The following is a 56,233-nucleotide window of genomic DNA, read 5'->3' on the forward strand; positions in this document are numbered from 1 at the left end:
GGCAGATCCGCGATGCCGTTCAACAGGAGGTCAGCCAGGTCAAGCGTGCCTATGACATTGGCGGCCTGAACCTGCTTCTGCGCACCATGGAGCGCCGCGCGCGCCAGCCGGGTGCCAATCTCTATGTCATTGCCGGTCCTTCCGGCGATATCCTGGCCGGCAACGTCGCTTCCGTACAGCCCGGTGTGCTAGGGCAGGCCGGCTGGACGGAGCTGCCCTTCTCCTACGAGCGCTACACCGACGCCTCCAACGATCCGGAGCGGCGTCATCTGGCAATTGCCAATATCTTCATTCTCGACAATGGCTTGCGCATTCTCATCGGCCGCGACCTCGGCGAGCCGGAGCGCTTCCGCGTGCTGGTGCGTCAGGCGCTGATGCTGGCACTGGCGATTATGGGGCTCGGCGCATTGGTTATCTGGTTCGGTATCGGCCGGAACGCGCTGAAGCGCATCGACCGGATGACGGACGCTGGCCGCAAGATCATGGCGGGCGATCTCTCGCAGCGCCTGCCGGTCGGCGGTTCCGGCGACGAGTTCGACCGGATGTCGGCATCGCTGAATGCCATGCTCGAGCGCATCGAAAAGCTGAACGAAGGGCTGCGGCAGGTCTCCGACAATATCGCCCATGACCTCAAGACCCCGTTGACGCGCCTGCGCAACAAGGCGGCCGATGCGCTCGATAATGCCGATAGCGAGGGCCGCCGCACGGCACTTGAGGGCATTATCGGCGAATCCGATCAGCTGATCCGCACCTTCAACGCGCTTTTGATGATTTCCCGCGTCGAGGCGGGTTCCGTGGCCGCCGAGATGACTGCGGTCGATCTTTCCTCCATCGTTGCCGATACGGCGGAACTTTACGAGCCGGTGGCGGAAGAGGCGGGTCTGGCGCTCACCGCCGAGATAGAGCCGGAAGTCGAGGTGCAAGGAAACCGCGAGCTGATCGGCCAGGCGCTGTTCAATCTCATCGACAATGCCCTTAAATACGCGTCGGGCTGCAACGGAAAACCGGCGATCACGTTTAAGCTGGCGCGCACGAGCGACGCGGTGACGCTCGCCGTTGCCGATCATGGGCCGGGGATACCTGCCCATCAGCGTGCCGATGTGGTCAAACGCTTCTTTCGGCTGGACGAAAGCCGCTCCAAGCCGGGAACCGGCCTTGGCCTGGCGCTGGTGGAAGCCGTAATGGAGCTGCATGGCGGCCGGCTGGAGCTTTCCGATACCGATCCCGAAAATCCAGACGCCAAGGGATTAACGGTCACCATGATCTTCCCCATGCAGAAACAATAGGTTAATCCTGCGCTAGAGCCGGATGATTTTAGGTCGAAACGACCTAAAATCTGAATCCGCTCCAGCGTCAAAGAAGTAGAGCATGATGCTGGCCGAAAACCGCTCACACTTTTCGGCATCATGTTCTATCCGCTTGCTGTTGGGGAGAACTGCATGACGACGACGCAAAGCGATTTGCTGCGGGAGGTTTCGGCCGGGCGGCTGCGGGCGTTCAACCAGACGGAGACGAAGTCTGTACTGGCGGATCTCAAGCAGATCGCCGGAGACGAGCCCGTCATTGCCGATCTGCTAGCGGGCGAAAGCGCGTTGCGGGATTTTGTCGTCGCTGCCCTTACTCTCTCTCCTCATCTGCGGGAAACTGCCAGTCTCGAACCGTCTCTTCTGGTTGCCGCCATCGAGAAGCCGCTGTCGCCGCAGATCGAAGCATTGGTTGGGGAAGCTCGGCAAGCCTGGCTGCCGGGGGAGGACGGGGGAGTTTCGCCTTCCGAATCCGAGGTGATGAGCCGCCTGCGCATCGCCAAGCGCCGCGCTGCCTTTCTCATCGCACTCGCCGATCTCGCTCGCATTTATGATGGCAAGCAGACCACCCGTTGGCTGAGCCGGCTGGCCGAGGCCTCTATTTCAGCGGCCATCGACCATCTGCTGCTGTCGTCGCATGAGGCCGGCAAGATCACGGTTCCCGATCCCGCCACTCCGAGCGAGAATTCCGGCCTAATCGTGCTCGGCATGGGTAAGCTCGGAGCGGAAGAACTGAACTATTCCTCCGATATCGATCTGGTCGTCTTCTTCGATGAGACCGCGGGCATCGTTCCCGATCCCGACGATGCCATCGACATCTTCCCGCGGCTGATGCGGCGGCTGGTGCGGATCCTGCAGGAGCGCACGGCGGATGGCTATGTCTTCCGCACCGATCTTCGCTTGCGCCCCGATCCCGGCTCGACGCCGCTCGCGATCCCTGTGGATGCGGCGATGATCTATTACGAGGGCAGGGGGCAGAACTGGGAACGCGCCGCCTTCATCAAGGCGCGGCCCGTCGGCGGCGATATCGCCGCCGGTCAGGCCTTCATCCGCGATCTCGTGCCCTTCGTCTTTCGTAAATATCTGGATTATGCCGCGATATCGGACATCCACTCCATCAAGCGGCAGATCCACGCGCATAAGGGACATGGCGCGATCGCGGTCAAAGGTCACAACGTCAAGCTCGGCCGCGGCGGCATTCGCGAGATCGAGTTCTTCGTGCAGACGCAGCAGCTGATCGCCGGCGGGAGAATGCCGGCCTTGCGCAGCCGATCGACGGAGCAGACGCTTGCCGAACTGACCGAGGCGAAGTGGATCGATGCGGAAACCCGCGACGAGCTGACCTCGGCCTACTGGTTCCTGCGCGATGTCGAGCATCGTATCCAGATGGTGCGGGACGAGCAGACGCATCTGCTGCCGGAAACCGATGCCGAGCTGAGGCGCATCGCCTATATGATGGGCTTTGCCGATGTGTCGGCTTTCTCCGAAGCACTGGTGACGACATTGAAGACGGTTGAGCGCCGCTATGCGCGCCTCTTCGAACAGGAAACGAAGCTGTCGAGCGAAACCGGCAACCTCGTTTTCACCGGCCAGGGCGACGATCCGGATACGCTGGAGACGCTGCGGCGCCTCGGCTTCGAGCGACCGTCCGACATCGCCAATGTCATCCGCACCTGGCACTACGGCCGGTATCGCGCCACGCAATCCGTGGAAGCGCGCGAGCGGCTGACGGAATTGACGCCGGAGCTGTTGCGCGTCTTTGGCGAAAGCAAGCGTGCCGACAAGGCTTTGCTGCGCTTTGACAGCTTTATTTCCGGCCTGCCGGCAGGCATCCAGCTCTTCTCGTTGCTCGGAACCAATCCGGCGCTTCTCTCGCTCATTGTCAACATCATGTCGTCGGCGCCGCGGCTTGCCGAAATCATCGCAGCCAAGCCGCATGTCTTTGACGGCATGCTGGATCCAAGGCTGATGGCCGAACTGCCGACGCGCGATTATCTCGCCGAACGCCTGAAAAGCTTCCTGGCCCCGGCGAGACATTATGAAGAGACGCTCGATCTGCTGCGCATCTTCGCATCCGAACAGCGCTTCCTGATCGGCATTCGCCTGCTGACGGGCGCAATTGGCGGAACGATGGCGGCCCGCGCCTTCACCTACCTTGCCGATCTCATCGTCGAGGCGGCACTGGATGCTGTCATGAAGGAAATCCGGGCAGCACACGGCGAATATCCCGGCGGCCGCGTCGCCGTTGTCGGCATGGGCAAGCTCGGCAGCTTCGAGCTCTCGGCCGGTTCCGACATCGATATCATCCTACTTTACGATTACGACGATACGGCCGGCGAGTCCGATGGCCCGAAACCGCTGGATGCGACGCGCTATTTCACGCGTATCACGCAGCGCTTGATCGCGGCCCTTTCGGCGCCGACGGCCGAGGGCGTACTCTACGAGGTCGACATGCGCCTCCGGCCCTCCGGCAACAAAGGTCCGGTCGCAACGCGCATCAACTCCTTCGAGAAGTACCAGCGCGAGGAAGCCTGGACCTGGGAACATATGGCGCTTTCGCGGGCGCGGTTGATCTGCGGCGACGAGGCACTGGTGAACGATGCGGAGCGCATCATCGGCGAGGTTCTCTCGGCGCAGAGAGATATAACCAAAATCGCCAAGGATGTTCGCGAGATGCGCGGCATGATCGAACAGGAAAAGCCGCCGGAGAGCATTTGGGATCTGAAGCTTATCTCTGGCGGGCTGATCGATATCGAATTCATCGCGCAATATCTCCGCCTGATCGCGCCTGCCCGTGGAGTCGGCATCGATGCAAACGGCCTTAGCACGGCCGAGGCGTTGAAATTGCTGGGCGGCAGCCTGATGGACCGCAACGATCTGGACGTCTGCCTCAAGGCTCTGCAGCTCTACACGGAAGTATCGCAGCTCATCCGGCTTTGCATCGACGGTACGTTCGATCCGAAAAACACGCCTTCCGGCCTGATCGAACTGGTCTGCCGCGCCGGAGATTGTCCGGATCTCCGCACGCTGGAAGCCGAGCTGAAGCGCCTGTCGAAAGCGGTGCGGAAGGTATTCCAGGCAACGGTCGGCAGCTGATCAGCTCTGATCCGGGATGCGGATTGCGATCATGGTGCCTATGCCCTCGCGGGAGCGGATGCGCATGCGGCCGTGATGTAAGGCGGTGAGCGATCTGGAAATGGCGAGTCCCAGGCCGGAGCCTCCCTTGCTCTTCGCATATTGGCTCTGCACCTGTTCGAAGGGCTGGCCGATCTTGCTCATCGCCGATTTCGGAATGCCGATGCCTGTATCGGCGATGACGAGCATGACGGCATCCCCGACCCTGCGCGTGCGAACCGAGATACGGCCACCGTCATTGGTGAATTTCACCGCGTTGGAAAGCAGGTTGAGCACGATCTGCTTCATCGCCCGACGGTCGGCGCTCAGCTTGATGTCGGAAGAGATGCGCTGTTCGACGAGAATGTTCTTCTGCGCCGCCGGAATGCGGGTGAACCGCAGGCATTCCTCGATGAGCGGCGCGAGATTGATCCGCTCGCAGCTGAGCTTCATATGCCCGGCTTCGATCTTCGACATGTCGAGGATGTCGTTGATGACGTTAAGCAGATGCTTGCCGCTGTCGTGAATGTCCTTGGCATATTCATTGTAGCGGGCCGAGCCGAGCGGACCGAACATCTGATCCTGCAGGATTTCCGAGAAGCCGAGAATGGCGTTGAGCGGCGTGCGCAGCTCATGCGACATGTTGGCGAGGAATTCTGATTTCGCCTTATTGGCGGCTTCGGCGCGTTCCTTCTCCGCAAGATAATTGGTGTTGGCAGTCGAAAGCTCCGCCTTCTGCTTTTCCAGAATCCGCCGCGATGCCGAGAGGTCGTTGATGGTCGCCATAAGCCGGCGTTCTGATTCGCGAAGCCGCTCCTGATTGCGCTTGAGTTGGGTAATATCGGTGCCGACCGAGACGAGGCCGCCGTCGCGGGTGCGGCGCTCGTTGATCTGCAGCCAGCGCTCGTCGGCAAGCTGCACTTCCGTCGTCTGCGAGTGATTGGAGCGACCGGGATCGACGATACGGCGCTCGATGACCGGCCGTGCGGCAGCGGCATTGACGACGGCGCGCTCGGTACCCGGCACGAGCACATTGTCCGGCAGGCCGTATGCCTGCTGGAAATGGGCGTTGCACATGACCAGGCGTTCGTTCTTGTCCCACAGCACGAAGGCTTCGGAAGTGCATTCGATGGCGTCGGCCAGGCGCTGATCGGCTTCTGCATAGCGCTGCGCCAGCCGATGCTGTTCGGTTACGTCCATGGCGATGCCGATCATGTGGACGCGGCCGGAATTGGTCCGGATCACCTGGGCGCGGGCGCGCATCCAGACATAATGTCCCTTGGCATGGCGGATGCGCAGGATCTGGTCCACCTGGCCGGCATTGCCGCGGGTGACGGTGCGGGCAAGCATATGCAGACTGCTATCATCCGGATGCATCAGCCGCGCCGCGTCCGTGAAGGCGAGCGGCTTGTCGGCGACCGGCAACCCGAGCATATCGTACATCGACCGCGACCAGAAGAACTGGCGACTGGTGAAATCGAAATCCCAGAGGCCGCAGCGGCCGCGCGACAGCGCCGTTTCGACACGCAGGTTGGATTCGAGAAAGATTTCGTCCGCATCCCGGGCGCGCTTTACCTGTGTGTAATAGGCGTAGAGAATGACGAGCAGGATGGAGGATATGCCGGCGAAGAGCGTGACGTTGAGGGTGAGCTCGTCGCGCCAAAGCTTTTCGATCTCATCCATCGAGGCTGCCGACAGAATGAAATCGCCCTTGTCGCCGATCAGAGAAATCGCGGCATAATAGGGCTCGCCGCCGATCATGGTTTCGATCACGCCGGCATGATCGCCGAAACTGCGGATGGCCGTTACTTCCGGAAAGAAATCGGAGATCAGCATGCCGATATAGCCGGAACCGGCGGCCGACGAACCGAATACACGGCCGCTCGACTGCACGAGCAGGACGAAGGCGCCGCTGTCCAGCCGATCCTGCGGCAGGTAGGAGGCGAGTTTTCGCTCCGCGCCACGACGGTCGCCAGCCTGGAATAGGCTGGCATCGTTCGAAAAGGCTGCTGCTGCTGCTGCGATGGAAAGCGAGGTCGTTCGGCGGGCGGAAGCCGCCATGCGGCTATGTTCCGTGATCATGCCGAAGAAATGCGAGGCGGCAACGACCATCAGGAAGGAAACGATGAGGACCGGGATGATGCGCTTGAGAATATGTTCCGTCTGCGGAAAACGACGCGAAATCGTCTCCATCCGCACTCCGGTTCGATCAGTAACGCCGCTATGCCAGGATTTCAGGCCGTCGAAATTAACACGCAGCCGTCCATCGGCCGCGGTTGCCCGCCGCACGTCCACCATCGCTTTAGCCTTGTCCCTCGTGTGATTCGCTGCGCCGCTCGCCCGAATCTGCCTTAATGAATCATTCGTGATTCGGCTTGTCCAGAGGGTGCGGTAAAACTTTCTTAACCATCTGCGATTTCAGCATATTTTACACACGCAGCGGTAAGTTGCACGCGTTCGGGACTCGTTGAAGCTGAAAAGGCCGATGCAAATCAGCCTTTGAAATCGGTGCGCCGGGTGATCGAAATCACTCCTTGAGGATACGTTCGACGATGTCACGCACGTCGGTCGAAAGACCGGCGGCGCGCTCGATCCGCGTCAGCGCCGAGCGAGCGTGATCTGCGCGCACGGGTTCGAGCAACCGCCATGAGCGCATCGAGGTCAGGATGCGGGCCGCAAGCTGCGGATTGCGCTGATCGATCTCGAGGATTTCGTCGGCGAGGAAATTGTATCCGGCGCCGTCGGCCCGGCCGAAACCAGTGGGGTTTGCAAAGACAAAGGTGCCGATAAGCGAGCGGACGCGATTGGGATTGGTGCGCTTGAAGAGCGGCGTTTCCATGAGCAGCCGGATGCGCTCCAGCGCCACAGCGCCTGGGATTGCCGCCTGAATGGCGAACCATTTGTCGATGACGAGCGCATTGTCCGCGAAGCGGTCACGGAAATGCGCAAGCGCCGCCGCCGTCTCCGCCGTGTCGGGGAACCGCTGGGCGAGAATGGTCAGCGCGGCGCTGAGATCGGTCATGTTGTTTGCCGCATCATAGGCGGCCTTAGTCCTCGCCGGCGTTTCATCCAGCTGCGACAGATAGCCCAGTGCCGCATTGCGCAGGGCGCGACGGCCGGCGCTTGCCGCGTCGGGGCTGAACGGTCCCGGCGTCTGCATGCCATCATAAAGCACGGTGAAGACGTCCTTTCCGGCCTCGGCGATGCGCTTGATGATCGTCTGGCGCGCTGCATGGATGGCATCAGGATCATTGTTGCCGCCAAGCTCGCGGGCAATGTCGGATTCACTCGGCAAGGCGAGCGCCTGGGCGCGGAAGGCCGGTTCCAGACTTTCGTCGGCTGCGGCAGCCAGCAAGGCGTCGGTGAAGGCCGAGCCGCATGTTATGTCGGCACCCTGGCGCGCATCGCGTGCCGCCTGCAACAGGTTGGGCAGGCCAAGATCGATCAGCGCCTGCCAGCGGGCGAAATGATCGGTCTCATAGCGAGCGATCAATGCGAGATCCTCAGTGCTCTGGCTGAACTGCAGATTGATCGGCGTCGAGAAGCTGCGATTGAGCGAGAGGACCGGCCGCGAGGGAATGCCGTGGAACGTCACCGTTTGCGCCTTCTTTGTCAGGTGCAGCACGTCGTCGGTCAGCTCTGCTCCGGTCACGGATGCCGGCGTGATGGGACCGCCGTCTTCGGCGAGCAAGCCCAGGCGGAGCGGAATGTGCATCGGCTTTTTGACGGTCTGGCCCGGCGTTGCCGGCACCATCTGTTCGAGCGACAGGGTGAATGTCTTGGCATTGGCATCATAAGCGCCCGATGCGGTGACGAGCGGCGTGCCGGCCTGATGGTACCACAGCGAAAACTGCGTGAGATCGCGGCCGCTGACATCCTCGAAACAACTGACGAAATCTTCGATCGTCACCGCCTGTCCGTCGTGCCGATCGAAATAGAGATCCATGCCTTTCTTGAACAGATCGCGGCCAAGCAGCGTTGCGATCATGCGAGTGACCTCGCTGCCCTTCTCATAGACTGTTGTCGTATAGAAGTTGTTGATTTCACGGTATGTCGTCGGGCGAACCGGATGGGCAAGCGGGCCACCGTCCTCCGGAAATTGCTCCGACTTCAGGTGACGGACTTCGGCAATCCGCTTGACGGGACGCGAGCGCTGATCGGCGGAAAATTCGTGATCGCGATAGACGGTCAGGCCTTCCTTGAGGCAGAGCTGGAACCAGTCGCGGCAGGTGATGCGATTGCCGGTCCAGTTGTGGAAGTATTCATGCGCGATGATGGCTTCGATATTGGCGTAGTCGGCATCGGTCGCCGTCTCGGGATCGGCCAGGACATACTTGTCGTTGAAGACGTTGAGGCCTTTGTTTTCCATCGCTCCCATGTTGAAGTCCGACACGGCGACGATCATGAAGATGTCGAGATCGTATTCGCGGCCGAACCGCTCTTCGTCCCACTTCATCGAACGCTTCAGCGCATCCATGGCATAAGTCGCGCGCGGTTCCTTGCCGTGTTCGACATAGATCTTCAGCGCCACCTCACGGCCGGATGACGTCGTGAACGTGTCCTCGACGACACCAAGATCGCCGGCAACAAGCGCAAAGAGATAGCTCGGCTTCGGATGCGGATCGAACCAGGCAGCAAAATGCTTGCCTTCGCCGTAGCCGGCGCCACCGAGGAAATTGCCGTTCGACAACAGCAGCGGGTTTGCTTCCTTTTCGGCAATGATATTGACCGTATAAGGGGCGAGCACATCCGGCCTGTCGGGGAAATAGGTGATGCGGCGAAAGCCCTCGGCTTCGCACTGCGTGCAATAGATGCCGCCTGTGCGGTAGAGGCCCATCAACTGGGTGTTGGCTTCCGGATTGATGACGGTCGTAATCGTCAATTCGAAAGGTGCGCTTTCCGGCAGGTTGCGAACGGTCAGGCCTTCTGGCGTCGCATCGTATTGCCCGGCCGGAAGTTCGCTCTGATCGAGCAGCAGGCCGGAGAGAACCAACTCGTCGCCATCAAGCACGAGCGGCGCATTCGCATCGACACCCTCGCGCCGATGGAAAATCAGCCGCGCCTCTACCTTCGTTTCTGTCGGATGGAGATCGAAGGTGAGATCCACGCGCTCCAGAACGAAGTCGGTGGGGCGATAGTCTGCCAGATTGATGATCTGGCCGGTGTCTGTGCGCATGGTCTATCCTGATCAGGCTATGCTTTGGCGGGCACGGTCCGAAGCTTTCCTCCGAACCGAAAGTGGCCGCATCATTACATCGAAATCTGAACCAAAGTTAAAGTCATATCGCAACATCAATTTGTTTTGTTATGGCACGGTAAGTATTTGCTCGATGTGCCGCTCCCGTTTCAGCTATTCGAATGAAAAAAAGAAAATCCGAAGCTGCATTTGCAGGTCAACAGTAGAATTGCTAACATAATGTTTAGGTTAAACACCATGGTTGCATTACCGTCAAATGTTGACCGTTACGGTAAGGAAACGATAATTTAAAGTAAATTATCGTTTAACCTCTTGCGATATCGGCAAGCTTGCATAACTATAGCATGCTATTAGATATCGGAATTATGATCGATTCCGGCAAGTTTGTTCATAAAAATGAAACATCAACTTTCTGCTGCTTTTAAGAAGGGCGCCCAGGGAGGCCCGATTGAGTTTTCCCATCGAGCAACTTGCTCGCCATCCCAAGTTCGTGGCGTCCTTGCGCTTTCTCTCCGAGACATTGCGTAACCGTTACGACAACGGTCCGAGGATTGCGCGTATGCTCGCCTCACATCAGCGCTGGCTGCTAAGCCAATCCGCCTATGCGCTCCATCTTGAACATGATCCAGATCGTCCCCGCTCCGGGCTGACTGTCGTCGCGCTGCGTAACCTCATCACTCATTATCGCATTGCCAGCCGCAATACGGTCTTGAGTTTTATCGAGGAGTTGTTGACCTATCGCTTTCTGGAGTTGGCACCTGGGCCGGCTCGCCGCCCGCGGCGTTACGTGCCGACTGAAACCGCCTATTCGGGAATGTTCGGTTGGTATCTCGCCAATTTGGCGGCGCTCGATCTGATCGACGACGGCAGCCGCGCAGCCGCGCTCGTTGCCTCACCCATGCTCCTGGACCTGGCGCAGCCGCGTATGGCGCGCATCTGCCTGGCAGCCGATCTTTGGCGCGAACCGCCGGAGAGTGTCGGTCTGTTTCTTTGGACGGAATCCGGAGGTCTGGTCGTTGATTACATCATGTCGAGGCTCGAACTCGATGGGAAGGTGGGCGATCGGATCGATATCGGTCACGTCGATGCGCGCGCTTTGGCGACCCATTTCATGATATCGCGAACGCATCTGCAGCGCATCTTGCGCAAGTCGGCTGCTCGCGGTGATGTCGGCTGGTATGAATCCAAGAAGACCGAGATGTGGATCTCGCGCAATTTTCTCGATCAGTATTGCGGCTGGCAAGCCATAAAATTGGCGGCGGTCGATGAGGCCTTTGCCTGGGCGCAATCAACCTCCCGAGGCTGATCCCGATCCTTAAAGCGGGATGCTGGCTGCCGCACTTCGTGCGTCAGGGGTGCCGTCTTTGCTGACGTTGCGCGCGCGCTCGAATTCTTCGGCGGCGCGAACCGCCGCGCCGATATGACCGACGGAATCGAACAGGGCGATGAATGGACGCAAACCCGAAGACATGGTGTCGTTCCTGATACTCAAACTTTTTTGCTGGATTGCTGGCCTGGTCGCGCCTGTCGGTTAGCAGGCGCGGAAATCGGCGAAGATCGTCGTCGGGCGGCTCACACGAGCCGACAGCCCGGTGCCTCGCGCGGTCATCTGCTCGTTGGCAGCGATGCCGAGGTTGCGATGTCCATTTGACGCGCGCACAGGCTCCAGCGCGCGGCGCAGGGTATCAAACCCGCAGTGGATAGGACGAAAACGTGCAGTCATGGCCTTGGTTCCTTTCGAGATTCCTCCCAAGACACCAGCATATATTGCAATGCAGCATTGATTCCGCAATGCACAACAGAGGAAGACTACCATGCGAAAAACGCATGGCTATAGTCATGTTTCGTTAGTAATTGGGAGAATCAGCCTAATATTTCAGCGGAGATATAATTCTTGAAGATAAGAAGATCGCTCCAGGCCAGCCGCTTGTTGACCGGCGCGGTCAGTAATTCCTGGGGATGAAGGCTGGCGATGGCCGGTATTGTTCGACCGAGAACGCTTATTTCCCGCCACTCCCCACGCAATCCATGGATGGTTTCAGTACTTCCGAAAAAGTGCCGAGCGGTGATATTGCCCAGCAGAAGCACTGCCTTGGGCTCGGCCAGCGCAATCTGCCTTTCTATGAACGGACGGCATATCTCGATTTCGGGTGGGGAAGGGGCTCGGTTGCCCGGCGGCCGCCACGGAATGACGTTGGTCAGCAGGATCTCATCGCGCTTCAGGCCGATGGCGGCAAGCATTCTGTCGAGCAACTGTCCCGCGCGGCCGGCAAACGGCGCCCCCTCACGATCGTCGTCGGCACTCGGCATCGGCCCGATTACCATGATGCGGCCCTCCGGCGTGCCACTGGCAAAGATCGTCGAGCGTGCGCTGTTCTTGAGATTGCAGCCGTTGAAGGCTTCGAGTGCAGTTTTCAACTCGCTGAGTGACCGCGCGCTTTCGGCGGCGAATCGGGCCTGCTCTACAGCTTGCTCGTCAGGAATGGCGGGCGTCGCACGCGGCGGCGCTGCTGCGGGAGATGCCGCCGGCTTGGCTGCCTGGCGACGCTCGGTTTGGGGCCGCGCCGCAGCTGCCGGAGCTTCGGTGCGAGGCTGCGCTGCCCGCGCGCCCCGTCTTGCCGCGCGCATGGCCTCGAATTCGGCAAACCGATCCACCGGCTCGTCTTCCAGGAGCCAGTCGATTCCGGCATCCGCATGGAAATGCAGAAGGGCAGCAAGTTCGGCCGGTGTGAGGTCGCTGGCGGAAATCATGCGCGAACTCTATCCAATGCGGCGCACGAACGAAAGGGCAGGGTGAGCGCTATGTCAGGCCGTCCACTGGGCGATATCGTCGCGCTCGCCGATCAAGGCCAGGCCATGGGCGATGGACAGCAGTTCGCCGCCCGTCTCGATCCGCTCCTGGCCGAAGCGCTCCGTGAAGATGCGCCGAACTGCCGGCACGAAGGAAGTGCCTCCCGTCAGAAACACTTTGTCGATCGCATCGGGTGATGTCTTCGTCGTTGTCAGCACGTCGTCCAGCGCCCCTTCGATGCGGGCGAGATCGTCGGCGATCCAGCTTTCGAAGTCGGCGCGGCGAACGTGCTTGCGGCCGGCCTTGCCGAGCGGCGGGAAGTTGAATTCGGCCTCTTCCTCGCTCGAAAGCGCCATCTTCGTCGCCGATACGGCCTGATAGAGCGGATAGCCTTCGTCGTGCTCGACGAGCTCGATGAAGGTCTCCAGCTTCTCCGGCTCCAGGCTGCTGCGCACCAGCGTCTTCAGGTCGGCATATTCGCGCGAGGTCTTGAAGATCGAAAGCTGGTTCCAGCGGCCGAAATTGGCGTAGTATGAAGTCGGCACTTCCAAAAGCTTGTCGAAGCTCTTGAAGAAGCTGCCCTTGCCGATCGCCGGCGAGACGACATTGTCGATCATCCGGAAATCGAAATGATCGCCGGCGATGCCGACGCCTGAATGGCCGATCGGCGTCGCCGTCAGCTTTCCGCCGTGGGTTTCGAAGCGGATCAGCGAATAGTCGGTCGTGCCGCCGCCGAAGTCGGCCACCAGTACGGTCGCATCCTTCTTCAGGTGTTGGGCGAAGTAGAAGGCTGCCGCTACCGGTTCGTAGACGTAGTGAATTTCCGGAAAGCCGAAACGCGCAAGAGCGGCGTTGTAGCGCTCCGTCGCAAGGGCAGGGTTCGGATTGGCGCCGGCAAAATGCACCGGCCGGCCGGTAACGATGCGCGAAACATTCTCCGGCCATCCCTCTCCGGCATAGGCGCGCAGACGGCGCACGAAGATCTCCATCAGGTCTTCGAAGCTGTGGCGCTTGGCGAAGATCAGTGTGCCCTGGAAGAGGGCGCTCGCCGCAAAGGTCTTGATCGACTGCAGGAAGCGACAGTCACCGGGATTGTCGATGAACTGTTGGATGGCCGCGTGCCCGGCTTCGACCTTGAGTGCGGCCGCGCCCAATCCCGGATCCTTCATGAAAGAGAGCGCGGTGCGCATGCTGTCCGCAGCGCCGGCAGCGCTGTTGAAGGCGATCGATTGTGTCGCGGGTCCATCGGCCATCGCCAGAACCGTATTCGTCGTGCCGAAGTCGAAACCAAGCGCCCGAGCCATGCCCGCACTCCCTTCCGTCCAAATTGTCTGGATTGGGGCCAAGCCCCTATGAGACGCTGACGCGCCCTGTCGCAAAGAGGGCGCGTCATGACATGGCTAAGCTTCAACTTCAAGCCGGGATGATGCTTTTATTTTTGCCCGCAGCGACGTCAGCCGGCAGCGTTTCCGCACCCGGTTGGCTGGCAAAGGAACGGACGCCTTTTGGCGCCCGCTGACCTTATTCCGCGGCGATGGCCGCTGGCGGATCCTTGTGATGCGGGTCCGCGTCCTTGCGCTTGGTGAGGCGGGCAAGGAAGTCGTTGAGGCGATTCATCTCGAGGAAGATGACGGGCGTGATGAACAGCGTCAGAAGCTGCGAGACCACCAGGCCGCCGACAACAGCGATGCCGAGCGGCTGACGCAGTTCGGAGCTCGCACCGCCGCCGACCGCGATCGGCAGGGCGCCGAGCAGGGCGCAGAAGGTCGTCATCATGATCGGGCGGAAACGTCGCACGCAGGCCTCATGGATGGCCTCTGCCGGCGATATGCCTGTTGTCGAACGCAGCGTTTCCAGTGCGACGTCGATCATCATGATCGCATTCTTCTTCACAATGCCGATCAGCATCAGCAAGCCGATGAGCGCGATGATCGAGAGGTCGAAGCCGAACACCTTCAAGGCGAGAAGGGCGCCGAGAGCGGCAGCCGGCAGGCCGGAAAGAATGGTCAGCGGATGGATGAAGCTTTCATAGAGAACGCCAAGGACCACGTAGATCGTCAGCACGGCAGCCAGGATCAGGTAAGGCGTGCTGCCCTGGGACTGCTGGAAGATCTGTGCTGTACCGCCGTAGGACGTGAAGATGTCCGCCGGCATGTTGATGTCCTTCTTGATCTGATCGATCTTCGCCGTGGCATCGCCAAGCGCTTCGCCGGCCGGCAGGTTGAAGGAAACCGTCGTCGACACGAGCTGGCCAGTCTGGTTGATGGTGACCGGACCGGTGGTGCGCTGGACATGAGCGAAAGCGGACAGGGGAACCAGCGCGCCTTTTGATGAAGCCACATGGATATCCTGGAGCCTTTGGTCATCCCAGGGCTTGCTGGTGTCGAATTCGACCATGACGTCATAGCTGTCGCCCGTGGTCTGGATTTGTGCGGCGTCGTAGCCGCCGAACGCTTCTTCCAGCGTGGTGCGCAGCTGATTGTTGTTGATCCCGTATTGTGCCGCCTTTTCGGTATCGATGACGATGTTGGCCTGCAGAGCATTGTTTTGCTCGTCCGAGGCGACGTCGGTAAAGCTTGGATCGCGGCGCATCGCATCCAGCATCTTGTTGGCCCAGAGGTTCGTCTGGTCGGCACTCAGCGCCTGGATAATGAGCTGATATTGGCTGGCGGTCTGCCGGCCGCCGAAGCGCAGGCTTTGCTGGGGCGTAATATAGGCCTTCAAGCCGGCAATGGTGCCGATGCTGGACCGCAATTCACGCAGCGTCTGATCGAGCGGTGCCCGCTGCTCCTTCGGCTTCAGCTGGACAAACATGGTGCCGTTGTTCAGCGGCTGGCGCACACTGCCACCGACGATGGACATGACGTGGTCGACGGCTGGGTTCTGCCTGACGAGTGCTGCGGCCTGGTTCTGTAGGTCGCGCATCGCCGGATAGGAGATGTCCTGACGCGCCTGGGTGGAAATCTGCAGGCGGCCGATATCCTCGGTCGGAAAGAAGCTCGCCGGCAGCACCATGAAGAGATAGATGGAAAGCGCGACCGAGCCGAGGAAACTCAGGAGAACGAAACCGCGATTGCGCAGGCACCAGGCGACGCCCTTGTCATAGCCGCGCTGCGTCCAGTCGAAGCCGCGATTGAACAGGCGTACCGGATAGGGGGGCTGGCTATGGCCCGCCGAAAGACGCGAGCTGAGCATCGGCGTGACCGTGAGCGACACGATCGCTGAAGACACGATGGCGATGGCGACCACCATGCCGAACTCGTTGAAGATACGGCCGACTACGCCGCCCATCAGCAGGATCGGGATGAACACTGCGATCAGCGAGATGGACATGGAAATGATGGTGTAGCTGACTTCGGCCGATCCCTTGATCGCCGCCTGCAGCACCGGCATGCCGTCTTCGACATGCCGCAATATGTTTTCCAGCATGACGATCGCGTCATCCACCACAAGGCCGACGGCGAGCGTCAATCCCAGCAGTGATATGTTGTCGATACTGTAGCCGAGCACATACATCATGCCGAAGGTCGAAATCAGCGACAACGGCACGGCAAGGCCGGGGATGATCGTGGCCGTGACGTGACCGGTGAACAGATAGATTACCAGCACGACGAGGCCGATGGTCAGCATCAAGGTAAACTTGACGTCCTTGATCGCGTCGCGGATCGGCTGAGCCGAGTCATTCATGATATGCGTCTGCACCGAAGCCGGAATTTCCGCATGGAGCTGCGGCAGCTTGGCGTTGATCGCATCGACCACATCGACCGTATTGGCGTCCGGCTGGCGCTGGATGGCGAGAATGATCGCCTGCTTGCCGTCGTACCACGAGCCCGCGTTGGTGTTCTGCACGCTGTCCTGCACGTTGGCGACATCGCTCAGATGGATCGGCGCGCCATTGGGATTGGCGATGACCAGCGACTTGAACTGCGCAGCATTGGTATTCTGCGTGTTGGCATTGAGCGTCATGCTCTGCTTGTTGTTCTGCAGAGTGCCGACCGGAACCTGGCTGTTGGCATTGACGATGGCGGTGTTGACGGTATCGATCCCGATACCGCGCGCCAAGAGCTTATCCGGATCCACTTCGACACGCACGGCATAGGTCTGGGCACCATAGACGGTCACTTCGGCAACGCCCGGAAGCGTCGACAGCGACGGTGAAATGATATCTTCGGCAATTTCGTCCAGCTTGCTGCGCGGCATGGTATCGCTCTGCACAGCAAGCAGCATGATCGGTGCGTCGGCCGGATTTGTCTTCCTGTAGCCCGGCGGCGTCGTCAGATTGTTGGGCAATTGACGCGTCGCATTCGAGATCGCGGCCTGAACGTCGGCCGCGGCGGCATCGATACTGCGGTTGAGATCGAACTGCAGCACGATGCTCGTATTGCCGAGCGAGTTCGTGGCCGAGATTTCACTGATGCCGGGGATGGTCTCGAACTGCTTGATCAGCGGCGTGGAGACTGAAGTCGCCATTGTCTGCGGCGAAGCGCCGGTCAGCTGCGCGGAAACGTTGATGGTGGGAAAATCCACCTGGGGCAGGGCGGCAACGGGCAGCAGCTGATAGCCGGCGAGGCCGGCCATGACTACACCCAACGCCAGAAGTGTGGTCGCGACCGGTCGCTGGATACAGAATTGCGGGATCATTGCTGTGCTCCAACGGAAATCGTTTCGCTCTTCTGGCTCGACTGATCGTTGGCGGCGGCCACCTTCTCAGGCTTTTCGTCATTGAACTGCTCGACGACCGTCTGTCCGTCGATCAGCTGCACCTGTCCTTCAGTGACGACATGATCGCCTTGCGAAAGTCCCTTGGCGACTGCGGTGAAGCTGCCGTTCTGCCGTTCCACGGTGACGGGCGTCAAATGAACCTTGTTGTCCTTGACGACATAGGCATAGAAGCCATCCGGACCGGGGCTGATCGCAACCGTCGGAGCGACGATCACCGGCTCGTTGTCGGTCAGATGAACGACGACGTTGACCGATCTGCCAGGCCAGATCGCGCCATTGGCATTGTCGAACTTTGCCTTGACGAGGATGGTGCCGGAGGCGGTATCTACGGAATTGTCGAAGAAGCTGACTGCGCCCTGGCGGGACTTGCCCTTGCTCGAATTCGGAACGGTGCTGACGGGCACGGTGCCGGCCTTCATCGCTTCTTCCAATTCCCGCAGCTGATTTTCCTGCATGTGGAATTGCACGTAGATCGGATTGTATTGCGTGATGGTCACGATTGCCGTTCCGGGCGTCACATAGGCGCCGGGGCTCGGAACGACGTTGCCGAGGCGTCCGTCATAAGGCGCACGGATCTGCGTGTTTTCCAGGAGAACCTGGTCGGATGCGAGCTGGGCCTTGTCGGCATTGACGTCGGCGGCCGCGGTATCGCGCGCCGCGACGGCCTGATCGACGGTCTGTTGCGTTCCGGCATTGTTGAGCAGGCTCTTGGCTCGAGTGAGGGCTGCCTCCGCGGCTACGAGCGTCGCCTGATCCTTGACTATGGTCGCCTGGTCTTTGTCGACGGCGGCCTGCGCGGTTCGCGCATCGAGCTTGGCGATCAGGTCGCCGGCCTTCACCATTGCGCCGTCCTGCGCTTCGATCGATGTGATGATGCCGGACTCCTGCGCGGCGATCGTCGTTGTATTCTGCGCAACGGCCGAACCCGTTGCTGTAATGTCGTTCGGCAGAATTCTCTTCTCAACCGCTGCCGTCTTGACGACGGAGGTTATAGCCTTGTGCTTTTGATTGCCGGCCGCCTTGCCGGCATCTTTCGTTTCTGCAGAGGCTTGATCGACAAAGGCGGAAAGGAAAGGAATACGGTCGCGATAGCTCCATGCTGCAAGGGCTGCGACGACAAGAAGGCCGAGGGGAAGCCAAAGTTTTTTCATATTTAAAGAACCGGTCGGGGCTTGTTGCAGGAAGCGCGGTGACGGTGAAGTGTATCTGCCGCGCCGCACAACAAAGACGCGCTTCGCCGCAGTTCATCACATAGCCGTCGCCGCTAACGTTCGGTAATTCTGTCCCATTTTACGCGAATTCATGAACGCTGATGCTGTGCAATTTATCACAGTTCCGGAGGGGGAAAAATTAAAGCTTGGAAAGCTTTGGAATAGGTTCTGCTTGTGCGGTGCAGCAAATAATCAAATGGCTATTTTTTGATTGCCATTGCGTAATATTCGGCAGGAAAAACAGCCTGAGGCAGCATTTATACTCCGGAGACGTGCTGCAGCGTGTAAAGAAGCGTCGCGCAGCTCACGGAATTGTGTTGTCAGGCCCTATTGCAAGGGCCTGCACTGTTTGCCGGTGGCGACCTCAAAGTGAGCGAGCAGCTCCCCCATCGCAGCGAACCATGGTGCCCGTGACGTAGCTTGCCGGTTGGCTGCAGAGGAATGCTGCTGTAGCGGCGAACTCCTCGACGCGTCCGTAGCGGCCGGCCGGGATGCGCTGCTGGCGTTCGGCGCTGACATCTTCCAGGCTTCTGCCTCCGCGCTTGGCCGTCGCGGTATCGAGCTCCGCCAACCGGTCGGTCGCAATGCTGCCCGGCAGCAGCATGTTGACCGTGACGCCATGCGCGGCCACTTCGCTGGCCAACGTCTTGCTCCAGCCGGCAAGCGCCGGGCGTAGCGTATTGGAAAGCGCGAGATTGGGAATGGGCTCGATGACGCCGGAGGAGGCGACGGTGAGAATACGTCCCCAGCCTTGTGTTTTCATGCCTGGTAAGAGCGCATTGGTCAGGGTGATGATCCGTGACACCATCGAGATGAAATAGGTTTCCAGCCGGTCGGTAGTCATATCCTCAGTCGTCCCCGGAGTCGGTCCGCCGCTGTTGTTGACGAGAATATCGATGCCGCCAAGCTTCTCGATGGCTGCCTTGGTAACGACATCCACGAAGTTCTCGTCGTTGAGGTCAGCCCAGATCCAGTCCGCCCGGCCCTTGCCTTCGGCATTGATGGCCTTGCAATTGTTGTCGAGCCTTTCGCCGCTTCGGCCACAGAGCAAGACATTCGCGCCCTCGCGGGCGAGCGCAACTGCGATGCCATGGCCCAGCCCCTTCGACGACGCGAGCACCAGCGCGCGCTTTCCGCCAATACCAAGATCCATCTTGATCACCCTTCATGCTATTCGGATTGTCTGATCGGCATTTATAGAGCCATCGGAGGACTATGGAAGGCGCACTTCGCAGGTGGTCGCAAATACTGTCGCAATATTGACGTTAACGTAAGAGTAACTTAACTTGTTTTACGTCTTGGGCAAATTGGGGGATTGCCTGTCGCTTCCCGGCTCGACAATCCCCTCCCATTTTGACAAGAGATAACGGAAATGGGGAAGACGCCCAAAGGGGATGAGGCCGTGGTCCAAGATCATCGGGCGCCGGCCAAGCGGAGAAGATGAATGACTGACGCCAGCGAGCTGCCGGAACGCGAGAGCATGGAATTCGACGTTGTGATTGTCGGCGCAGGTCCAGCGGGCCTGTCGGCGGCGATCCGGCTGAAGCAGATCAACCCGGATCTGACCGTCGTCGTGCTTGAGAAGGGAGCCGAAGTCGGCGCGCATATCCTGTCGGGCGCCGTCGTTGATCCGATCGGCATCGACCGGCTGCTGCCGGGTTGGCGCGAGGAGGAGGGGCATCCCTTCAAAACCGAGGTGACATCGGATCACTTCCTGTTCCTAGGCCCCGCCGGCTCCGTCCGTCTGCCGAACTTCCTGATGCCGCCGCTGATGAACAATCACGGCAATTACATCGTCTCGCTCGGCAACGTCTGTCGCTGGCTGGCCGAAAAGGCCGAAGCCCTCGGTGTCGAAATTTACCCCGGCTTTGCCGCGACCGAAGTGCTCTATAATGACGAGGGGGCCGCTATCGGCGTCGCCACCGGCGACATGGGCATCGAGAAGAATGGCGAACCCGGCCCGAACTATACGCGCGGTATGGCGCTCTTAGGCAAATATATGCTGATCGGCGAAGGCGTGCGCGGCTCGCTCGCCAAGCAGCTCATCGCCAAGTTCGATCTTGCGCGGAATAGCGACGTGCCGAAGTTCGGCATCGGCATCAAGGAGCTCTGGGAGGTTAAGCCGGAGAACCACAAACAAGGCCTCGTGCAGCATTCCTTCGGCTGGCCGCTCGGCATGAAAACTGGCGGCGGTTCCTTCCTCTATCATCTGGAGGACAATCTCGTCGCCGTCGGCTTCGTCGTGCATCTGAACTACAAGAACCCCTATCTCTATCCTTTCGAGGAATTCCAGCGCTTCAAGACGCATCCGGCGATCCGCGGCACCTTCGAAGGCGGCAAGCGCATCTCCTATGGCGCCCGCGCCATCACCGAGGGGGGCTGGCAGTCGGTGCCGAAGCTCACCTTCCCGGGCGGCGCGCTGATCGGCTGTTCGGCCGGCTTCGTCAACGTTCCCCGCATCAAGGGCAGCCACAATGCGGTGCTGTCCGGCATGCTGGCGGCCGACAGGATCGCCGAGGCGATCGCGGCCGGCCGCGGCAATGACGAGGTTATCGAGATCGAGAACGAATGGCGTTCTTCCGACATCGGCAAGGATCTGAAGCGCGTCCGGAACGTCAAGCCGTTGTGGTCGAAGTTCGGCACGGCGATCGGCGTGGCGCTCGGCGGCCTCGATATGTGGACGAACCAGCTCCTCGGTTTCTCCTTCTTCGGCACGCTGAAGCATGGCAAGACGGATGCCGCCTCGCTGGAGCCCGCCGCGCAGCACCAGAAGATCGACTATCCGAAGCCGGATGGCGTTTTGACCTTCGATCGCCTCTCCTCGGTGTTCCTGTCGAACACCAACCACGAGGAGGACCAGCCGGTGCATCTGCAGGTCAAGGACATGGCGTTGCAGGTGGCGTCGGAGCACGATGTCTTCGCCGGTCCGTCGACGCGCTACTGTCCGGCCGGCGTTTACGAATGGGTGGAGAAGGACGGCAAGGAAACCTTTGTCATCAACGCCCAGAACTGCGTCCACTGCAAGACTTGCGACATCAAGGACCCGAACCAGAACATCAACTGGGTTCCCCCGCAGGGCGGCGAAGGGCCGGTCTATCCGAATATGTGAGATACGATGACGGAGATCGAACAAGGCGCCTGGACGATCCGCTCGGCCAGGGCCGACGAACTGCATCTCCTCGCTGCCATCGAGATCGATGCCTTCTGGGCTCTGCATGAGACCGGCGCGGTCTCGTGCGAGCCCACATCCCTGCCTCTTGATGTCCTGCAACAGTCTTTGGCGGAGCAGTTGCTGTTCGTTGCCGTCGATGGCGAGGATAAGCCGTTCGGTTTCCTTGCGGGCATCCGTAAGGACGGCTCTGTGTATATCGCCGAAATCGATGTCGTCAGGTGCTGGCAGAAGCGAGGCGTCGGTCGCCGGCTGATGGAAGCGGCCATTGCCGCGGCGAGAACGCAAGGAGCCACAGGCGTCACACTGACGACGGACCGGCAGGTGGCTTTCAACGCGCCGTTCTACGCATCCTTGGGATTTCGCATCTTGGAGGGTAAGGACAAGCCGGCCGGTCTCACGGAGGTCCTGGAGAAAGAGGTTGCTTCCGGCGCGGATCCAGCCAGACGAGTGGCTATGGCACTCAGATTTTGATCTTGTCCCTGAGTTGCGTTGGAACGAATAGAAAGAGCGGCGCAGCACTTCGCTGAACCGCTCCATATCTCCGCAAGAGACGGATTAATGCTGGGCAGACTTCCGGGCGAGCAGCCCGGTCGAAAGTGCCACCCCAAGTCCCGTGACGATTGCGGCTGCAATGCCGGCCATTCCGATTTCTTCACCGAGCAGAAAGCCGCCGCCGATGGTGGCGAGAACCGGCGTAATTGCGGTGAAGGCTGCGGCCTGCGTGCCACCGAGAGCCTGGACAGCAAGACCATAGGCAAGCGTGGCGGCAAGACCTGACAGCAGCCCCTGGCTGACGATCTGCAGACCGATTTCCGGTAGCGGCACCGAGGCAAGCGAGCTGCCGAAGATGGCGGCCAGTGCGACATGGATCAGGAACGACCAGACGGCGATGATGGCGCTCGACTGCAGGGCGCTCAGCCCGGAGCGGCGGAAGGCGTGGGTATAGGTTGCCCAGAGCAGGGCGGCAAGCGGCAGCAGCGTAAAGCCCTCCCAGGAGATCTGCACGCCATAGAGGCTGCGGGCAAGCAGGATGACGACGCCAGCGACGATGCCGCCAAGGCCGAGCCAGCGGGTCACGTCGAGCCGCTCGCGAAACAGCAGCATGCCGATCAGCGCTGCCGCCAGCGGCATGGACCCGCCGAGCAGGATGCCGGCTGCTGAGGCCGGGGTGAATTGAATGGCGAAGGTGGTCAACTGGAAGAACAGGGCGCCGGAGCCGCAGACCATCAGCGCCAGCAGCTTCAAAGGCACGCCCTTCGGCAGCAGGCCTGTCCGCCACCAGACGGGAGCCAGCACCAAGGCCGGCACGCCGTAGCGGATCAGGCCGAGATCGATGGTGCCCATCTGCGTTTCGGCTGTATGACGGGTGGCAAGAATCCAGTTTGCCCAGATCAAGACGGTCACGATGGCACCTGCATAGCCGACCATGGTGGGGGTTGCCTTGCGGGTGGAGAGAGACAAAGCGGTCATCGACATATCCTTTCCAACGATCCGGTTATCTTTCGAATGAAGAAAAGATAGCGCCGAAGGCCGAGGCATGTCCTTGCTAGTTATGGCTCAAAAATCGTGCTATGAGCAATGATCTGCCAAAATTCAAGACTGAGTTTCCCGGAAATGCCAAAACTGGATAAATTCGATATTGCGATCCTCAACTGCCTGCAGGAGGATGCGCGCGCCACTAATGTCGAGATTGCCGAGCGCGTAAATCTCTCGCCGTCTCCCTGCCTCAGGCGCATCCGAAATCTGGAAAAATCCGGGCTCTTGCGCGGCTACCGCGCGGATATCGACCGCAAGCAGGCCGGCCTCGGCCTCACGGTCTTCGTGGAACTCAAGGTCGGCCAACATTCAAAGGAGAATTCTGAGACGCAGCAGGCCGCATTACTCGCCATTCCGGAAGTCGTCGCCTGCCATCTGATTTCGGGCACGGCCGATTTCCTGGCTGAAGTCGTGGTGGAGGATCTTGCGGCTTATGAAAAGGTGATGTCGGAAAAGCTGCTGGTTCTTCCCGGCGTGGTGGATCTGCGTTCGAACTTCGCCATTCGTACCATCAAGACCAATGGTGCTCTGAAACTGCCGCAGCCTGAATGAAACAGCCGGAGTGAAAACATAAAAGGGGCCATCGCTGGCCCCTTTTCGATGAGAATCTGATTGTTCTCAGAGCATCGTGCCGCTGAGGATCAGCAGCGCGACCGAGAAATAGATGACAAGGCCGGTGACATCGACCAGCGTCGCGACAAAGGGCGCCGAGGCGCTGGCGGGATCGAGCCGCAGCTTCTGCAAGACGAATGGCAGCATCGAGCCGGCGAGCGAGCCGAAGGTGACGATGCCGATGAGGGCAGCGAAAACCGTAAGGGCGACCAGCTGCCAATGCGGGCCGTAGTCGAAGAGGCCGATGTTCTGCCAGAGCACGATGCGGGCAAAGCCGACAAGGCCTAGGATCGCTCCGAGCACGATGCCGGTCGGCAGCTCGCGGAACGCCACGCGCCACCAGTCCGAGAGCTTGAGTTCGCCGAGCGCCAGCGCCCGGATGATGAGCGATGTCGCCTGCGAGCCGGAATTGCCGCCCGAGCTCATGATCAGCGGGATGAAGAGCGTCAGCACGACAGCCTTCTCCAGCTCTCCTTCAAAATGCTGCATGGCGCTTGCGGTCAGCATTTCGCCGAGGAAGAGGGCTGCAAGCCAGCCGGCACGCTTGCGGATCATGCCCGCAAAACTGATCTTCATATAGGGCTGGCCGAGGGCTTCCATACCGCCGAACTTCTGGGCGTCCTCGGTGGTATCGGCGATCATCGTGTCGATGACGTCGTCGACTGTGACGATGCCGAGCATGTGCCCTTTGTCGTCGACAACAGGAAGCGCCAGCAGATCGTGGCGGCGGATCAGGCGAGCGACATCCTCTTGCTTCATCAGCGGCGGTGCCGTGACGGGCACGCCCTTCTGGGCAACGGTCAGGATGCAGGCATCCGGTTCACCGGTGATGAGGCGGCGCAGCGTCACGACATGCAGCAGCACGTGCGTTTCGTCATCGAGCACGTAGATGGCGTAGACCGTTTCGCGGGAGCGCTCGACCTGGCGAACGTGGTCGAGCGTCTGGGCCACGGTCCAGCTCGCGAAAACGCTGACGAATTCCGTCGTCATGATGCCGCCGGCCGTGCGCGGCGGATAGCCCATCAGGCTCTGAATCGCCTGCCTTGCATGCTCGTCGAACGTTGCGAAGAGACGGGCGCGCGTGTCGACATCCATCTCGAGCAGCACGTCGGCGACGCGGTCGTTTGACATGCCGTGCAGCAGGCGCGCGGCATCCGCATTGCCCATGACTTCGAGAATGGCGGGTGCGTTGCGCAGTTCCGGCCGGTCGAGAATGCGCACGGCGCGCTCTTCCGGCATTTTGGCGAGAATGCGGGCAGCCTCTGCCACCTCTGTTGCGTTCAGAGCCTCGACGCGTTCCGCAATGGTGACGGCGCGATTATTATTGATGAATGCACGAGCGGCATTGCCGGCCCGCGCGGGAAAGCTGTTGATGTTCATTATAGCTCGCCTTTCCGGTCGATCCGCCGTCGTAGCGGATCGTGGCGAGCCGACAGGAGTCGGTTAGTGCACGAATGCTACTGACGGCAAAGGCAATCGACTACTACTGTCGCTAGGCATCGAAAGATGGCTCCGGTTAATCGGTATGGAAAACGCTGTTCCCCACGTGCGGAGAAGTCGCGCCGAAGGCATGAAAAGTCAAGAGGCGGACGTGCCTAAACGCTCGATCCTGCGATAAAAATCTGTTTAGGCGGCTGCAAATTTTTGCGATGCAACAAAACCTGGTGCCAATGCGTTAAAACAATGCGGCCGGACGACATTCGCCCGGCCTGATTTGCCAGGAATTTTGCTCGTTCAGAAACCGGCCAGAACGACCTTGCCCTTCATCTTGCCGGTCTCGACAAGGGCATGCGCCTTCTTCAGGTTTGCGGCATTGATCGCGCCCGCAGTCTCCGTCAGCGTCGAGCGAATCTTGCCGGCATCCACCAGCTCGGCAACCTTCGTCAGCAGCTTGTGCTGCTCGATCTGATCGGCTGTGTTGAACAGGGGACGGGTGAACATCAGCTCCCAGTGGATCGACACGGCCTTGCGCTTGAAGGGCACAACATCGAGTGTCTTCGGATCGTCGATGAGCGCAAACCGTCCCTGCGGGGCGATGGCTTCGACGATCGAGCCGATATGATCTGACGTATTTGTCGTTGAGAACACGAAAGCGGGAGCACCGATGCCGAGTGCCGCGATCTGCGGCGCAAGCGGCTTCGAATGATCGATGATGTGATGGGCGCCCAGCTCCTTGACCCAGGCCTGCGTTTCCGGACGGGACGCGGTTGCGATGATGGTGAGATCGGTCAGCGCGCGTGCGATCTGGATGGCGATCGATCCGACACCGCCCGCACCGCCGATGATGAGGATGGTATTGGCGACGCCGGGAACCGGGTCTTGTACTTTCAGGCGGTCGAACAGCGCCTCATAGGCTGTGATCGAGGTCAGCGGCAGTGCGGCGGCGGCCGGAAAATCGAGGCTCTTCGGCTTGGCGCCGACGATGCGCTCGTCGACGAGATGAAACTCGGCATTCGAACCATCGCGGTTGATGGCGCCTGCATAGAAGACCTCATCACCGGGCTTGAACATGGTGACGTCGGGGCCAACCGCCTTGACGATGCCGGCGGCATCCCAACCGAGGATCTTGTACTCGCCTTCGCTCGGAGCGACGTTGGCACGGATTTTGACATCGACGGGATTGACGGAAACGGCCTTCACTTCGACGAGCAGATCGTGGCCCTTTGCCTCGGGCGTCGGCAGCTCGATGTCGATCAGCGATGTCTCTGCGGAAATGGGTTGCGGTTGCTTGTAGGCGACTGCACGCATGGGAGAAGCTCCTGGTTTTGTTGCACAGAGGCTAGATGCGCATTATCCTCAAAAGGCGCAAGAATGCACAAATTCTGTACGTAGGTACAAAAAGGATACTGTCGATGTCGGTTCCCCGCTCCAAGCTTGTCAGGAATTTCCCGGGATGTCCGGTCGAGGCGACGCTGAGCCTGCTCGACGGCAAATGGAAGGGCGTGATCCTGTTTCATCTGTTGGGGGGAACGCTTCGTTTCAACGAAATCCGCCGCAAGCTGCCGTCGGTGACGCAGCGCATGCTGACCAAGCAATTGCGGGAACTGGAAGAATCCGGGCTGCTGTCACGCACCGTCTTTCCGGTCGTGCCGCCTCGCGTCGAATATGCGCTGACGCCACTTGGCGCCAGCCTGGGGCCGATCATCAAGGCGATGGCCGTTTGGGGCGAGGAGAACGTATTTTGCCGCGATGGGCGCCAGCAGATAGGCGCCCCTGGCATGTCATGCGCGCCCGGTGCGGCGCTCCAGGCCAACTGAAACGGCGAAGACGGCGAGGCCTCCAACGGAAAGCACCGCGCCGACATAGCCGGTGGCAGCCGCCGTAAAGCCCCAGGAAATCACCAGTCCGCCCAGCCAGGCGCCGAGCGCATTGGCGATGTTGAAGGCGGAGTGATTGGAGGCGGCGGCCAGCGTCTGCGCATCTGCGGCCACATCCATCAGGCGGGTCTGCACTGCCGGGCAGGCGGCAAAGCCGCAGCCGATCAGGAAGACGCAGATGCAGAGCATGATCGGGTTAGCCGCCGTCAGCGAAAAGAGCGTCATGATGACGATGTTGAAGATCATCATGCCGCCGATCGTTCCCTTGATGGAGATATCGCCAAGGCGCGAACCGACGATGTTGCCGACATTCATGCCGATGCCGAAGAGAGCCAGCACGACCGGCACCATGGCGGAGCCTAGGCCGGCGACCTCGGTCGTCGTCGTCGCGACATAGCTGAAGATCGAGAACATACCGCCGAAGCCGACGGCAGCGACGCCGAGCGAAAGCCAAACCTGGATGCGCTTCAGCGCACCGAGCTCACGGGCGATGCTGGCGCCTTCCTCGACCCTGTCCTTGGGAAGGAAGAGGGCGATCAGCAGCATGGTGGCGAGGCCGATGGCGCCGACCATCATGAAGGCTGCGCGCCAATTCAGAAGCTGTCCGAGGAAGGTGGCGATCGGCGTGCCGATCAGCGTCGCGATCGTGAGACCAAGCATGACCTGGCCGACGGCGCGCACGCGGCGGTGCACCGGCACCATCGAGGCGGCAACGAGTGCCGCGACGCCGAAATAGGCGCCATGCGGCAGGCCGGTGATGAAGCGAAGCGCCGTGAAGCTTTCGAAAGTCGGTGCGAAGGCGCTGGAAATATTGCCGGCGGCAAAGATCGCCATCATCAAGAGGAGCAGCGTGCGGCGCGCCATCTTGGCGGCAAGCACGGCAATGATGGGCGCACCGACGACGACGCCGAGCGCATAGGCGCTGATGACATGGCCCGCTTCCGGAGTGGTGACGCCAAACGTGTTGGCGACCTCGGGCAGAAGTCCCATGATGACGAATTCACCCGTGCCGATGCCGAAGCTACCGACGGCCAACGCCAAAGTCACCAGCGCGATCGCGGTGCGCGACGGCACTTCGACGATGGTCTGGCTATCGAGGGCCTCGACGGAAATATCGCTCACGGAAACTCCTTGGGCGGCACACGAAACTCAAGCGCCGCGAATCAGGCGGCAAATCCCGGCATTCGGCGCTCAGTGCATCAAAATGGAATAAGGGACAGGCGGGCATGGACACACCCATGTTGATACTATCAATGAGAGCGATGTTTCTGTCGCGTGCGTTTTTTGCAGTGCAGCATGTCGGATCGCGCATAAGTGTGCTGCAGTCGATATCGGCGAAACGGCTATAACGCTTGAAATCGTTCCATCCAAAACCATCTGAGAAGAAGCGCACGGGCCTCAGCCCCTGATACAATTTGCGGAAAGACCGAGAGCCCCCAATGAAGTTGATCGGCTTTTTCAATCGCGATGGCGGAACGTTCCGCACGACTGACATGGCTGCCTATGAAAAGAAAGCGGAACAGGTCTTCCGCGACGCCGGTCACGATTTCGAAGCTGTTGTCGTAGAGGGGCGCAACGTCGTTTCGGCGATGGAGCGTGCTGCACGCCGCGACGACATCGACGGGATCGTCGCGGGTGGCGGCGATGGCACCATTTCGGCGGCCGCCGCCATCGCCTGGAAAAACGGCGTCGCTCTCGGCGTCATCCCGGCCGGTACCATGAACCTCTTTGCTCGTTCTCTGCGCCTGCCGCTCGATATATGGCAGACGCTGAACGTTCTTGCGACGGGTGAGGTCGACAATGTCGATATCGGTAGCGCCAACGGTCGCGCTTTCATTCATCAGTTTTCAGCGGGCTTGCATGCGCGCATGGTCCGCTATCGCAATGGCTACACTTATCGCTCGCGCATCGGAAAGATGTCGGCCAGCACGCGCGCGGCTTTCGGCGTTATAGCCAATCCGCCGGAATTCGACGTCGACTTCGAGGCCGGCGGCATTCGCGAGCGCCGGCATGTCTCGGCGATCTCGGTTTCGAACAATCCCTTCGGCGCCAATGCGCTGCTTTATGCCGACAACCTGCGCAGCGGCGAGTTGGGCTTCTATACCGCAAAGCCCCTTCGGCCGCTTGGCGTTGCCCGCCTTGCCATCGATATGCTGCGCGGCAGGGTTCGTGAGAATGCCGATGTTATGGTCATGCATGCACCGGAGGTGCATCTGCACTTTCCGAAGCTGCGGCAGCTCGCCAACTGCGTCATGGATGGCGAACTCTTGCCGCTCGAGCGCGATGTGACGCTCAAGGTGCATCCGGGCGAACTCAAGGTGATGGTGCGAGAGGGGACGGCCGCTAGCGTTGCGCGCGAGGGCCCCGTCGACAGCGTCGCCATCTGAGAGAGTCAGAGGCGCGGCAGATAGGTGCGATAGTCAAAATCGGACACGGTGCGCAGATAGCGGATCGCTTCCTTGTGCTTCGTGTCGCAGTAAAGCCGCTGATATCGCTCGCCGAAGATATCAGCGATGAATGCCGAGGCGCGGAAGCGCTCGACGGCGGTCAGGAAATCATGTGTCAGCTCGCGCGCATCGGTCGGCACGTGAGCCGGCGTCGTCTCCTCACCGGGATCGAGGTCGTTCTCAAGGCCCAGCAACATACCGCCGAGAATTGCCGCCAGCATGAGATAGGGATTGGCATCCGCACCTGCGACACGGTGCTCGATGCGCGCGCCCGGCCCATCCTTTTCCGGGATGCGCACGGCCGTTCCGCGATGGCCGAAGCCCCAGGTGAGATCGAGCGGGGCAAACGAGCCCGGCTGGAAGCGGCGGTAGGAGTTGGCATAGGGCGCAAAGATCAGCTGCGCATCCTGCAAGGTCTGCAGGAGACCCGCGCAGATCGACTTCAGCCTCTTCGGCTCGCTGCCCGCAGCATCCAGCACATTGCGCCCTTGAACGTCGATGATACTCGCATGCACATGCAGCCCCGAGCCGGCATGGTCGGTATAGGGTTTGGCCATGCAAGTCGATTTCAGGCCAAACTTGCGCGCCGCCTGCTCGGCCACGCGCTTCAGCATGATGCAATCATCCGCAGCCGCCAGCGCATCCGGGCGATGCAGCAGGTTGACTTCGAACTGGCCGGGGCCGAATTCCGCCGTCGTCGCATCCGCCGGCAATCGCTGCGCTCGCGCGTAGGCGCGCAGCGTTTCAAGGTAGTCGCCAAGGAGATCGACGGCATCCATGTCGTAGAGCTGAAAGCCGTTTGGCTCGCCTTGATAGGTGAGGGCCGGCGGCGGCGAGGGGATGCCTCTGTCGCGCCAGTCTCCGGCGAGCAGATAGAATTCCAGCTCTGTCGCGATGACGGGCGTCAAGCCGAGCGCCTTGTAGCGATCGACCACCGCGGAAAGGATGGCACGCGGATCCTGAAAGCTCGGGCTGCCGTCGAGCTCGTGCATGGTGGCGAGCACCTGCTTCGATCCCGCCGGCGCCCAGGGCATATCGGCGAGCGTGCGCCGGTCGGCGACGCAGGTCCCATCGGGATCTCCGATCGTCAGCGACAGGCCGGTAATATCGTCATTGTCGTCGCCCCAGATATCGAGCGATTGCGTCGACGTCGGCAGCCGCACGGCGCCGGACCAGACCTTCTTTTCGGCAGAAATCGGGATCTGCTTGCCGCGCAGCCGGCCGTTCATGTCCGAGATCAGCACCTCGATGCGCGCGTTACCTTCGGTTGCGTTGTCGGCCGCCATGCTCTTGTAAATCCCCGATGCTCACGGCATGGTCGTAAACCAAGATAGCTTGCAGTCAAGTCCGGCCACGTTGCAGTCTGCAGCTTAGCCCCTCACCCTAGCCCTCTCCCCGCAAATGCGGGGAGAGGGGACCCGCCGGTGCTTGGCCGCACCTCAAGCGCACGGCTGGCGCGATAACTCCCTCTCCCCGTTTGACGGGGAGAGGGCTGGGGTGAGGGGCCTGGCACATAATCGCAGCGTCGTCGGACTTGCCTGACAAGCACCAATCGCAATGAGGTGAGTTTCAACCATGCCCGACACGCCAAGCCGCTCCAATCTCGCCGCCCTCGATGCCGCCCATCACCTCCATCCTTTCGCCGATATGCGCAAGCTCAATGCAGATGGCGCCCGCGTCATCCAGCGCGGCGAGGGCGTCTATATCTTCGATGCGGAAGGGCGGAAGTATCTGGATGGATTTGCCGGCCTCTGGTGCGTGAATATCGGCTATGGCCGCGCGGAGATTGCCGATGCTGTCGCCAGGCAGATGAACGAGCTGCCCTATTACAACACCTTCTTCGGTACCACGACCACGCCTGCGACACTTCTTGCCGAGAAGGTCTGTGCCCATGCCGGACCGCAGTTCAACCATGTCTTCTTCACCAATTCCGGCTCGGAGGCCAATGATACCTGGTTCCGCATGGCGAGGGTTTACTGGGGCGCTGTCGGCAAGCCCACCAAGAAAGCCGTCATTGCCCGCAGGAACGGCTATCACGGCTCGACGGTTGCCGGCGCCAGCATGGGCGGCATGAAATACATGCACGAGCAGGGCGACCTGCCGATCCCGGGCGTCGTCCATATCGGTCAGCCCTATTGGTATGCCGAGGGCGGCGATCTCTCGCCGGAGGAATTCGGTCTCAAGGTCGCTCGCGAACTCGAAGCCAAGATCGACGAGCTGGGTGAAGACAATGTCGCAGCCTTCGTCGCCGAGCCGGTGCAGGGCGCCGGCGGCGTCATCATTCCGCCATCCAGCTATTGGCCCGAGATCGCGCGCATCTGCAAGGCGAGGAACATTCTGCTCGTCTGCGATGAAGTGATCTGCGGCTTCGGCCGCCTCGGCGCATGGTTCGGCCATCAGCATTTCGGTGTCGAGCCGGATCTGGCCCCGATCGCCAAGGGACTGTCGTCGGGCTATCTTCCGATTGGCGGCGTGCTCGTCAGCGACCGCATCGCCGATGTACTCATCAATGAAGTCGGCGAATTCAATCACGGCTTCACCTATTCAGGCCATCCAGTCTGTGCGGCAGCGGCGCTGGAAAATCTGCGGATCATCGAGGAGGAAAGACTGGTCGAGCGCGTGCGTGACGATATCGGCCCTTACTTTGCCGAGGCTTGGGGCAGTCTTGCCGATCACGACATGGTCGGCGAAGCCGTCAGCATCGGCTTGATGGGCGGCCTGCAGCTCGCCGCCGATAAATCGACGCGTCGCCGTTTCGAAAAGCCTGACACTATAGGTTCCGCCGTCCGCAACCATGCCCTGGCGAACGGCCTGGTACTGCGGGCCACAGGCGACCGCATGCTGGCCTCGCCGCCGCTCGTCATCAGCCATGAGGAGGTGGATACCATGGTGCGGACCGCGCGTGGGGCGCTCGATGCCGTGTGGGCGGAGAAGAAATCGTAGTCAGGGCTTGGGTTTCGGCACGTCCCACTTGCCCGCCTTGTGAAGGGCAAGCGTCAGTGACGCAACGTGGATGACCTGGATCATCTTGCCTTCCAGCGCCAGGTCGATTGCCTGGCTGATCGGCATGCGGATCAGGCGGATGCGCTCGGTCGGGTCGTCTGCCGGCCTGCTTGCAAGCTCGACATTGCGGGCAATGACGATATGCGAGTGGTTGTTATGCGTGGCTGGGTTGGGCGCGAGCTTGCCGACATAGTCCCATTCGACGGATGACAGGCCGGTTTCCTCGCGCAGTTCGCGCACGGCCGCTTCGACCGGGCTTACATCATTCGCATCCACGGCTCCGCCGGGAAGCTCGAGCGCGACAACGCCGAGGCCATGACGATACTGCTGAACGAGATAGATATGATCCTCGGCATCGAGCGCAATGATCCCGACCCAATCGGGATATTCCAGCACGTAGTAGGGCGCGATCTCCACGCCCTCCGCCGTCACGCAGTTATCCGCACGAACCTTCAGCCAGCGATCATGAACAAGGCGCGTCGAGCTTGTTGTCCGCCATGGTGGCAGGTCTGCCGTGTCCGATAGCCGGCTGTTGATGTCGTCTTTCGAGCTCATGCGCGGCTCAGCTCCTGTTGCGGATAGGCGCGGACCTAAACGCGATAGGCCTAGGCGTCCTGATGATCTCGATCGAAGATCTTGCGCACGATATAGTTCGGCGAGAGATCGTCGCGATAATAGATGCGGGCGATCATTTCGGCGAGGATGCCAGTGGTGATCATCTGTACCGACGACAGGAGCAGCACGACGCCGACCATCAGCAGCGGGCGGCTGCCGATATCGTCGCCGAAGATGAACTTGTCGATGAAGAGCCAGAGCAGGATGACGCCGGCAAGCGCACCGAGGCCGAGGCCGAGCGAGCCGAAGAAGTGTCCTGGCCGCGCCTTGTAGCGCATGAAGAACATCACGGATAGCAGATCGAGGATGACGCGGAAGGTGCGTGAAATCCCGTATTTCGACGTGCCGTGCTGACGGGCATGGTGGGTGACCGGGACTTCGCCGATGCGCGAGCTCGGCACGACGCCGGCGACCCAGGCGGGAATGAAGCGGTGCATCTCGCCCATCAGCTTCACCTGCTTGATGATGGAAGCGCGATAGATCTTCAGGCTGCAGCCATAGTCGTGCAACTTGACGCCGGTGATGCGGCCGATCAGGTAATTGGCGCACCAGGAGGGAATCTTGCGCAGGAGGAGGCCGTCCTGGCGGTTCTTGCGCCAGCCGACGAGCAGGTCGAGCTGGCGCCGCTCCAGTTCGTCGACCATCGAAGGGATATCCTTCGGGTCATTCTGCAGATCGCCGTCCATGGTGGCGATCAGGCGGCCGTTGGCCGCATCGATACCGGCCTGCATGGCCGCGGTTTGCCCGAAATTACGCTGAAGCTCGACGATGCGCAGCGTGAGCCCTTCCTGCGAAAGCGACCGGCGGGCATTGACGAGCGTCGCGTCCGTGCTGCCGTCATCAACCAGGATCAGTTCCCAGGATTTGGCAAATCCGCTCATGGCGGCACATATGCGCTCGATGAGCGGTCCGACGCTTTCTTCCTCGTTGAAGACAGGCACGACCAGCGAAAGCTCGAGAGTGCTTGCCGGATCGGCCTGGGGGAGGGTCGACTCTGCCGTTGTCTGCAACACTTCTTTCTCCTAAAAGACCGGCAGTACTTGCCGGACGAAACGAGCGAAAAGTCCGGTTTCAGCCTTCCGCTCGCATTTGGGTGCCCTAACTACATGAAGACTCCGACGGTTGCCAGCCGACAGAATTGGTTTATTCGCAACCGAATGACGCTGCTGACGCTCGCGGTCGTCCTTGCCTATGCTGCCTTCATCGAATGGTTCTGGGGCTGGAGCTTGATCCTGGCGCAATGGGGCAAGGTCGGCGCCCTGCCGATCCTTCTGGCGCTGGCGCTCCTGACAAGCACCTATTTCCTGCGCACCTGGCGCATCTACGATTACTTCCCGAAGGAAACCTCGGGCCATTTTGCGGCGCTGTTCCGTGTGACGCAGGTCCATAATCTGCTGAATATCATGATGCCCTTCCGAACGGGGGAAACCAGCTTCCCAGTGCTGATGCGCTCCGAATTCGGCATTCCTCTGGCGCGGGGAACTTCGGCGCTGTTCGTCATGCGGCTGCTCGACCTGCATGCGCTGCTGGCCGCAGCCGGCGTCGGCCTTGCGCTTGCTTCGCCCTATCATGTCCTGGCCTGGATCGTATGGGCAGCCTTCCTGCTGCTGCCGGTCGCTGGCTTCGCCTCCCGCCTGCCGCTGATCCGCCTTGCTGCCCGCACCCTGCCGAAGAAGGCGCAAGGGCTGGTGCATGAGCTGGAGCGCGGCCTGCCGGTTGATGCCGGCGCCTTTGCGCGCGCCTGGCTGACGACGATCGTCAACTGGCTCGTCAAGGTCGTGGTGCTCGCTTGGGCGCTCGGCCTGATGAACGTCACGCCGCTTTCGGCAAGCTTCGGCGGCGCTCTCGGCGGCGAGCTGTCCTCAGTCTTGCCCGTGCATGCACCTGGAGGCGTCGGCACCTATCCGGCCGGCATCACTGCCGGCGCCATGGCCTTCGGCGCTTCGAGCGCCAAGGAGGCAATCGAAAATCTCGCACAGGCGAGCATCAATGCCCACCTCCTGATCGTGGTCTCGGCGCTGACGGGAACTGCGATCGGATTGCTGATCTCGCGCAAACGCGTACCCATGGCTTAAAAAATAGCAGCATTTTTAGTGCTGGATCTGATCGCCGAGCTCGGCCAATCGCCTGCGCAGGAATGCCTGCTCCGGCGCCTGCTGGCATAGCGAAAGCGCCGTTTGATAGGATTGCCGCGCCTCATCCGTCCGGCCGAGCTGGCGAAGAAAGTCGGCTTTTGCAGCGTGAGTGAGGTGATACCGCGCCATCCGTTCCTCTTGCAGCAGTCCATCGACGATGGAAAGCGCTGCGGCCGGACCATCGCACATGGAGACTGCCACCGCCCGATTAAGTTCGATCACGGGGGATGGGCTTGCGATCAGCAGCAGGTCATAGAGCATCACCAGCTGCCGCCAGTCGGTGTCGTCGGTGGTCGCGGCGCGCGCATGTTCCGTCGCGATCGCGGACTGCAGGGCGTAGCTGCCGACGCTCTCAGCGGACATAGCCCGCGCCGAGAGCGTTACGCCTTCGCGGATCTGGCTGCTATCCCATAGCGCACGATCCTGATCGGCAAGCAGTATCAGGTCACCCGATGCGTCGGTGCGGGCAAGCCGCCGCGAATCCTGCAGCAGCATGATTGCCAGCAGCCCCTCGACTTCCGAATCCGGCAATAGCTGCAGCAACAGCCTGCCGAGCCGGATGGCCTCGGCGGCAAGATCGGCGCGCACGATCGCAGCACCCGACGATGCCGAATAGCCCTCGTTGAAGACAAGGTAGATGACATGCAGCACCTGCGCTAGCCGTTCCGGCAGCTCGGTCTTGCCGGGTACTTCATAGGGGATATTGGCGGTGCGTATGCGGGTTTTGGCGCGGACGATGCGCTGCGCGACTGTCGGGGCCGGAATCAGAAAGGCATGGGCAATCTCTTCCGTCGTCAGGCCGCAGACCTCCCGCAGCGCCATCGCCATCCGCGCCTCTGCGGGAATAAGCGGGTGACAGCAGGTGAAGATCAGCCGCAGCATGTCGTCCTCGATCTCCTCGCTTTGCGATGTCTCCATTATCTCGCCCTCCGGATAGAGGCTGTCGGCAATGTCGGCCTGGGCAGCGTCGAAACGCGTGCGTCGCCTTATATTGTCGATGGCGCGAAAACGTCCGGCGGAGACGAGCCAGGCATAGGGATTGGCCGGGATGGTCTCCTCCGTCCATTGCTGCGACGCTGCTGCAAAGGCATCGTGAAGGGCTTCCTCCGCTCGGTCGAAATCGCCAAGCAGACGGATCAGCGTTGCAAGAACGCGGCGCGAGTGGCTACGATAGATGCCTTCGATGGTTCGGTTCAGCGACACGGCGTCAGCCTTCCTCTGCCAGGTCTCCCCGAAGGGTCAAGATACGAACCGGACGGATTTCGACGGCGCCATAGCGCGCCGAGGGAATGCGTTTGGCGATATCGACAGCGCCATCGAGGTCAGGGGCTTCGATGAGATAGAAGCCAGCCAGGTGCTCCTTGGTCTCCGCGAAGGGGCCGTCCGTGACTGAAAATCCGTCGCCGCCATTCGGCCGGATGACGACCGATTTGTCTCGGAGCGCCAGTGCATCGGAAACGATCATGGTGCCGTCCCGCCGCAAGCCCTCGTCGAAGACGAAGTGCTCGCCAATCAGATGGTTCATCTCGTTCGGCGTCAATCGTCCGTCGACATCGACTGTTGTGTAGATCAGGCCTAGAAACCGCATGTCTTCTCCTCTAGCTGCTATTCATTCGGAAAGCGGATGTCGAAAGCGGCGCGAACCTCGATCATGCCGTAGCGGGCAACGGGGAAGGTGGCGGCGATCGCGGTCGCTTCCTCCATATCTCGGGCTTCGATCAGCACGAAGCCGCCGAGATGTTCCTTGATCTCCGCGAACGGGCCGTCGGTAATGGCGGTTTCGCCCCGGCGCACCCGGACGGTTTTCGCAGTCTCCGGCTCGCGCAGGGCATTGGCGACGATGAGGTGGCCGCTCTCGCGCAGCCGGTTGTCATTGTCGACCGAATCCTGCGTCAGCTTTCGTCCTCCCTCTTCGGAAAGCTTGGCGATTTCTGCGCTCTCGAACCAGACCTGACAAAGAAATTTCATCGTAACCTCCTCAAACGTCCGGGCCGAAATTATAGATCGGCCGTACTTCGATCGCGCCGAGCTTGGCGAGCGGAATGCCGGCGGCAATCCGGATCGCATCGTTCAGATCCTTCGCCTCGATCAGGATGAAGCCGCCAAGATACTCCTTGGTCTCGATGAAAGGCCCATCTGTCACCGCCGTCTCGCCATTGCGGACCCGCACCGTCACCGCAGACTTCGGCGATTGCAGCGCTTCGGCGTGGATCATATTGCCGCTCTGCATCAGGTCGCGATCATAGCCGAGCGAATCCGAATCGAGCTTGTGCTTCTCCTCCTTGGTCATGAGGTCGAGCCTCGTGCCATCGAACCAGACCTGGCAGAGATATTTCATCGCAGCGTCTCCTCTTCAATTTGCTGACAGCCATAGACGAATGGTCGCCAAGCAAATCGACATCCCGATCCGCAGCATGACAAAAATTTTTGAGATTGTCGAAATGGCGCCGGCCCGCTCGACCAGTTCCGTCAACACCACAAGGAGAGATGGAAATGTACAGTCTGGAAGCCGCTATTGTCCATTTTTGGCAAAGGAAGACCCTGTCGGAAGAGGAATTGCTCGACGCAGGGGATGTCGGAAGGGTCGTTTTCCGCACATGGCTCGGATTTGCGGGTTTTGCGCTGCTGATCCTGTGCCTGAGCTGGGCCGGCGAGCCCTCGGGTCATCAGCAATTGACAGCGAGCCAAAACGCAGACCGCCTTATGTCGATATCTGAGAACTAGGAAATAGACGCTCGCGTTAAAAGCGTTCCACAAAATCCGAGATGGCATCATAAAATCTGGATGTTTGATCGGCCGGTGCATTGTTTTCCGGCCAAATCGCGATCAGCGCCTCAAGATTTGTCTTGATCGCATGGAAGGTGTCCAAAGCCTCCCGCTCACTGCCGATGAAAACAGTATGAGCCATGTTGCCGTAAAGGCCGCAGGTAATGGCAAACGGCACACGATCACACCTCTCAAGTGTGACGCGTGCGCCGTCACTATGTTCTTCGTCCAAAAGAATAATGCCGCTTTCTGAGCCCTGATGACCGATTGTCGAACCGCCATCAAAGCTTACCCATGCCACGTATTTTCTCCGGTCAAATGTGATAGCTGCCTATCTATATGTTATTGGAATGCCGTTTCGAAGAAGCTGCGCAGCTTGCGCGAATGCAGCGCTTCCGGCGGCATGGCGGCCAGTTTCTGGATCGCGCGGATGCCGATCTGCAGATGCTGGTTCACCTGGGTACGATAGAAGGCCGTCGCCATGCCCGGCAGCTTCAGCTCGCCGTGCAGCGGCTTGTCCGAAACGCAGAGCAGCGTGCCGTAGGGAACGCGGAAGCGGAAACCGTTGGCGGCGATGGTCGCCGATTCCATGTCGAGCGCGACCGCGCGGGCCTGGGACAGCCGCTTGACGGGGCCTGCCTGATCACGCAGTTCCCAGTTGCGGTTGTCGATGGTGCCGACGGTACCCGTGCGCATGATGCGCTTCAGCTCGAAGCCCTCATAGCCGGTGATCTCGGCAACGGCGGCCTCAAGTGCCACCTGCACTTCAGCGAGCGCCGGGATCGGCACCCAGACCGGCAGGTCGTCGTCGAGAACATGGTCCTCGCGCATATAGGCATGGGCGAGCACATAGTCGCCGAGCCGCTGACTGTTGCGCAGGCCGGCGCAATGGCCAAGCATTAGCCAGGCATGCGGACGCAGCACGGCAACGTGGTCGGTGATCGTCTTGGCGTTGGATGGGCCGACGCCGATATTGATCATGGTGATCCCGGCATGGCCCTTCTTCTTCAGATGGTAGGCCGGCATCTGCGGTAGCCGCGGCGCTGTCACATCGCCCTCGGGCTGGCTGGAACCAGCCTTGGTGATGATGTTGCCCGGTTCGACGAACTCGGTATAGCCGCCGCCGCCGCTCGCCATCAGGTCGCGCGCCCATTTGCAGAATTCGTCGATATAGAACTGATAGTTCGTGAACAGCACGAAATTCTGGAAATGCGCCGCGCTGGTCGCCGTGTAGTGGACGAGGCGGGCCAGCGAATAGTCGATGCGCTGCGCCGTAAACGGCGCAAGCGGCGAGGGCTCGCCCGGCGGCGGGATATATTCGCCGTTGGCGATTTCGTCGTCCGTGGTGCTCAAGTCCGGCGTGTCGAAGAGGTCTCGCAGCGGAATGTCTTCGAAAACGGTGGCGGTTGCTTCGACGTGAGCGCCTTCGCCGAAGGCGAAATGAATCGGGATAGGCGTCGTCGATTCCGACACGACCACCGGAACATTATGGCTGCGCATCAGGAGCGTCAGCTGCTCCTTGAGATAATGCTTGAAGAGCTGCGGGCGGGTGATCGTCGTCGTGTAGACGCCGGGTGCCGTGACATGGCCGTAGGAGAGGCGCGAATCGACATGGCCGAAGCTCGTCGTCTCGATGCTCACCTGCGGATAGAAAGCCCGGTAGCGCGCTGTGATCGGCGCGCCTTTGGCGAGCTTGGTGAAATTGTCGATCAGGAACGCGGTGTTGCGATCGTAAAGCTCCGTCAGCGCTTCCACGGCCTTGCCCGGATCATCGAAGGTACTCGGCTGGAACGGGCTGGGAGAGGAAATGTCGAGGGGTGAAAAGGGAGAGATTCTGTTGCTCATGCGCCATTATAGAGTGTCGTTGATTACAAGCAAACGACGTTGCAACAGGCGGCCCGGATTCTCGCAGCTATTTTTAGAGCCGCCCACTGGCCTGCGCGAGGATTACGCGCAGACGTTTGTTATTGTACCGTCGTGCAGTAAGGCGCGCCGGTCTGCACGCAGGTGAAGCTTGCTCCGAAATGCGATTGTGCGCCGCTGCGACCGGCGTGTTCGACCGCAACCGAGAAGCTGAATGCGAAGACGGCAGCAAACAGCATGATAACAACGAAGCGCCGTGCGATGATGATCGAGTCCATATTCCTGGCCTACCCGTGCCCTATACTGGACACTGTTTTGCCATGGTCAGGCTGAACAGGTGCTGAGATACCGGTTCATCCGGCGTTCAGAAATATTACCAGTTTCGAATGGTCGCCGGCCTCTCCTCGCAGGCAAATAACGAGAGCCCGCCGATGTCAGGCGGCAGGCATGTCGAGTGCTTTCTGGGACGGGCAGGTGCTGTTTTAGAGTTTCGTCCAGGTCTGCGACTTGCAGAATACCTTCAGCACGCAGCCCTGCATCTTGATCTTGTTGCCGCTGACCGTGCCGGAGCCGCTGTAGGTTTTGTCTTCGGAGGGGTCGGTAAGCTCGCCCGTATAGCTGTTACCTGTGCCCTGCATCCTGCCGATCTGCTTGCCGGCATATTTGCCAGTCTTCAGGGTCACGCAATAGCTGTCGCCGCAGGGAGCGATGGCAGCCGTGTCGCCGGCAACCGTTTTCCAATTGCCGACGATCGGCTCTTCGGCAAGAGCGGCGCTCGCACTCATCAGCAATGCGATCGCAAGAACGGTAGTACGGATCATGGTGTCATTCCTCCCCCAAGGCGCCATCCGGTTCTGTGACCGGGAATGCGGTGAGATTATCTAACGCGAACGTAAAGGTAAATATGGCTTTCGGAGCTCAAACACCCGTTTCGGCGGGTGTCCGCGCACCGTCGAAACACGACATCGAATTCAACTGCGCTCTTTTTGTGGTGAAGAAAGAGTTTAAATCCAAATCCTAACGGAAGGTTAAACTCGCCCGAAAATCCTTAATTTGCAAGGGAAGCCATGTTTAACAAAATCCCAAGTTTACCAAGCATTTGCACTTTGTTTGCATCGAATTAATCATGCATTTTAGGCGTTTTTTGAAAGCCGTCTGCGATAGTGAAGCCATCAAACGAGCGGGGCAAACCCGCCAGCCGGAAGAACCGGAAAGCCGCGTATGACGGCAAGGTTCGGACGGAAAACAGGGCAGATACGAACAGAAGTCAAACAGGGATAATAGCAATGGCACGCTTTGAAACGCCGATGTCTGGAAATGCCATGATGGGTGGTAACAGCGCCGATGCCCTTTGCGAACTGGGCGTGAACTACGCGACCGGCAGGGGCTGCAATGCGGACCTCGTTGCCGCCCACAAATGGTTGAATATCGCCGCCATCCGCGGCAGCGAGCGCGCCGCCGAGCTTCGCGCCGACGTTGCCGCGACCTTGACCAAGATGCAGCTCGCAGCAGCGCTGCGCGCCGCCCGCGAATGGATGACCACGCACTGAGGCGTGCCGTCGGCGATACCACTTCCTGACCTCGAAAGAGGGGATGTCGGCGGCCGACGGAGATGCCAGCCGAAATGATGAAAACCGCGACCGGCCGGAACAAGGCAGGCGCGGTTTCGTCGTTTTGGGCTTAACTGATCGCCTTCAGCACCTTCGGCAACGCCTCGGCGAAGAGATCGAGATCCTGCCTGGGTCCGACGCTGACACGGATGCACCGGTTGAGCGGGGCTACCCCCGGCATGCGGATGAAGACGCCGTGCTGGATCAACCCGTCGACGATGGCACGGGCATAGACGCCGTCCCGTCCGCAATCGATGGCGACGAAATTGGTGGCGGAGGCGAGAGGCAGCAGCCCATTGTCGCGGGCGATCGTACCGATCTCTTCGCGCGCGGCCCGGATCTTGCCGATTACTTCGGCAAGATAGGCCTGATCTTTCAGCGCGGCGAGGGCGGCAGCGGTCGCGAGCTTGTTCATGCCGAAATGATTGCGGATCTTGTCGAAGGCCAGCACGGTCTCTGGCGCGCCGATGACATAGCCGACGCGGGCGCCGGCAAGACCATAGGCCTTGGAGAAGGTGCGGGTGCGCAACACGTTTGGCAGGTCGATCAGGGCCGAGATATCAGGAAGCGAGCTGGCAGGCCCCGTTTCGCTATAGGCTTCGTCGAGGATCAGCATGCAGTTTTCCGGCAATGCACGGGCAAAGGCGACAATCTTGTCGGCATCCCACCAGCTACCCATCGGATTGTCGGGATTGGCGAAATAGACGAGCGGCGCATTCTCGCGCTTCACCGCTTCGAGCAATCCATCGAGATCCTCGCGATCATCGACATAGGGCACGGTGACGAGGCGACCGCCGAAGCCGGCGACATGGAAATTGAAGGTGGGATAGCCGCCGAGCGAGGTGACGACGGGCGTACCCGGTTCGATCACCATACGCGCGATCAGGCCAAGCAGGCTGTCGATGCCTTCGCCGACGGCGATATTGGCGGATTGAACACCGAGATGGGCCGCAAGCGCCTGCTTCAATTCGTAATTTTCCGGATCGTTATACATCCAGATATCGCCGGCCCGCTCGCGCATGGCCGCGATGACGGAGGGCGCTGGCCCAAAACCGTTCTCATTGGCGCCGATACGGGCCTTGACCGTCAGCCCGCGCTGACGCTCCAACGCTTCTGGGCCGACGAAAGGAACGGTGGAGGGAAGGGCGCTGATCAGCGGCGTGAAGCGCGAGAAGGCGGACATGCTGGCTTTGTTTCCCGAATTCGGTTGCTGGGTGAGGCAGAATAGGCGCTTGGCAGGTGGTTGCAAGAGCGGAAAGACGCGGCCTTCGGATTGCCTCGTCGCACTCATTGAAAATTCGTATCAGTTACCATTAAAGGGAGTCTCGGTCATCGCGATAGCATCGATCAACGAGGCCCTCATGAATAAGCTCGCAATAGCGTTCCTTGCATCAAACAATGGAACCTCATTTCGGACGGTCAACGAAGCCATCCGAGCGAACACAGTGAATGCTGCCGCTGTCGTGCTGGTTAGCAATAGGGCTTCGTCCGCAGCACTAGCCTATGCTGACGCCAACGGTATTCCCTCGTTTCACATTCCGACCAAGGACCGGGAAGCTGATGCGGACAAACAGCTTCGCGACACACTAATCGCTTATGGAGCTGAACTCGTTATCTTATCCGGCTATCTCAAGAAACTTGGCCCGCTTACGCTAGCCGCGTTTGATGGGCGAATATTGAATGTTCATCCGGGGCTGCTACCCAAATACGGCGGATTGGGGATGTACGGGCGAAGAGTTCACCAAGCCGTGCTCGATAATCGCGAGACCGAAACAGGCGCAACGATCCACCTCGTAGATGGAGAGTACGACCACGGCAGAACTGTGGCCACAACCACCGTTCAGATCCATCCCGACGATAGCGTACTTTCGCTGGAACAACGGGTCATGGTTGCAGAATGCGATCTTTTCACCGATCTCATACGCCGCATATCAATAGGCAGATTGCGCCTGCCGTTATGAAATGAGACGTTCGCAAAAGGCCGAACGCAGCCGCCGGACGCACTCCCGGGATCGATGGCTGCGTGTTCCCTCTAATGCACGGTCGAAGTCGGAACGGCCGCAGCTTTTGGGCTGCCACCGATTCCGGTTACAAACCTGCCTCAGCCATCCAGAGTTCAGCATCCGCACCGCCCGGAATTCGCAGCGGGGCGGATGGATCGGTGGCAGCCCGCCAAACCGCTTCCGCGACATCGGGTGCGTGAGTCACTGGACCAGTATCGTCCTGCACATTCTTGATGAATTGCTGAATGAGCGGAGCATAATCCGGATCGTCCAGACCACGCAAATGTGGACGCGCATTCTCCCCAAAGCGAGTTTCCGGCGACCGGCCTGGCAGGACAATATGCACACGCACGCCAAATGGCTCCATCTCCACCGATAAGGACTCGGTGAAGGCGTTCACCGCTGCCTTGCTCGCCCGGTAGATCCCAATCACCGGCATAGTCTTGACCGTCACCGTAGAGGTGACGTTGACGATGACTCCGGCCCGACGTTGACGCATCTGGGGCAATACGGCCTGGACCATCGCCAATGTGCCGATCGTATTTGTCTGGAACAGCGACTGCACCGTCTCCGGCGCGGTCAGCTCGATTGGTGAGGGCGCTCCGAAACCGGCATTGTTGACCAATACGTCTATCGGACTGGCAGCCTTCACGGCGTCCACGATGCTTGCCGGATTGGTGACGTCGAGCGCGAGAACACGCAAGCGTTCGGAAACCGGTAGCAGCTCGGGTTGGGGCGTGCGCATTGTCGCGATGACATCCCACCCTCGTTCAAAAAACAGTTTCGCAGTCTCCAGGCCGAAGCCAGACGAGCAACCAGTAATCAATATCGTGGACATGAGCCTCTCCAAACAAAAGGAATGATGCCATGGTAGTGACCGGGCGAGAGACTTTATATATGCTATAGTCTCCATTTCTTTAGCGTTAGTCCTGATTATGACCGTCGATCCGCTTGCCGAAATCGTCACGCTGCTGCAGCCTGCCGCTCGCTTTTCGAAGCTGGTGGAATGCGCCGGCGCCTGGCGAATTCACCGCGAGGCCACAGGCGAGCCATTCTACTGCGCAATCCTTGAGGGGCGTTGCCGCGTAACGTTTGGAGGACATCGGCCTTTCATCCTCCGGGCCGGTGATTTCGTGCTCGTGCCGGCCATGCGCGACCTTGTCAATGAGAGCGTCGACGCACCGGCCGGTCTGTCCGCCATGGTTCCAGCGCAGTTGAGTGGCGGCCATTTCCGTGTCGGCCGCCTCGAAGGGCCGGCGGATCTGCGCATGCGCATAGGGCATTGCAGCTTCGGCGCGCCGGATGCTGCCTTGCTCGTTTCCCTCTTGCCTGATGTCGTTATCGTTCGTGACGAGCCCCGACTCGCGACTCTGATGCAATTGGTCGGTGAGGAAACGCGCGAGCGCCGGCCGGCGCGCGAACTCGTGCTGGAACGGCTGCTGGAGGTGTTGTTGATCGAGGCATTGCGATCCGGCACGGAAACAACCGTCACGTCGAGCTTGAGTCGCGGCCTTGCCGATGAACGCCTGGCTGCAGCACTTCACGCAATGCATGCGCGTCCTGCCCATCCTTGGACTGTCGCGGATCTTGCGACCGAAGCGGCCCTGTCCCGATCGGCTTTCTTCGCGCGTTTCAGCCGTGTCGTTGGCCTGCCACCAATGGAATATCTATTGGCTTGGCGCATGGCTCTTGCAAAGCAGCTATTGCGCAGCCGCGAATTGGGGGTGGATCAGGTAGCTGAACGCGTTGGCTACGGATCGGCAAGCACTTTCAGCGTCGCCTTTGCGCGATACGCAGGCATGCCGCCTGGACGATATGCCCGCGGCGACGTGCGAAGCGATTGAGGACGTGAAGCCGAATTTATACCGGCCGCCTTTTGCCGCGTGCAGCCAGGGCTTCGACATTGCCGATCATGAAATCGGCGCGCACGACGCGGCGAAGCGTCTCCGGTTCGATCAGGTTGATGAAGCGGACATGGACGCGATTGTCGATGCGGCTGACTTCGGCGCAGGCTATGCGGTAGACGAGACCGAGGATGTTCAGATAGTAGTGGGTCGGCAGGCCGACGGTGGTGGCGACGGTGAAGCTGGCACCGCCGCGCGAGATGTCGGTAATCTCGGCGCTACGCACAGAAATGCCTGTCAGGCAGGGACGGACAGCCACGAGACGCGCCGGCCGCTGGACGTAGAAACGTTCCCAGCTGCGTTCGTAGACTTCGGATTTGACTTTCGCCAGATGGGTTGCGCGAAGCATTGTCATTCCCTGTTGCAAAACAGACCGAATTCATCTCGGTTACAGCATGAATCTTGCACGGAGATTTTGCGGAAGCGTCAATTGCATTGGTAGAATTTTAACGGGTTCGTCTTTTGTGCCGATTTGGGCGCATCTTGACAGGAGCATCGGCTTCGATCATACGAACGAGCGGTTCGAGGCGCCTGCCGCTCGCGGATGAAAATCCAAGGTGAAGTCCTCGCAGTTTTAGGTCACGGCCACTCAGGGCATGCTGACTGACGGTAACGCGAGCTCCGTTTCACAGTCGTAATTGCGTGCCTTAGCAAAGGCTGATCCTATGACGACGTATCCGTCCATAGATGAATTGAAGGCTCAGGCCCGGCGTCTGCGTCAGGCCATGGCCGAGCGCGGCGACGACATGAGCCACTCGGCGGCGCTGGAGCTCATCGCCAAGCAACACGGGCAGCGCGACTGGAACACGCTGTCGGCGCTTGCCGCAAAACCGAATGACGGGCCGGATGCGCCCTTCGATGTCGGCTCCGCCGTGCGCGGGCGTTATCTGAACAAACCGTTCACGGGTAAGGTTCTGGCGATGTCGGCGAAGTCGGGCGGGCTCTACAAGATAACGATCCATTTCGACGAACCGGTCGATGTGGTGGAGTTCGAGAGCTTCTCGGCATTCCGCCAGCGCATCAACGCCCAGGTCGACGCCGACGGCATTTCGCCGCGCCGGACATCGAACGGCATACCGCATCTGGTTCTCGACCTTTAATCTTCATCCCTGCTTGTTACGCCGCTATCTTTGCCGCTCGCGAGCGATTCCGTCCGGATACACCATGACGCACACCCTCGAAAACAATATGTTTCTCACCGGCTGGCTGCCTGGCGTCTTTGCCAAGACAGCCGCGCCGATCGTCATCATCACGACAGTCAGCGGCCTCTTTGCCGTCGTCGACGCCTATTTCCTCGGCGTCTATGTCGGCGCCGAGGCGCTCTCCGCCGTCAGCCTCATCTTTCCCGCGCTGATGCTGCTTATCGCGCTGCAGACGCTGGTTTCAAACGGCATGGCGAGCATTCTCGCCCGCCGCCTCGGGGCCGGAAATCGCGACGCCGCGAAGTCCGTGTTTACCGGCGCCCATACGCTGGCGCTTGCCGTCGTGGTGGCGATCAACCTCGTCTACTGGCTCGCAGGCAGGCAGTTCATTGCCGTGGCCGCGGCGGGAAATGCCGATGTTGCCAGGAGCGCCGAGGCCTTCATGGGCGTCATGGTCGCCTTCGCGCCGGTCAGCTTCTTTCTTTCGATCCATCTGGACGGGCTGCGCTGCGAAGGAAAGCTCGGCTTCATGACGCTGGTGACGCTTGCCTCGACGCTGCTCAACATCCTGGCAAACTGGTTGCTGATGGCCGTTGCGCACTGGGGCGTGGTCGGCTCCGCCGGCGGCTCGGTCCTGGCGCAATTCATCTGCCTGATGATCGTCATCATCTATCGCCTGCGTCGGCCGAATGGCCTTCGGGTCGACATGGCGCTGCATGTTCGCGAGTGGCGCGGCGTCGTCGCCTTCGGCGCTCCGATGAGCCTCGGTTTCATCGGCATTTCGCTAAGCTCGGCGGCGATCCTCTTCAACGTGTCGATCTGGCATGAGGGGGATTATGTCGCGACCGTCGGCGCCTACGGAATCGTCACAAGAGTCATGACCTTCGCCTATCTGCCGCTGCTGGGCTTGAGCATCGCGCTGCAGACCATATCAGGCCATAATCATGGCGCCGCCCTTCCAGCCCGCGTGGGTCATAGCGTCCTGATCGCCCTGATTTCGGCTTTGGTCTATTGCGGCGCCGTCGAACTCATCGTCGAGCTGCTGGCGGGGCATATGGGTTCGATTTTCGTAGGCGATCCGGTGATCGTCACGGAAGTCGGCCGCATCCTGCCCTGGACAATCGGGGCCTACTTCCTCTTCGGCCAGGCGATCATCCTGTCGTCCTATTTCCAGTCGATCGGCGATGCGAAGCGTGGTGCGATTTTCGGTCTGTCGCGGTCCTATCTGTTCACCTTGCCGCTGACATTCCTCCTGCCGCTCGTCTTCGGCGAACGCGGGATCTGGATGACGCCGATCTTCGCTGAGATGGGCATGATCCTGCTCACCTGGCTGGTATTGTCGCGCAATGCCAGGGATAGCAAATGGCGCTACGGCTTGTTGCCGGCGTAAGAATGGAAAAGGCCGCGCTTTCGAGCACGGCCTTTTCAACTATGAATCGATGTCAGGCGTTATTCAGGACTTGAGCAGCCATTCATGCTCGACGGCATTGTGGAATTTCCAGATCCGCTTCGGGCCGGCCATGACGTTGAGGTAATAGAGGTCGTAGCCGTGGCAGGCGGCGCAGGGGTGATATCCCCTAGGCACCAGCGTCACGTCGCCATCCTCCAGCACCATGACTTCGTCCAGCGACCGGTCGTCGGTATAGACACGCTGGAAGCCGAAGCCCTGCGGCGGGTTTAGGCGATGGTAATAGGTCTCCTCCAGGAAGCTTTCGTTCGGGAGATTGTCCTGATCGTGTTTGTGCGGAGGGTAGGACGAGGTGTGTCCGCCCGGCGTGATCACTTCCACGACCAGCAGCGAATGCGCCGCGCCATCGTCTTCCGGCATGATGTTGTTGACGTGGCGGACATTGGTGCCCTTGCCGCGCGTTAGCGCCGGATGCGTGCCCGGCGGAATGGCGCGGGCTTCATAGGAGCCGCCGCCTGGTGCCGAGCAGACGGCCAGTTCCAGATCGGTCTCGGCGGTCACCGACCAGCTCGAGCCTGCTGGAATATAGAGCGCGTGGGGCGCTCCCTCGAAGGGGCTCATGCGGCCGCCGAGCGAGCCGAAATCCTTTGTACCCGCCTTGGCGCTTCCCTTGCCGCTAACCCATACGAGGCAGACCTCGCGATCGCCGGTCTCGGCCGAAGCGGTTTCGCCCGGCTTCAAGCGATGCAGGTCGAAGCCGACATAGGTCCAGCCGGCGCTTTCGGGCGTGACATGGGTGACGCGGCCATGCGAGCCGCTAGGTTTGACCTTCAGATTGGGCATGGTCTTGCTCCATTGCTTGGAGAGTGCCCCTCTCCAACCTGTGACGGAGGAGAGGGGTTCTCGTCTTCCGTTATCCCTTGGGAAAGCCTTCGGTTTCCACTGTGTAGCCCGCGGCCGTCATCACGCGCATCAGCTCGGCATGGCCGATCTCGGCCATCTTTTGCGGCGGCGCCTTGCGCGGATCCTGCTCGGCTTCGACGACGAACCAGCCTTCATAACCGTAATCGGCGAAGCGCTTGACGATAGCGCCGAAATCGAGCGATCCATCGCCCGGCACCGTGAATGCGCCGAGCGCGACGGCGTCGAGGAAAGACTGCCGGCTACGATCCAGCCCATCGACGACGGACTTGCGGATATCCTTGACGTGAACGTGGTTGATGCGGGCGTGGTGGTTGTCGATGGCGCGCAGCACGTCGCCGCCGGCAAAGGCGAGATGACCGGCATCGAGCAGCAGCGGAATGCCTTCGCCGGAATTGCGCATGAAGGCGTCGAGTTCCGGCTCGGTTTCGACGACCGCTGCCATGTGATGATGGTAGGAAAGCGGCATGCCCTGGTCGGCACACCATTCGCCGAACTCGGTGACGCGGCGGGCATAGGCCTTCATCTCGTCATCCGAAAGGCGCGGCTTGGTGGCAAGCGGCTTGGAGCGGTCCCCCTGGATCGAGCGGCCGACTTCGCCATAGACGATGCAAGGCGCGCTGACGGCCTTGAATAGCTCGATCATCGGCGCGATGCGGTCCTTGTTGGCGGCAAGCTCCTCGTTGACGAGCGTACCCGAGAACCAGCCGCCACAAAGCGTCACGTCGGCGGCGCGCAGGATCGGCAGCATCTCATCGGGATTGCTCGGGAAGCGCCGGCCCTGTTCCATACCGGTGAAGCCCGCGCCGCGCGACTGGCGTAGGCATTCTTCCAGAGATACGTCGTCGCTGAGCTCCGGAAGATCGTCGTTCCACCAGGCGATGGGCGACATGCCGAGTTTGGCCTTCATCAATGGTCTCCTTGAAAATAGCGTTGGAGGAGCGTCTCAGCTCCTCCGGAAAAATAAAAGAAATCGATCAGCCGATGCGCTGGGCGGCACGGGCTTGTTCGTAGGCGGCGCGGGCCTTGTTGACCTCGGCACGCGGGCTGACTTCGGGAACGGCGACGTCCCACCAATGGCCGCCTTCGTCCGTCGTGATCAGCGGATCGGTATCGATGACGATGACGGAGCTGCGGTCGTTCTTCTTCGAGACTTCGATCGCCTGTTCCAGCTCGGCGATGGAAGCGACCTTCACGGCAACCGCACCCATGCTGGCGGCATGCGCTCGGAAGTCGATCTCCGGCATCACTTCGAACCGCGAGTCCTTCAAGAGGTTGTTGAAGTTCGCACCACCGGTCGCCATCTGCAGGCGGTTGATGCAGCCATAGCCGCGGTTGTCGAGCAGCACGACGGTGATCTTCAGGCCGAGCATGACGGAGGTCGCCAGTTCCGAATTCATCATCATGTAGGAGCCGTCGCCGACCATGACGACGACTTCCTTTTCCGGACGGGCCATCTTCGCGCCGAGCCCGCCGGCGATCTCGTAGCCCATGCAGGAGAAGCCGTATTCCATGTGGTAGCTGCCGGGCGCGGTTGCCGGCCAGAGCTTGTGCAGTTCGCCGGGCAGGCCGCCCGCTGCGCACACCAGAATGCTGTCCTTGCCGCCGAGCGTACGCGTAACAGCGCCGATGACCTGGGCGTCCGAGGGCAGGGCGGCGTTCGTGGTCGCCATCGCCTTTGCGGCGGCCTCCATCCAGATCTTCTTTTCCTGCGTCGCTTTTTCGGCCAGCGATGCCGGGGCGCGCCAGCCCGTGAGGCCGGCGGAAAGCGCCTTCAGCCCTTCGCGCGCATCCGTCACTAGGGGGTAACTGTTGTGCTTGAGAGCGTCGTAGGCCGCGATATTGAGGCCGATCATGGCCAGCTTTTCATTCTTGAATAGAGCCCAGGAGCCGGTGGTGAAATCCTGGCAGCGGGTTCCCACAGCGATCACCAGATCGGTGTCTTCGGCAATGGCATTGGCAGCCGATGTGCCCGTCACGCCGACGGAGCCGAGCGCCAGGGGATGCGTCTCGTCGATGGCCGATTTACCGGCCTGTGTGACGACAACGGGAATACCATGAGCTTCGGCAAAAGCGGCCAGTTCCTTCGTCGCCTGCGAATAGAGCACGCCGCCGCCGGCAAGAATGACCGGCTTTTCGGAGCGGCGGATCAATGCAATGGCATTGGCAAGTTCGTCTGCATCCGGCTGCGGACGGCGCGGCACCCAGACATGCTCCTCGAAGAAGCTTTCCGGATAATCGAAGGCTTCGGCCTGCACGTCCTGACACAGCGACAGCGTCACAGGACCGCAATCGAGGGGATCGGTCAGCACCTGCATGGCGCGTTTCAGCGCGGAGATGATCTGCTCGGGGCGGGTGATGCGGTCGAAATAGCGGGACACCGGGCGGAAGGCGTCATTGGCCGACACGGTGCCGTCGCCGAAATCCTCGATCTGCTGCAGCACCGGATCGGGCGCGCGGTTGGCAAAGACGTCGCCGGGAAGGAAGAGAACGGGGATGCGGTTGACGTGTGCAACGCCAGCGGCCGTCACCATATTCAGTGCGCCGGGGCCGATGGAGGTCGTGCAGGCCATGAAGCGCTGGCGGAAGCTCGCCTTGGCATAGGCAATGGCGGCATGGGCCATGCCCTGCTCGTTATGGGCGCGGAAGGTCGGCAATTCCTCGCGCACCTGATAGAGCGCCTCGCCGATGCCGGCGACGTTGCCGTGACCGAAGATCGCCCAGACGCCGCCGAAAATCGGCTGCTTCTGCCCGTCGATGATGGTCATCTGCTTCTTGAGGAAATGCGCGACGGCCTGTGCCATCGTCAATCGGATCGTCTTGCCCATCGGGCGCCTCCCAAATGCTCTAATTTTACAGATCGCGGGTCTTAAGCCACGCATCCGTCAATTGCTGGAAACGGCCGGCCATGTCGGCAATCGCTTCCTCGTCGTTCATGCCGCCCGAGAGCCATGCGCGGGCCGCATCGGAGAAGATGGTCCGCCCCACGGCGAAACCCTTGACCGAAGGGGCCGCCAGCGTCGCCTCGAAACTGCGGATCAGTTCCTCTGCCGGTGCCTCAAGGCCGAGCAGCACGATACCGCGGCACAATGGATCATTTTTGGCGATCACGGCATCGATTTTTTTCCAGGCAGCCGTCGATTCCTGCGGCTCCAGCTTCCACCAGTCCGGCTTGATGCCGAGCGCATAGAGTTCTTCCATGGCCGTCGGGATCGTGTCGTCGCTCAGGGGACCGTTCTTGCTGGCGATGATTTCGACCAGAAGCTCGCGGCCAACCTTGCGCGCGGCCTCGAACAGTGTCCGCAGCTTCTCCTGCTGCTCCGCCTTCAGCTCCTTCGGATCGTCTGGATGGTAGAAGCAAAGGCATTTGATGCAATGGTTGAGCGGCCATTCGACGAGCTGCGAGCCGATATCCTGGCTGAACTCGAATTTCAGCGGCTTCGATCCCGGCAGCTCGACGGGGCGGCCGATCCAGGAGAAATTCTTGGTTGCCGCATCGAAGAAGGCGTCGCGCCCGAAGCGTTCATCGATCAGCATGCCATAGCCCTGGCGGCCGTCGGCCACACGCGCCGCAGCCTCGACCGCGAGCCGCTTGAAGGCGACGATCCTGTCGTAACCGACGCTTAGCTCATCGCAGACGCTGACGAGCTGCGAACGATGGTCGATCGCAAGCGCCATCAGCAGCGGGATTTCGTCGCCGCGACGGGTCGTCGCCCAATGAATGTGATTGATCGCCTCGTCCTTGCGCAGCGCCCTGTGTTTGCTGCCCGTCTTCAGGAAGAAATCGAGCTCCGTCCAGGTGGGATATTCCGGTGAGCAGAGCAGGCGGGAAACGGCGAAGGCGCCGCAGGCATTCGCCCAAGTGGCGCAGGTCTTCAGCGGCTCGCCGCGCAGATAGCCGCGCAGAAATCCGGACATGAAGGCATCGCCCGCGCCGAGAACATTGAAGACCTCGATCGGGAAACCCTGGCCAACGATGCCGGCTTCGAGATCGTCGGAGATCGGGCCGTCATAGACGATGCAGCCCATGGCGCCGCGCTTGAGCACGATGGTCGCTGGAGAGAGGCGACGGATTTCCTTGAGCGCGCCGAGCACGTTGTCGACGCCCGAGCCGATCATGATCTCTTCTTCCGTGCCGACGATCAGGTCGCAATCCGGCAGCGTTTCCCTCATCTTCGAGGAAACGCGATCCGATTTCACATAGCGCTCGAAGCCCTCGGCATGGCCGGCAAGACCCCAGAGGTTCGGCCGGTAGTCGATGTCGAAGATCACCTTACGGCCGTTCGCCTTGGCGATGCGGATCGCCTTGCGCTGTGCTGCTTCGGTGTTCGGCTTGGAGAAATGCGTGCCGGAGACCAGAACGGCGCCCGAAGACTTGATGAAGCCTTCGTCGATATCGTCTTCGTTCAGCGCCATGTCGGCGCAGTCTGAGCGATAGAAGATCATCGGCGAGACGCCTTCGGCCTCGACCGCCAACAGCACCAGCGCTGTCAGCCGCTCCTCGTCTGTCGCGATCCCATCGACCGCCACACCCTCGCGCGCCGCCTGTTCGCGGATGAAGCGGCCCATCTGCTCGTCGCCGACACGGGTGATGAGGCCGGATTTCAGGCCGAGCCGCGCGGTGCCGATGGCGATATTGGCCGGGCAGCCGCCAACCGACTTGGCAAAAGAGGCTATGTCTTCCAGGCGCGAACCGATCTGCTGACCATAAAGGTCGACGGAGGAGCGGCCGATAGTGATCACATCGAGTTTTGCTTCCGGCTCGGCGCCAGGATTGCCGTGTGCCATGATGTCCTCCCGTCGGGGCATGACCTCTTCTGCTTTTCAGCCTGCGCCGAGATCATGCGTTATTGAAAGTGCCGGTGCTCGTTTCGTCCCGGCTGCTATGGATCTGGCGACCATCTCCCGCGGCCGTGATCTTGGTTGTAGTGAAACATTGGTTCCGAGATTTTGTCAATTCGGAATATTTATTCCATTTTCGTTTTATCGGCTTTTGTCGCAGCTTTTCGCCGACGCTCGGCAATGGCAACCGGAAAGGCCATGATCAGCGCCATCGACGCCGACAGCGAGCGGAAACCGGCAAAATCGGCTTCCGCCACTTCAAACCAATAATCCGCGCAGGCGGTAAGCGGCGAGAAGGCCGAATCGGTAATGGCGATGACCGGCACGTTGCGCGCAGCAAGATCCTGTGCCTGCGCTAGGCTATCGGCTGCATAGGGCGAAAAGCTCGCGGCGATCGCAGCGTCCTTCTCCGTGGCGAAGCGGGTGATCTCGCCGTCTATACCATTGGGCGAGGCGACGATCTGATGACGTATGTTGAGCTTGGAAAAGGCATAGGTCATATGTGCCGTCAGCGGATAGGAGCGGCGCTTGGCGATCAGATAGATCGTCTCGGCCGCTGCAAGCACGTCGATGGCTTTGGCGAAGGTGTCGGTCTCGATGGTTGCGGCGAGCTTGTTGACGGATTGGCTCGCCGCAGAGAGGAAGCCCGAGAGAATACTGGCCTCTTCGTTCTCTACGCCGGAGCGTTCGAGCGTCACCAGCCGCTCCTCATAACTGAGCGTCCGGTCGCGCAGCCGTTCGCGAAAGATGCTCTGAAGATCGGAAAAGCCCTCATAGCCGAGGTGATGGGCAAGGCGCACCAGCGTGGAGGGTTGAACTTCGGCGGCAGTGGCGATGCTGGCCGTCGTGCCGAAGGCGATCTCATCGGGATTGCCGAGCGCGAAGGCGGCAACCTGCGCGAGGCGCTTTGGCATGGCGCTCTTGCGCTCGATGATGATGCTTCGAAGGCTTTCGAAGTCGCGCGGCACCCTGGTTTGCGTCTCGACATTGTTGTCCATGCGCCGTCCTTCAGCTCCCCACATGCCCGCAATGAAACAGATATTCCATATTTGGCAACGATACCGGATTTTGAATCGTTCGGCACGAATAATTTTAACATAATGAATTTACACATATAAATACGGGTTTTCATCATTTCGGATTGAGGTCGATACCATGAGTGCGCTTGTCAAAACGGTCTAAATATTCCAAAAATCGTCCACTTCGGGAGAAGATGTGAGGAGGAAAGGCAAATGAAGCCATTGGGCGTTGGATTGATCGGCACCGGTTATATGGGCAAATGCCATGCGCTAGCCTGGAATGCGGTCAAAACAGTATTCGGTGATGTCGCGCGGCCGCGCCTGGTGCATCTCGCCGAAGCCAATGCCGATCTGGCAAAGGCGCGTGGTGACGAATTCGGCTTCGAAAAGGCAACGGCCGACTGGCGCGAGCTCATAGCAGATCCCGATGTCGACGTCGTCTCGGTCACGACCCCCAATCAGTTCCACCCGGAAATGGCGATCGCAGCCCTTGAAGCTGGCAAGCACGTCTGGTGCGAAAAGCCGATGGCGCCGTCCTATGGCGATGCCGAGCGCATGCTCGCCGCAGCCAAGGCCTCCGGCAAGGTCGCCATCCTCGGTTACAATTATATCCAGAACCCGGTGATGCGTCACATCAAGGCGCTGATCGCAGAAGGGGCGATCGGCGCGGTCAATCACGTCCGTGTCGAGATGGATGAGGATTTCATGGCCGATCCGAACGGTCTCTTCTATTGGAAGAGCGAACTTGCTTCCGGTTACGGCGCTTTGGATGATTTCGCCGTGCATCCGCTTTCGCTTCTCTGGTTCTTGTTCGGCCATGTTGAGGCTGTCATCACCGATATGGTGAAGCCCTATGCCGAACGTCCCCTAAAGGACGGCGGCACCCGCGCCGTCGAAAACCACGATCTCGCCAATGTGCTGATGCGGCTTGGCGGCGGCATTTCCGCCGCGCTGATGGCCAACCGTTCTGCCTGGGGCCGCAAGGGCCGGATCGCCCTGCAGATCTTCGGCTCCAAGGGCTCGATCTCCTACGACCAGGAGCGCATGAACGAATTCGAGCTCTATCAGGCCGAGGGCAGGGACAGCGAGCAGGGCTTCCGCAAGGTGCTGGCCGCACCCGCGCACAAGCCCTATGACCGTTTCATCCCGGCGCCCGGTCATGGTCTCGGCTTCAACGATCTGAAGATCATCGAGTGCCGGGAGCTGATCCGCGCCATATCAGGCGAGGCTGCGTCAGTCGTGGCTTTCAAAGACGGCCTGCGCATCGAAAAATCGGTACACGCCATGGCCCAATCCTTCCACGAACGCCGCTGGGTCGAAATATCAAGCTGAGCGTTTGGCCTAATTTTCTCCCGATCCGGGGCGCAGGGTCAGCCGTGATTGACGCTTGCGGATGCAGGCGTTACCCCTGAAGTCCTAGGCAGCCTTCCGTGCAACGCGGAAGGAGCGCCATAATAACATGGAGTACGGATCGTGACGGGCAGATTGGTCATTGTCGGGGCCGGGCAGGCGGGTTTCGCGCTCGCAGCCAAATTGCGCGGGCTGGGTGATTCCAGGCCGATCACCATCGTCGGTGCCG

The 56,233-nt window shown here is 60.5% G+C and carries 50 protein-coding genes (2 of these 50 running past the window's edge); 18 read left to right on the top strand and 32 right to left on the bottom strand.

Annotation, left to right across the window (positions count from 1 at the left end; translation table 11 throughout):
* Together RTCIAT899_RS05455 and RTCIAT899_RS05460 are read left to right on the top strand one after the other, a co-directional pair.
* Positions 1 to 1,286, top strand: partial view of a sensor histidine kinase gene (locus RTCIAT899_RS05455; protein ID WP_015339234.1) — the 3' portion only. 130 nt of this gene lie to the left of the window's left edge; only the last 1,286 of its 1,416 coding nucleotides appear in the window; the start codon falls outside the window, past its left edge; it ends in the stop codon at positions 1,284 to 1,286.
* 153 nt (positions 1,287 to 1,439) lie between these two features.
* Positions 1,440 to 4,400 (top strand): bifunctional [glutamine synthetase] adenylyltransferase/[glutamine synthetase]-adenylyl-L-tyrosine phosphorylase, encoded by a 2,961-nt coding sequence (locus RTCIAT899_RS05460; RefSeq protein WP_015339235.1) that lies wholly within the window; start codon positions 1,440 to 1,442, stop codon positions 4,398 to 4,400.
* Here the strand turns inward: RTCIAT899_RS05460 and RTCIAT899_RS05465 are convergent, their stop codons facing one another.
* Entirely contained in the window at positions 4,401 to 6,716 is a 2,316-nt protein-coding gene (locus RTCIAT899_RS05465; protein WP_015339236.1) for a PAS domain-containing sensor histidine kinase, read from the bottom strand. It abuts the gene before it with no gap.
* Between the two features lie 229 nt (positions 6,717 to 6,945).
* Positions 6,946 to 9,594, bottom strand: a complete 2,649-nt coding sequence (gene pepN, locus RTCIAT899_RS05470) for an aminopeptidase N (RefSeq protein WP_015339237.1) — start codon at positions 9,592 to 9,594, stop codon at positions 6,946 to 6,948.
* Positions 9,595 to 10,063: 469 nt separating this feature from the next.
* Between pepN and RTCIAT899_RS05475 the strand changes: the two genes are divergently transcribed.
* Positions 10,064 to 10,921: a hypothetical protein gene (locus RTCIAT899_RS05475; RefSeq protein ID WP_015339238.1), complete on the top strand. Its 858-nt coding sequence runs from the start codon at positions 10,064 to 10,066 to the stop codon at positions 10,919 to 10,921.
* Between the two features lie 9 nt (positions 10,922 to 10,930).
* On the opposite strand, the gene RTCIAT899_RS33755 is transcribed toward RTCIAT899_RS05475, so the two are convergent.
* The 7 genes from RTCIAT899_RS33755 to RTCIAT899_RS05505 form a co-directional block, all read right to left on the bottom strand.
* Positions 10,931 to 11,086: a hypothetical protein gene (locus RTCIAT899_RS33755; protein WP_015339239.1), complete on the bottom strand. Its 156-nt coding sequence runs from the start codon at positions 11,084 to 11,086 to the stop codon at positions 10,931 to 10,933.
* A gap of 60 nt (positions 11,087 to 11,146) precedes the next feature.
* Entirely contained in the window at positions 11,147 to 11,338 is a 192-nt protein-coding gene (locus tag RTCIAT899_RS05480) for a hypothetical protein (RefSeq protein WP_041677312.1), read from the bottom strand.
* A 140-nt stretch (positions 11,339 to 11,478) separates the two neighbouring features.
* The gene (locus tag RTCIAT899_RS05485) at positions 11,479 to 12,366 is read right to left on the bottom strand and encodes a uracil-DNA glycosylase (protein WP_015339241.1); all 888 of its coding nucleotides are present in this window, start codon (positions 12,364 to 12,366) and stop codon (positions 11,479 to 11,481) included.
* Positions 12,367 to 12,420: 54 nt separating this feature from the next.
* Complete coding sequence (locus tag RTCIAT899_RS05490; protein ID WP_015339242.1) at positions 12,421 to 13,710, bottom strand: Hsp70 family protein; 1,290 nt, start codon at positions 13,708 to 13,710, stop codon at positions 12,421 to 12,423.
* Positions 13,711 to 13,927: 217 nt separating this feature from the next.
* Positions 13,928 to 17,047, bottom strand: a complete 3,120-nt coding sequence (locus RTCIAT899_RS05495; RefSeq protein WP_015339243.1) for an efflux RND transporter permease subunit — start codon at positions 17,045 to 17,047, stop codon at positions 13,928 to 13,930.
* Positions 17,044 to 18,279, bottom strand: coding sequence for an efflux RND transporter periplasmic adaptor subunit (locus tag RTCIAT899_RS05500; protein ID WP_015339244.1), 1,236 nt, complete (start codon positions 18,277 to 18,279; stop codon positions 17,044 to 17,046). Before RTCIAT899_RS05500 ends, RTCIAT899_RS05495 begins: the two co-directional genes overlap by 4 nt.
* Before the next feature lie 424 nt (positions 18,280 to 18,703).
* A complete protein-coding gene (locus tag RTCIAT899_RS05505) occupies positions 18,704 to 19,492 on the bottom strand; it encodes an SDR family oxidoreductase (RefSeq protein WP_015339245.1) in 789 nt (262 codons plus the stop codon).
* A gap of 291 nt (positions 19,493 to 19,783) precedes the next feature.
* Between RTCIAT899_RS05505 and RTCIAT899_RS05510 the strand changes: the two genes are divergently transcribed.
* Positions 19,784 to 21,448 (top strand): electron transfer flavoprotein-ubiquinone oxidoreductase, encoded by a 1,665-nt coding sequence (locus RTCIAT899_RS05510; RefSeq protein WP_015339246.1) that lies wholly within the window; start codon positions 19,784 to 19,786, stop codon positions 21,446 to 21,448.
* Positions 21,449 to 21,454: 6 nt separating this feature from the next.
* Positions 21,455 to 21,982, top strand: a complete 528-nt coding sequence (locus tag RTCIAT899_RS05515; protein ID WP_015339247.1) for a GNAT family N-acetyltransferase — start codon at positions 21,455 to 21,457, stop codon at positions 21,980 to 21,982.
* An 84-nt stretch (positions 21,983 to 22,066) separates the two neighbouring features.
* Here the strand turns inward: RTCIAT899_RS05515 and RTCIAT899_RS05520 are convergent, their stop codons facing one another.
* Positions 22,067 to 22,981 (bottom strand): DMT family transporter, encoded by a 915-nt coding sequence (locus RTCIAT899_RS05520; RefSeq protein ID WP_041677832.1) that lies wholly within the window; start codon positions 22,979 to 22,981, stop codon positions 22,067 to 22,069.
* A gap of 144 nt (positions 22,982 to 23,125) precedes the next feature.
* Between RTCIAT899_RS05520 and RTCIAT899_RS05525 the strand changes: the two genes are divergently transcribed.
* Positions 23,126 to 23,599, top strand: a complete 474-nt coding sequence (locus RTCIAT899_RS05525) for an Lrp/AsnC family transcriptional regulator (RefSeq protein WP_015339249.1) — start codon at positions 23,126 to 23,128, stop codon at positions 23,597 to 23,599.
* A 66-nt stretch (positions 23,600 to 23,665) separates the two neighbouring features.
* Here the strand turns inward: RTCIAT899_RS05525 and mgtE are convergent, their stop codons facing one another.
* Positions 23,666 to 25,039 carry a magnesium transporter gene (gene mgtE / locus RTCIAT899_RS05530; RefSeq protein WP_015339250.1) on the bottom strand — a complete coding sequence of 458 codons (1,374 nt, stop codon included), beginning with the start codon at positions 25,037 to 25,039 and terminating at the stop codon, positions 23,666 to 23,668.
* A 354-nt stretch (positions 25,040 to 25,393) separates the two neighbouring features.
* The gene (locus RTCIAT899_RS05535) at positions 25,394 to 26,407 is read right to left on the bottom strand and encodes a zinc-binding alcohol dehydrogenase family protein (protein WP_015339251.1); all 1,014 of its coding nucleotides are present in this window, start codon (positions 26,405 to 26,407) and stop codon (positions 25,394 to 25,396) included.
* A 104-nt stretch (positions 26,408 to 26,511) separates the two neighbouring features.
* Here RTCIAT899_RS05535 and RTCIAT899_RS05540 point away from each other — a divergent pair, with 104 nt between their 5' ends.
* Entirely contained in the window at positions 26,512 to 26,916 is a 405-nt protein-coding gene (locus RTCIAT899_RS05540; protein WP_015339252.1) for a winged helix-turn-helix transcriptional regulator, read from the top strand.
* Here RTCIAT899_RS05540 and RTCIAT899_RS05545 read toward each other — a convergent pair.
* Positions 26,881 to 28,089, bottom strand: a complete 1,209-nt coding sequence (locus RTCIAT899_RS05545; protein ID WP_244441461.1) for an MFS transporter — start codon at positions 28,087 to 28,089, stop codon at positions 26,881 to 26,883. The genes RTCIAT899_RS05540 and RTCIAT899_RS05545 overlap by 36 nt on opposite strands.
* Before the next feature lie 326 nt (positions 28,090 to 28,415).
* Between RTCIAT899_RS05545 and RTCIAT899_RS05550 the strand changes: the two genes are divergently transcribed.
* A complete protein-coding gene (locus RTCIAT899_RS05550; RefSeq protein WP_015339254.1) occupies positions 28,416 to 29,363 on the top strand; it encodes a diacylglycerol/lipid kinase family protein in 948 nt (315 codons plus the stop codon).
* A 5-nt stretch (positions 29,364 to 29,368) separates the two neighbouring features.
* On the opposite strand, the gene RTCIAT899_RS05555 is transcribed toward RTCIAT899_RS05550, so the two are convergent.
* Positions 29,369 to 30,709, bottom strand: coding sequence for a glutamine synthetase family protein (locus RTCIAT899_RS05555; protein WP_015339255.1), 1,341 nt, complete (start codon positions 30,707 to 30,709; stop codon positions 29,369 to 29,371).
* 289 nt (positions 30,710 to 30,998) lie between these two features.
* On the opposite strand from RTCIAT899_RS05555, the gene RTCIAT899_RS05560 reads away from it, so the two are divergent.
* Positions 30,999 to 32,366, top strand: a complete 1,368-nt coding sequence (locus RTCIAT899_RS05560) for an aspartate aminotransferase family protein (protein ID WP_015339256.1) — start codon at positions 30,999 to 31,001, stop codon at positions 32,364 to 32,366.
* On the opposite strand, the gene RTCIAT899_RS05565 is transcribed toward RTCIAT899_RS05560, so the two are convergent.
* Positions 32,367 to 32,981, bottom strand: a complete 615-nt coding sequence (locus RTCIAT899_RS05565) for an NUDIX hydrolase (RefSeq protein ID WP_015339257.1) — start codon at positions 32,979 to 32,981, stop codon at positions 32,367 to 32,369.
* A gap of 50 nt (positions 32,982 to 33,031) precedes the next feature.
* On the bottom strand, positions 33,032 to 34,051 hold the full coding sequence (locus RTCIAT899_RS05570; RefSeq protein WP_041677834.1) for a glycosyltransferase family 2 protein: 1,020 nt from the start codon (positions 34,049 to 34,051) through the stop codon (positions 33,032 to 33,034).
* A 96-nt stretch (positions 34,052 to 34,147) separates the two neighbouring features.
* Between RTCIAT899_RS05570 and RTCIAT899_RS05575 the strand changes: the two genes are divergently transcribed.
* Positions 34,148 to 35,116 carry a lysylphosphatidylglycerol synthase domain-containing protein gene (locus tag RTCIAT899_RS05575; protein ID WP_041677313.1) on the top strand — a complete coding sequence of 323 codons (969 nt, stop codon included), beginning with the start codon at positions 34,148 to 34,150 and terminating at the stop codon, positions 35,114 to 35,116.
* A 15-nt stretch (positions 35,117 to 35,131) separates the two neighbouring features.
* Here RTCIAT899_RS05575 and RTCIAT899_RS05580 read toward each other — a convergent pair whose 3' ends face one another.
* The 4 genes from RTCIAT899_RS05580 to RTCIAT899_RS05595 are packed head-to-tail and all read right to left on the bottom strand — an operon-like array spanning position 35,132 to position 37,514.
* Positions 35,132 to 36,373 (bottom strand): RNA polymerase sigma factor, encoded by a 1,242-nt coding sequence (locus RTCIAT899_RS05580; protein ID WP_041677835.1) that lies wholly within the window; start codon positions 36,371 to 36,373, stop codon positions 35,132 to 35,134.
* Between the two features lie 10 nt (positions 36,374 to 36,383).
* Positions 36,384 to 36,764: a YciI family protein gene (locus RTCIAT899_RS05585; RefSeq protein WP_015339261.1), complete on the bottom strand. Its 381-nt coding sequence runs from the start codon at positions 36,762 to 36,764 to the stop codon at positions 36,384 to 36,386.
* A 17-nt stretch (positions 36,765 to 36,781) separates the two neighbouring features.
* The gene (locus RTCIAT899_RS05590; protein WP_015339262.1) at positions 36,782 to 37,144 is read right to left on the bottom strand and encodes a YciI family protein; all 363 of its coding nucleotides are present in this window, start codon (positions 37,142 to 37,144) and stop codon (positions 36,782 to 36,784) included.
* Between the two features lie 10 nt (positions 37,145 to 37,154).
* Positions 37,155 to 37,514 (bottom strand): YciI family protein, encoded by a 360-nt coding sequence (locus RTCIAT899_RS05595; protein ID WP_015339263.1) that lies wholly within the window; start codon positions 37,512 to 37,514, stop codon positions 37,155 to 37,157.
* A 155-nt stretch (positions 37,515 to 37,669) separates the two neighbouring features.
* Here RTCIAT899_RS05595 and RTCIAT899_RS05600 point away from each other — a divergent pair, with 155 nt between their 5' ends.
* Positions 37,670 to 37,900, top strand: coding sequence for a hypothetical protein (locus RTCIAT899_RS05600; protein ID WP_041677314.1), 231 nt, complete (start codon positions 37,670 to 37,672; stop codon positions 37,898 to 37,900).
* A gap of 16 nt (positions 37,901 to 37,916) precedes the next feature.
* Here RTCIAT899_RS05600 and RTCIAT899_RS05605 read toward each other — a convergent pair whose 3' ends face one another.
* The 4 genes from RTCIAT899_RS05605 to RTCIAT899_RS05615 all read right to left on the bottom strand — a co-directional run bounded on the left by RTCIAT899_RS05605 (position 37,917) and on the right by RTCIAT899_RS05615 (position 40,626).
* Positions 37,917 to 38,243: a hypothetical protein gene (locus RTCIAT899_RS05605; protein ID WP_015339264.1), complete on the bottom strand. Its 327-nt coding sequence runs from the start codon at positions 38,241 to 38,243 to the stop codon at positions 37,917 to 37,919.
* Between the two features lie 41 nt (positions 38,244 to 38,284).
* Positions 38,285 to 39,787: an AMP nucleosidase gene (locus RTCIAT899_RS05610; protein WP_015339265.1), complete on the bottom strand. Its 1,503-nt coding sequence runs from the start codon at positions 39,785 to 39,787 to the stop codon at positions 38,285 to 38,287.
* A 119-nt stretch (positions 39,788 to 39,906) separates the two neighbouring features.
* On the bottom strand, positions 39,907 to 40,083 hold the full coding sequence (locus RTCIAT899_RS33760) for a hypothetical protein (RefSeq protein ID WP_015339266.1): 177 nt from the start codon (positions 40,081 to 40,083) through the stop codon (positions 39,907 to 39,909).
* A 204-nt stretch (positions 40,084 to 40,287) separates the two neighbouring features.
* Entirely contained in the window at positions 40,288 to 40,626 is a 339-nt protein-coding gene (locus RTCIAT899_RS05615; protein WP_015339267.1) for a DUF2147 domain-containing protein, read from the bottom strand.
* A 465-nt stretch (positions 40,627 to 41,091) separates the two neighbouring features.
* On the opposite strand from RTCIAT899_RS05615, the gene RTCIAT899_RS05620 reads away from it, so the two are divergent.
* Positions 41,092 to 41,355 carry a sel1 repeat family protein gene (locus tag RTCIAT899_RS05620; RefSeq protein WP_015339268.1) on the top strand — a complete coding sequence of 88 codons (264 nt, stop codon included), beginning with the start codon at positions 41,092 to 41,094 and terminating at the stop codon, positions 41,353 to 41,355.
* A 130-nt stretch (positions 41,356 to 41,485) separates the two neighbouring features.
* Here the strand turns inward: RTCIAT899_RS05620 and RTCIAT899_RS05625 are convergent, their stop codons facing one another.
* Entirely contained in the window at positions 41,486 to 42,598 is a 1,113-nt protein-coding gene (locus tag RTCIAT899_RS05625) for a pyridoxal phosphate-dependent aminotransferase (protein ID WP_015339269.1), read from the bottom strand.
* A gap of 178 nt (positions 42,599 to 42,776) precedes the next feature.
* On the opposite strand from RTCIAT899_RS05625, the gene purN reads away from it, so the two are divergent.
* A complete protein-coding gene (purN, locus tag RTCIAT899_RS05630; protein ID WP_015339270.1) occupies positions 42,777 to 43,376 on the top strand; it encodes a phosphoribosylglycinamide formyltransferase in 600 nt (199 codons plus the stop codon).
* Between the two features lie 127 nt (positions 43,377 to 43,503).
* Here purN and RTCIAT899_RS05635 read toward each other — a convergent pair whose 3' ends face one another.
* Positions 43,504 to 44,256: an SDR family oxidoreductase gene (locus RTCIAT899_RS05635; RefSeq protein WP_041677315.1), complete on the bottom strand. Its 753-nt coding sequence runs from the start codon at positions 44,254 to 44,256 to the stop codon at positions 43,504 to 43,506.
* A 97-nt stretch (positions 44,257 to 44,353) separates the two neighbouring features.
* Here RTCIAT899_RS05635 and RTCIAT899_RS05640 point away from each other — a divergent pair, with 97 nt between their 5' ends.
* Complete coding sequence (locus RTCIAT899_RS05640) at positions 44,354 to 45,262, top strand: AraC family transcriptional regulator (RefSeq protein WP_015339272.1); 909 nt, start codon at positions 44,354 to 44,356, stop codon at positions 45,260 to 45,262.
* A 16-nt stretch (positions 45,263 to 45,278) separates the two neighbouring features.
* On the opposite strand, the gene RTCIAT899_RS05645 is transcribed toward RTCIAT899_RS05640, so the two are convergent.
* Positions 45,279 to 45,677 (bottom strand): PilZ domain-containing protein, encoded by a 399-nt coding sequence (locus tag RTCIAT899_RS05645; RefSeq protein ID WP_184461959.1) that lies wholly within the window; start codon positions 45,675 to 45,677, stop codon positions 45,279 to 45,281.
* 310 nt (positions 45,678 to 45,987) lie between these two features.
* Here RTCIAT899_RS05645 and RTCIAT899_RS05650 point away from each other — a divergent pair, with 310 nt between their 5' ends.
* Positions 45,988 to 46,422 carry a glyoxalase superfamily protein gene (locus tag RTCIAT899_RS05650; protein ID WP_015339274.1) on the top strand — a complete coding sequence of 145 codons (435 nt, stop codon included), beginning with the start codon at positions 45,988 to 45,990 and terminating at the stop codon, positions 46,420 to 46,422.
* A 64-nt stretch (positions 46,423 to 46,486) separates the two neighbouring features.
* Positions 46,487 to 47,854 carry an MATE family efflux transporter gene (locus RTCIAT899_RS05655; RefSeq protein WP_015339275.1) on the top strand — a complete coding sequence of 456 codons (1,368 nt, stop codon included), beginning with the start codon at positions 46,487 to 46,489 and terminating at the stop codon, positions 47,852 to 47,854.
* Positions 47,855 to 47,917: 63 nt separating this feature from the next.
* Here RTCIAT899_RS05655 and iolB read toward each other — a convergent pair whose 3' ends face one another.
* The 5 genes from iolB to RTCIAT899_RS05680 form a co-directional block, all read right to left on the bottom strand.
* A complete protein-coding gene (iolB, locus tag RTCIAT899_RS05660) occupies positions 47,918 to 48,715 on the bottom strand; it encodes a 5-deoxy-glucuronate isomerase (protein ID WP_015339276.1) in 798 nt (265 codons plus the stop codon).
* A 70-nt stretch (positions 48,716 to 48,785) separates the two neighbouring features.
* Positions 48,786 to 49,703, bottom strand: coding sequence for a myo-inosose-2 dehydratase (gene iolE / locus RTCIAT899_RS05665; protein WP_015339277.1), 918 nt, complete (start codon positions 49,701 to 49,703; stop codon positions 48,786 to 48,788).
* A 67-nt stretch (positions 49,704 to 49,770) separates the two neighbouring features.
* Positions 49,771 to 51,621, bottom strand: coding sequence for a 3D-(3,5/4)-trihydroxycyclohexane-1,2-dione acylhydrolase (decyclizing) (gene iolD / locus RTCIAT899_RS05670; protein WP_015339278.1), 1,851 nt, complete (start codon positions 51,619 to 51,621; stop codon positions 49,771 to 49,773).
* A gap of 25 nt (positions 51,622 to 51,646) precedes the next feature.
* Positions 51,647 to 53,581, bottom strand: coding sequence for a bifunctional 5-dehydro-2-deoxygluconokinase/5-dehydro-2-deoxyphosphogluconate aldolase (locus RTCIAT899_RS05675; protein ID WP_015339279.1), 1,935 nt, complete (start codon positions 53,579 to 53,581; stop codon positions 51,647 to 51,649).
* Between the two features lie 179 nt (positions 53,582 to 53,760).
* Entirely contained in the window at positions 53,761 to 54,633 is an 873-nt protein-coding gene (locus RTCIAT899_RS05680; RefSeq protein ID WP_015339280.1) for a MurR/RpiR family transcriptional regulator, read from the bottom strand.
* 234 nt (positions 54,634 to 54,867) lie between these two features.
* Here RTCIAT899_RS05680 and RTCIAT899_RS05685 point away from each other — a divergent pair, with 234 nt between their 5' ends.
* Positions 54,868 to 55,986, top strand: coding sequence for a Gfo/Idh/MocA family protein (locus RTCIAT899_RS05685; protein ID WP_015339281.1), 1,119 nt, complete (start codon positions 54,868 to 54,870; stop codon positions 55,984 to 55,986).
* A gap of 141 nt (positions 55,987 to 56,127) precedes the next feature.
* Positions 56,128 to 56,233, top strand: partial view of an NAD(P)/FAD-dependent oxidoreductase gene (locus RTCIAT899_RS05690; protein ID WP_015339282.1) — the start only. It continues 1,112 nt past the right edge of the window; the window shows 106 of its 1,218 coding nt (coding positions 1–106); it begins with the start codon at positions 56,128 to 56,130; its stop codon lies off the right edge, out of view.

Origin of the sequence: Rhizobium tropici CIAT 899 (assembly GCF_000330885.1) — a bacterium.
GTDB lineage: Bacteria > Pseudomonadota > Alphaproteobacteria > Rhizobiales > Rhizobiaceae > Rhizobium > Rhizobium tropici.

What these genes read in the sequence shown, in the direction of transcription:
- RTCIAT899_RS05460 (WP_015339235.1), top strand. Translation starts at nt 1,440, where the DNA reads ATGACGACGACGCAAAGCGATTTGCTGCGGGAGGTTTCGGCCGGGCGG.
- RTCIAT899_RS05465 (WP_015339236.1), bottom strand. Translation starts at nt 6,716, where the DNA reads ATGGTGGACGTGCGGCGGGCAACCGCGGCCGATGGACGGCTGCGTGTT.
- pepN (WP_015339237.1), bottom strand. Translation starts at nt 9,594, where the DNA reads ATGCGCACAGACACCGGCCAGATCATCAATCTGGCAGACTATCGCCCC.
- RTCIAT899_RS33755 (WP_015339239.1), bottom strand. Translation starts at nt 11,086, where the DNA reads ATGTCTTCGGGTTTGCGTCCATTCATCGCCCTGTTCGATTCCGTCGGT.
- RTCIAT899_RS05480 (WP_041677312.1), bottom strand. Translation starts at nt 11,338, where the DNA reads ATGACTGCACGTTTTCGTCCTATCCACTGCGGGTTTGATACCCTGCGC.
- RTCIAT899_RS05485 (WP_015339241.1), bottom strand. Translation starts at nt 12,366, where the DNA reads ATGATTTCCGCCAGCGACCTCACACCGGCCGAACTTGCTGCCCTTCTG.
- RTCIAT899_RS05490 (WP_015339242.1), bottom strand. Translation starts at nt 13,710, where the DNA reads ATGGCTCGGGCGCTTGGTTTCGACTTCGGCACGACGAATACGGTTCTG.
- RTCIAT899_RS05495 (WP_015339243.1), bottom strand. Translation starts at nt 17,047, where the DNA reads ATGATCCCGCAATTCTGTATCCAGCGACCGGTCGCGACCACACTTCTG.
- RTCIAT899_RS05500 (WP_015339244.1), bottom strand. Translation starts at nt 18,279, where the DNA reads ATGAAAAAACTTTGGCTTCCCCTCGGCCTTCTTGTCGTCGCAGCCCTT.
- RTCIAT899_RS05505 (WP_015339245.1), bottom strand. Translation starts at nt 19,492, where the DNA reads ATGGATCTTGGTATTGGCGGAAAGCGCGCGCTGGTGCTCGCGTCGTCG.
- RTCIAT899_RS05510 (WP_015339246.1), top strand. Translation starts at nt 19,784, where the DNA reads ATGACTGACGCCAGCGAGCTGCCGGAACGCGAGAGCATGGAATTCGAC.
- RTCIAT899_RS05515 (WP_015339247.1), top strand. Translation starts at nt 21,455, where the DNA reads ATGACGGAGATCGAACAAGGCGCCTGGACGATCCGCTCGGCCAGGGCC.
- RTCIAT899_RS05520 (WP_041677832.1), bottom strand. Translation starts at nt 22,981, where the DNA reads ATGACCGCTTTGTCTCTCTCCACCCGCAAGGCAACCCCCACCATGGTC.
- RTCIAT899_RS05525 (WP_015339249.1), top strand. Translation starts at nt 23,126, where the DNA reads ATGCCAAAACTGGATAAATTCGATATTGCGATCCTCAACTGCCTGCAG.
- mgtE (WP_015339250.1), bottom strand. Translation starts at nt 25,039, where the DNA reads ATGAACATCAACAGCTTTCCCGCGCGGGCCGGCAATGCCGCTCGTGCA.
- RTCIAT899_RS05535 (WP_015339251.1), bottom strand. Translation starts at nt 26,407, where the DNA reads ATGCGTGCAGTCGCCTACAAGCAACCGCAACCCATTTCCGCAGAGACA.
- RTCIAT899_RS05540 (WP_015339252.1), top strand. Translation starts at nt 26,512, where the DNA reads ATGTCGGTTCCCCGCTCCAAGCTTGTCAGGAATTTCCCGGGATGTCCG.
- RTCIAT899_RS05550 (WP_015339254.1), top strand. Translation starts at nt 28,416, where the DNA reads ATGAAGTTGATCGGCTTTTTCAATCGCGATGGCGGAACGTTCCGCACG.
- RTCIAT899_RS05555 (WP_015339255.1), bottom strand. Translation starts at nt 30,709, where the DNA reads ATGGCGGCCGACAACGCAACCGAAGGTAACGCGCGCATCGAGGTGCTG.
- RTCIAT899_RS05560 (WP_015339256.1), top strand. Translation starts at nt 30,999, where the DNA reads ATGCCCGACACGCCAAGCCGCTCCAATCTCGCCGCCCTCGATGCCGCC.
- RTCIAT899_RS05565 (WP_015339257.1), bottom strand. Translation starts at nt 32,981, where the DNA reads ATGAGCTCGAAAGACGACATCAACAGCCGGCTATCGGACACGGCAGAC.
- RTCIAT899_RS05575 (WP_041677313.1), top strand. Translation starts at nt 34,148, where the DNA reads ATGAAGACTCCGACGGTTGCCAGCCGACAGAATTGGTTTATTCGCAAC.
- RTCIAT899_RS05585 (WP_015339261.1), bottom strand. Translation starts at nt 36,764, where the DNA reads ATGCGGTTTCTAGGCCTGATCTACACAACAGTCGATGTCGACGGACGA.
- RTCIAT899_RS05590 (WP_015339262.1), bottom strand. Translation starts at nt 37,144, where the DNA reads ATGAAATTTCTTTGTCAGGTCTGGTTCGAGAGCGCAGAAATCGCCAAG.
- RTCIAT899_RS05595 (WP_015339263.1), bottom strand. Translation starts at nt 37,514, where the DNA reads ATGAAATATCTCTGCCAGGTCTGGTTCGATGGCACGAGGCTCGACCTC.
- RTCIAT899_RS05600 (WP_041677314.1), top strand. Translation starts at nt 37,670, where the DNA reads ATGTACAGTCTGGAAGCCGCTATTGTCCATTTTTGGCAAAGGAAGACC.
- RTCIAT899_RS05610 (WP_015339265.1), bottom strand. Translation starts at nt 39,787, where the DNA reads ATGAGCAACAGAATCTCTCCCTTTTCACCCCTCGACATTTCCTCTCCC.
- RTCIAT899_RS33760 (WP_015339266.1), bottom strand. Translation starts at nt 40,083, where the DNA reads ATGGACTCGATCATCATCGCACGGCGCTTCGTTGTTATCATGCTGTTT.
- RTCIAT899_RS05615 (WP_015339267.1), bottom strand. Translation starts at nt 40,626, where the DNA reads ATGATCCGTACTACCGTTCTTGCGATCGCATTGCTGATGAGTGCGAGC.
- RTCIAT899_RS05620 (WP_015339268.1), top strand. Translation starts at nt 41,092, where the DNA reads ATGGCACGCTTTGAAACGCCGATGTCTGGAAATGCCATGATGGGTGGT.
- RTCIAT899_RS05625 (WP_015339269.1), bottom strand. Translation starts at nt 42,598, where the DNA reads ATGTCCGCCTTCTCGCGCTTCACGCCGCTGATCAGCGCCCTTCCCTCC.
- purN (WP_015339270.1), top strand. Translation starts at nt 42,777, where the DNA reads ATGAATAAGCTCGCAATAGCGTTCCTTGCATCAAACAATGGAACCTCA.
- RTCIAT899_RS05635 (WP_041677315.1), bottom strand. Translation starts at nt 44,256, where the DNA reads ATGTCCACGATATTGATTACTGGTTGCTCGTCTGGCTTCGGCCTGGAG.
- RTCIAT899_RS05640 (WP_015339272.1), top strand. Translation starts at nt 44,354, where the DNA reads ATGACCGTCGATCCGCTTGCCGAAATCGTCACGCTGCTGCAGCCTGCC.
- RTCIAT899_RS05645 (WP_184461959.1), bottom strand. Translation starts at nt 45,677, where the DNA reads ATGACAATGCTTCGCGCAACCCATCTGGCGAAAGTCAAATCCGAAGTC.
- RTCIAT899_RS05650 (WP_015339274.1), top strand. Translation starts at nt 45,988, where the DNA reads ATGACGACGTATCCGTCCATAGATGAATTGAAGGCTCAGGCCCGGCGT.
- RTCIAT899_RS05655 (WP_015339275.1), top strand. Translation starts at nt 46,487, where the DNA reads ATGACGCACACCCTCGAAAACAATATGTTTCTCACCGGCTGGCTGCCT.
- iolB (WP_015339276.1), bottom strand. Translation starts at nt 48,715, where the DNA reads ATGCCCAATCTGAAGGTCAAACCTAGCGGCTCGCATGGCCGCGTCACC.
- iolE (WP_015339277.1), bottom strand. Translation starts at nt 49,703, where the DNA reads ATGAAGGCCAAACTCGGCATGTCGCCCATCGCCTGGTGGAACGACGAT.
- iolD (WP_015339278.1), bottom strand. Translation starts at nt 51,621, where the DNA reads ATGGGCAAGACGATCCGATTGACGATGGCACAGGCCGTCGCGCATTTC.
- RTCIAT899_RS05675 (WP_015339279.1), bottom strand. Translation starts at nt 53,581, where the DNA reads ATGGCACACGGCAATCCTGGCGCCGAGCCGGAAGCAAAACTCGATGTG.
- RTCIAT899_RS05680 (WP_015339280.1), bottom strand. Translation starts at nt 54,633, where the DNA reads ATGGACAACAATGTCGAGACGCAAACCAGGGTGCCGCGCGACTTCGAA.
- RTCIAT899_RS05685 (WP_015339281.1), top strand. Translation starts at nt 54,868, where the DNA reads ATGAAGCCATTGGGCGTTGGATTGATCGGCACCGGTTATATGGGCAAA.